The organism is Aneurinibacillus sp. REN35 (assembly GCF_041379945.2).
Lineage (GTDB): Bacteria > Bacillota > Bacilli > Aneurinibacillales > Aneurinibacillaceae > Aneurinibacillus.
This window is the reverse complement of record NZ_JBFTXJ020000006.1, coordinates 170,362-228,032: the sequence shown is the minus strand read 5'-3', so window position 1 is coordinate 228,032 and position 57,671 is coordinate 170,362. Positions and strand designations below refer to the sequence as shown.

53 protein-coding genes, 2 pseudogenes, 1 riboswitch and 1 other annotated feature (2 of these 57 only partly in view) are annotated in these 57,671 nt (G+C 47.5%); of the genes and pseudogenes, 6 read left to right on the top strand and 49 right to left on the bottom strand.

The genetic code is table 11. The features are described 5' to 3' along the window. The 5 genes from AB3351_RS13720 to fadH all read right to left on the bottom strand — a co-directional run. Positions 1 to 225, bottom strand: partial view of a sensor histidine kinase gene (locus AB3351_RS13720; protein WP_371147695.1) — the 5' portion only. 1,134 nt of this gene lie to the left of the window's left edge; 225 of the gene's 1,359 nt are visible here — the first part of the coding sequence; its start codon is at positions 223 to 225; its stop codon lies beyond the left edge, outside the window. A gap of 14 nt (positions 226 to 239) precedes the next feature. Then, the gene (locus tag AB3351_RS13715) at positions 240 to 1,124 is read right to left on the bottom strand and encodes a response regulator (RefSeq protein WP_371147694.1); all 885 of its coding nucleotides are present in this window, start codon (positions 1,122 to 1,124) and stop codon (positions 240 to 242) included. 12 nt (positions 1,125 to 1,136) lie between these two features. After that, complete coding sequence (locus tag AB3351_RS13710) at positions 1,137 to 2,432, bottom strand: sensor histidine kinase (protein WP_371147693.1); 1,296 nt, start codon at positions 2,430 to 2,432, stop codon at positions 1,137 to 1,139. A gap of 21 nt (positions 2,433 to 2,453) precedes the next feature. Further along, a complete protein-coding gene (locus AB3351_RS13705) occupies positions 2,454 to 3,704 on the bottom strand; it encodes a DUF445 domain-containing protein (protein ID WP_371147692.1) in 1,251 nt (416 codons plus the stop codon). A 149-nt stretch (positions 3,705 to 3,853) separates the two neighbouring features. Beyond that, positions 3,854 to 4,618 (bottom strand): 2,4-dienoyl-CoA reductase, encoded by a 765-nt coding sequence (gene fadH / locus AB3351_RS13700; RefSeq protein ID WP_371147691.1) that lies wholly within the window; start codon positions 4,616 to 4,618, stop codon positions 3,854 to 3,856. Between the two features lie 179 nt (positions 4,619 to 4,797). On the opposite strand from fadH, the gene AB3351_RS13695 reads away from it, so the two are divergent. Next, entirely contained in the window at positions 4,798 to 5,181 is a 384-nt protein-coding gene (locus AB3351_RS13695) for a Gfo/Idh/MocA family oxidoreductase (RefSeq protein WP_371147690.1), read from the top strand. 36 nt (positions 5,182 to 5,217) lie between these two features. Here the strand turns inward: AB3351_RS13695 and AB3351_RS13690 are convergent, their stop codons facing one another. The 4 genes from AB3351_RS13690 to AB3351_RS13675 form a co-directional block, all read right to left on the bottom strand. Further along, on the bottom strand, positions 5,218 to 7,413 hold the full coding sequence (locus AB3351_RS13690; RefSeq protein WP_371147689.1) for a sensor domain-containing protein: 2,196 nt from the start codon (positions 7,411 to 7,413) through the stop codon (positions 5,218 to 5,220). Positions 7,414 to 7,578: 165 nt separating this feature from the next. Beyond that, complete coding sequence (locus AB3351_RS13685) at positions 7,579 to 8,481, bottom strand: alpha/beta fold hydrolase (RefSeq protein ID WP_371147688.1); 903 nt, start codon at positions 8,479 to 8,481, stop codon at positions 7,579 to 7,581. 174 nt (positions 8,482 to 8,655) lie between these two features. Then, positions 8,656 to 9,288: a copper amine oxidase N-terminal domain-containing protein gene (locus tag AB3351_RS13680; protein WP_371147687.1), complete on the bottom strand. Its 633-nt coding sequence runs from the start codon at positions 9,286 to 9,288 to the stop codon at positions 8,656 to 8,658. A 125-nt stretch (positions 9,289 to 9,413) separates the two neighbouring features. After that, entirely contained in the window at positions 9,414 to 9,662 is a 249-nt protein-coding gene (locus AB3351_RS13675) for a hypothetical protein (RefSeq protein ID WP_371147686.1), read from the bottom strand. Positions 9,663 to 9,837: 175 nt separating this feature from the next. Between AB3351_RS13675 and AB3351_RS13670 the strand changes: the two genes are divergently transcribed. Together AB3351_RS13670 and AB3351_RS13665 are read left to right on the top strand one after the other, a co-directional pair. After that, the gene (locus tag AB3351_RS13670; protein WP_371147749.1) at positions 9,838 to 10,215 is read left to right on the top strand and encodes a collagen-like protein; all 378 of its coding nucleotides are present in this window, start codon (positions 9,838 to 9,840) and stop codon (positions 10,213 to 10,215) included. 131 nt (positions 10,216 to 10,346) lie between these two features. Next, positions 10,347 to 11,270, top strand: a complete 924-nt coding sequence (locus tag AB3351_RS13665) for a Na/Pi symporter (protein WP_371147685.1) — start codon at positions 10,347 to 10,349, stop codon at positions 11,268 to 11,270. A 57-nt stretch (positions 11,271 to 11,327) separates the two neighbouring features. Here the strand turns inward: AB3351_RS13665 and AB3351_RS13660 are convergent, their stop codons facing one another. The 19 genes and pseudogenes from AB3351_RS13660 to gpr form a co-directional block, all read right to left on the bottom strand. Further along, a complete protein-coding gene (locus tag AB3351_RS13660; RefSeq protein WP_371147684.1) occupies positions 11,328 to 11,777 on the bottom strand; it encodes an NUDIX hydrolase in 450 nt (149 codons plus the stop codon). Between the two features lie 81 nt (positions 11,778 to 11,858). After that, positions 11,859 to 12,938 (bottom strand): DctP family TRAP transporter solute-binding subunit, encoded by a 1,080-nt coding sequence (locus tag AB3351_RS13655; protein ID WP_371147683.1) that lies wholly within the window; start codon positions 12,936 to 12,938, stop codon positions 11,859 to 11,861. A gap of 134 nt (positions 12,939 to 13,072) precedes the next feature. Then, on the bottom strand, positions 13,073 to 14,338 hold the full coding sequence (locus AB3351_RS13650; RefSeq protein ID WP_371147682.1) for a dicarboxylate/amino acid:cation symporter: 1,266 nt from the start codon (positions 14,336 to 14,338) through the stop codon (positions 13,073 to 13,075). A 163-nt stretch (positions 14,339 to 14,501) separates the two neighbouring features. After that, the gene (locus tag AB3351_RS13645; protein WP_371147681.1) at positions 14,502 to 15,230 is read right to left on the bottom strand and encodes a response regulator; all 729 of its coding nucleotides are present in this window, start codon (positions 15,228 to 15,230) and stop codon (positions 14,502 to 14,504) included. After that, positions 15,214 to 16,833, bottom strand: a complete 1,620-nt coding sequence (locus AB3351_RS13640) for an ATP-binding protein (RefSeq protein ID WP_371147680.1) — start codon at positions 16,831 to 16,833, stop codon at positions 15,214 to 15,216. Before AB3351_RS13640 ends, AB3351_RS13645 begins: the two co-directional genes overlap by 17 nt. Before the next feature lie 109 nt (positions 16,834 to 16,942). Next, positions 16,943 to 18,283 (bottom strand): tRNA (N(6)-L-threonylcarbamoyladenosine(37)-C(2))-methylthiotransferase MtaB, encoded by a 1,341-nt coding sequence (mtaB, locus tag AB3351_RS13635; protein ID WP_371147679.1) that lies wholly within the window; start codon positions 18,281 to 18,283, stop codon positions 16,943 to 16,945. 51 nt (positions 18,284 to 18,334) lie between these two features. Next, positions 18,335 to 19,072, bottom strand: coding sequence for a 16S rRNA (uracil(1498)-N(3))-methyltransferase (locus tag AB3351_RS13630; protein WP_371147678.1), 738 nt, complete (start codon positions 19,070 to 19,072; stop codon positions 18,335 to 18,337). A 136-nt stretch (positions 19,073 to 19,208) separates the two neighbouring features. Next, positions 19,209 to 20,117: pseudogene (gene prmA / locus AB3351_RS13625) on the bottom strand (50S ribosomal protein L11 methyltransferase); the annotation flags it as partial. 42 nt (positions 20,118 to 20,159) lie between these two features. Then, on the bottom strand, positions 20,160 to 21,278 hold the full coding sequence (dnaJ, locus tag AB3351_RS13620) for a molecular chaperone DnaJ (RefSeq protein WP_371147677.1): 1,119 nt from the start codon (positions 21,276 to 21,278) through the stop codon (positions 20,160 to 20,162). A 108-nt stretch (positions 21,279 to 21,386) separates the two neighbouring features. Further along, complete coding sequence (gene dnaK, locus AB3351_RS13615; RefSeq protein ID WP_371147676.1) at positions 21,387 to 23,222, bottom strand: molecular chaperone DnaK; 1,836 nt, start codon at positions 23,220 to 23,222, stop codon at positions 21,387 to 21,389. 77 nt (positions 23,223 to 23,299) lie between these two features. After that, on the bottom strand, positions 23,300 to 23,896 hold the full coding sequence (gene grpE, locus AB3351_RS13610; RefSeq protein WP_371147675.1) for a nucleotide exchange factor GrpE: 597 nt from the start codon (positions 23,894 to 23,896) through the stop codon (positions 23,300 to 23,302). 11 nt (positions 23,897 to 23,907) lie between these two features. Continuing rightward, positions 23,908 to 25,458 carry a TCP-1/cpn60 chaperonin family protein gene (locus AB3351_RS13605; RefSeq protein WP_371147674.1) on the bottom strand — a complete coding sequence of 517 codons (1,551 nt, stop codon included), beginning with the start codon at positions 25,456 to 25,458 and terminating at the stop codon, positions 23,908 to 23,910. A gap of 65 nt (positions 25,459 to 25,523) precedes the next feature. Continuing rightward, a complete protein-coding gene (gene hrcA, locus AB3351_RS13600) occupies positions 25,524 to 26,558 on the bottom strand; it encodes a heat-inducible transcriptional repressor HrcA (RefSeq protein WP_371147673.1) in 1,035 nt (344 codons plus the stop codon). A 70-nt stretch (positions 26,559 to 26,628) separates the two neighbouring features. Next, the gene (gene hemW, locus AB3351_RS13595; RefSeq protein ID WP_371147672.1) at positions 26,629 to 27,780 is read right to left on the bottom strand and encodes a radical SAM family heme chaperone HemW; all 1,152 of its coding nucleotides are present in this window, start codon (positions 27,778 to 27,780) and stop codon (positions 26,629 to 26,631) included. 122 nt (positions 27,781 to 27,902) lie between these two features. Then, on the bottom strand, positions 27,903 to 29,717 hold the full coding sequence (gene lepA, locus AB3351_RS13590; RefSeq protein WP_371147671.1) for a translation elongation factor 4: 1,815 nt from the start codon (positions 29,715 to 29,717) through the stop codon (positions 27,903 to 27,905). Positions 29,718 to 29,785: 68 nt separating this feature from the next. After that, positions 29,786 to 30,940 (bottom strand): M24 family metallopeptidase, encoded by a 1,155-nt coding sequence (locus AB3351_RS13585; RefSeq protein ID WP_371147670.1) that lies wholly within the window; start codon positions 30,938 to 30,940, stop codon positions 29,786 to 29,788. A 118-nt stretch (positions 30,941 to 31,058) separates the two neighbouring features. Continuing rightward, complete coding sequence (locus tag AB3351_RS13580; protein ID WP_371147669.1) at positions 31,059 to 31,376, bottom strand: DUF3679 domain-containing protein; 318 nt, start codon at positions 31,374 to 31,376, stop codon at positions 31,059 to 31,061. A 15-nt stretch (positions 31,377 to 31,391) separates the two neighbouring features. Further along, positions 31,392 to 32,573 carry a stage II sporulation protein P gene (spoIIP, locus tag AB3351_RS13575; protein ID WP_371147668.1) on the bottom strand — a complete coding sequence of 394 codons (1,182 nt, stop codon included), beginning with the start codon at positions 32,571 to 32,573 and terminating at the stop codon, positions 31,392 to 31,394. Between the two features lie 186 nt (positions 32,574 to 32,759). Further along, a complete protein-coding gene (gene gpr / locus AB3351_RS13570) occupies positions 32,760 to 33,869 on the bottom strand; it encodes a GPR endopeptidase (protein ID WP_371147667.1) in 1,110 nt (369 codons plus the stop codon). Between the two features lie 143 nt (positions 33,870 to 34,012). Between gpr and rpsT the strand changes: the two genes are divergently transcribed. Then, complete coding sequence (gene rpsT / locus AB3351_RS13565; protein WP_371147666.1) at positions 34,013 to 34,279, top strand: 30S ribosomal protein S20; 267 nt, start codon at positions 34,013 to 34,015, stop codon at positions 34,277 to 34,279. A 67-nt stretch (positions 34,280 to 34,346) separates the two neighbouring features. Here rpsT and holA read toward each other — a convergent pair whose 3' ends face one another. The 9 genes from holA to AB3351_RS13520 form a co-directional block, all read right to left on the bottom strand. Then, positions 34,347 to 35,411, bottom strand: a complete 1,065-nt coding sequence (gene holA, locus AB3351_RS13560; protein WP_371147665.1) for a DNA polymerase III subunit delta — start codon at positions 35,409 to 35,411, stop codon at positions 34,347 to 34,349. A 184-nt stretch (positions 35,412 to 35,595) separates the two neighbouring features. Next, complete coding sequence (locus tag AB3351_RS13555) at positions 35,596 to 36,864, bottom strand: zf-HC2 domain-containing protein (RefSeq protein ID WP_371147664.1); 1,269 nt, start codon at positions 36,862 to 36,864, stop codon at positions 35,596 to 35,598. A gap of 1 nt (position 36,865) precedes the next feature. Beyond that, entirely contained in the window at positions 36,866 to 37,408 is a 543-nt protein-coding gene (locus tag AB3351_RS13550; protein ID WP_371147663.1) for an RNA polymerase sigma factor, read from the bottom strand. 81 nt (positions 37,409 to 37,489) lie between these two features. Next, entirely contained in the window at positions 37,490 to 39,898 is a 2,409-nt protein-coding gene (locus tag AB3351_RS13545) for a DNA internalization-related competence protein ComEC/Rec2 (protein WP_371147662.1), read from the bottom strand. Next, positions 39,898 to 40,533 (bottom strand): MazG-like family protein, encoded by a 636-nt coding sequence (locus AB3351_RS13540; protein WP_371147661.1) that lies wholly within the window; start codon positions 40,531 to 40,533, stop codon positions 39,898 to 39,900. Before AB3351_RS13540 ends, AB3351_RS13545 begins: the two co-directional genes overlap by 1 nt. 101 nt (positions 40,534 to 40,634) lie before the next feature. Further along, complete coding sequence (locus AB3351_RS13535; RefSeq protein ID WP_371147660.1) at positions 40,635 to 41,219, bottom strand: hypothetical protein; 585 nt, start codon at positions 41,217 to 41,219, stop codon at positions 40,635 to 40,637. A gap of 109 nt (positions 41,220 to 41,328) precedes the next feature. Next, positions 41,329 to 41,832 (bottom strand): deoxycytidylate deaminase, encoded by a 504-nt coding sequence (locus AB3351_RS13530; protein ID WP_371147659.1) that lies wholly within the window; start codon positions 41,830 to 41,832, stop codon positions 41,329 to 41,331. 139 nt (positions 41,833 to 41,971) lie between these two features. Beyond that, on the bottom strand, positions 41,972 to 43,270 hold the full coding sequence (locus AB3351_RS13525; protein ID WP_371147658.1) for a homocysteine synthase: 1,299 nt from the start codon (positions 43,268 to 43,270) through the stop codon (positions 41,972 to 41,974). Positions 43,271 to 43,379: 109 nt separating this feature from the next. Further along, a riboswitch (SAM riboswitch) is annotated at positions 43,380 to 43,483 on the bottom strand. Positions 43,484 to 43,582: 99 nt separating this feature from the next. Continuing rightward, positions 43,583 to 44,272, bottom strand: a complete 690-nt coding sequence (locus AB3351_RS13520; protein WP_371147657.1) for a helix-hairpin-helix domain-containing protein — start codon at positions 44,270 to 44,272, stop codon at positions 43,583 to 43,585. Between the two features lie 97 nt (positions 44,273 to 44,369). On the opposite strand from AB3351_RS13520, the gene AB3351_RS13515 reads away from it, so the two are divergent. Continuing rightward, on the top strand, positions 44,370 to 44,618 hold the full coding sequence (locus AB3351_RS13515) for a DUF2533 family protein (protein WP_371147656.1): 249 nt from the start codon (positions 44,370 to 44,372) through the stop codon (positions 44,616 to 44,618). A gap of 102 nt (positions 44,619 to 44,720) precedes the next feature. Further along, on the top strand, positions 44,721 to 45,557 hold the full coding sequence (gene comER, locus AB3351_RS13510) for a late competence protein ComER (RefSeq protein ID WP_371147655.1): 837 nt from the start codon (positions 44,721 to 44,723) through the stop codon (positions 45,555 to 45,557). 30 nt (positions 45,558 to 45,587) lie between these two features. On the opposite strand, the gene AB3351_RS13505 is transcribed toward comER, so the two are convergent. From AB3351_RS13505 to AB3351_RS13450, 12 genes and pseudogenes are all read right to left on the bottom strand, one after another. Beyond that, positions 45,588 to 46,598 carry an ABC transporter substrate-binding protein gene (locus AB3351_RS13505; protein ID WP_371147654.1) on the bottom strand — a complete coding sequence of 337 codons (1,011 nt, stop codon included), beginning with the start codon at positions 46,596 to 46,598 and terminating at the stop codon, positions 45,588 to 45,590. Positions 46,599 to 46,694: 96 nt separating this feature from the next. Continuing rightward, entirely contained in the window at positions 46,695 to 49,154 is a 2,460-nt protein-coding gene (gene leuS / locus AB3351_RS13500; protein WP_371147748.1) for a leucine--tRNA ligase, read from the bottom strand. A gap of 60 nt (positions 49,155 to 49,214) precedes the next feature. Then, positions 49,215 to 49,440: a binding site (T-box leader), on the bottom strand. A 55-nt stretch (positions 49,441 to 49,495) separates the two neighbouring features. Continuing rightward, positions 49,496 to 50,260 (bottom strand): class I SAM-dependent DNA methyltransferase, encoded by a 765-nt coding sequence (locus tag AB3351_RS13495; protein ID WP_371147653.1) that lies wholly within the window; start codon positions 50,258 to 50,260, stop codon positions 49,496 to 49,498. Then, on the bottom strand, positions 50,244 to 50,585 hold the full coding sequence (rsfS, locus tag AB3351_RS13490; RefSeq protein WP_371147652.1) for a ribosome silencing factor: 342 nt from the start codon (positions 50,583 to 50,585) through the stop codon (positions 50,244 to 50,246). The genes AB3351_RS13495 and rsfS overlap by 17 nt, the downstream gene beginning before the upstream one ends. A gap of 15 nt (positions 50,586 to 50,600) precedes the next feature. Continuing rightward, positions 50,601 to 51,158, bottom strand: coding sequence for a bis(5'-nucleosyl)-tetraphosphatase (symmetrical) YqeK (gene yqeK / locus AB3351_RS13485; RefSeq protein WP_371147747.1), 558 nt, complete (start codon positions 51,156 to 51,158; stop codon positions 50,601 to 50,603). Then, positions 51,106 to 51,765: pseudogene (locus tag AB3351_RS13480) on the bottom strand (nicotinate-nucleotide adenylyltransferase); the annotation flags it as partial. The gene yqeK and the pseudogene AB3351_RS13480, both read right to left, overlap by 53 nt. After that, positions 51,749 to 52,042, bottom strand: coding sequence for a ribosome assembly RNA-binding protein YhbY (gene yhbY / locus AB3351_RS13475; protein WP_371147651.1), 294 nt, complete (start codon positions 52,040 to 52,042; stop codon positions 51,749 to 51,751). The pseudogene AB3351_RS13480 and the gene yhbY, both read right to left, overlap by 17 nt. 11 nt (positions 52,043 to 52,053) lie before the next feature. Next, positions 52,054 to 52,914 (bottom strand): shikimate dehydrogenase, encoded by an 861-nt coding sequence (gene aroE, locus AB3351_RS13470; protein ID WP_371147650.1) that lies wholly within the window; start codon positions 52,912 to 52,914, stop codon positions 52,054 to 52,056. A 98-nt stretch (positions 52,915 to 53,012) separates the two neighbouring features. Continuing rightward, on the bottom strand, positions 53,013 to 54,122 hold the full coding sequence (yqeH, locus tag AB3351_RS13465) for a ribosome biogenesis GTPase YqeH (protein ID WP_371147649.1): 1,110 nt from the start codon (positions 54,120 to 54,122) through the stop codon (positions 53,013 to 53,015). Beyond that, the gene (locus tag AB3351_RS13460; protein WP_371147648.1) at positions 54,115 to 54,642 is read right to left on the bottom strand and encodes a YqeG family HAD IIIA-type phosphatase; all 528 of its coding nucleotides are present in this window, start codon (positions 54,640 to 54,642) and stop codon (positions 54,115 to 54,117) included. Before AB3351_RS13460 ends, yqeH begins: the two co-directional genes overlap by 8 nt. Positions 54,643 to 54,831: 189 nt before the next feature. Then, positions 54,832 to 56,166 carry a DUF6612 family protein gene (locus AB3351_RS13455; RefSeq protein ID WP_371147647.1) on the bottom strand — a complete coding sequence of 445 codons (1,335 nt, stop codon included), beginning with the start codon at positions 56,164 to 56,166 and terminating at the stop codon, positions 54,832 to 54,834. A gap of 79 nt (positions 56,167 to 56,245) precedes the next feature. Next, positions 56,246 to 57,671 carry the 3' portion of a nicotinate phosphoribosyltransferase gene (locus AB3351_RS13450; protein WP_371147646.1) on the bottom strand. 2 nt of this gene lie beyond the right edge of the window, so 1,426 of the gene's 1,428 nt are visible here — the last part of the coding sequence; the start codon is cut by the window's right edge — 1 of its three bases falls inside, at position 57,671; it ends in the stop codon at positions 56,246 to 56,248.

Here is a 57,671-nt window from a genome sequence, read left to right as displayed (position 1 = left end):
GAATGCGCCGATATAATGGGGGAGCGAATAAATCGTATTCCATATCATCAGAAGAAGTACCGCTACCATAAAAGAGTTGCCGGTCGGGCGCACCTGTAAGATTTGTATCGTGCGCAGCACGCCCGTATATTCCGGCTTCATGATGAATGGAAGCGCAATGCCAAACAGCAGAAATCCGATAGCAATCCATACTTTTTTATCTATTCGCCCTTTTCTTTTCTTCATTCTGCCTTCCTTTATTACGTATGTTCTTTTGTTTCAATATAGAGAGTAAAGATGAACTTCTTTACGTTCAATCGGACGCGCGATACCTCTTCATTCTGCTCGATCTCACGCATCTTCTGGCGTACATCTGCAAAATCAAAGTACTTTGAAGCATACATCTCAAACTTCGGATTCCCGTAATCCTCCAAACCAAGCGATGCGATATTCTGTAAGGCACGTGCTACTGCGCGGCGTATTCGCTGCTCCATCGCTTTCACATCACGCTGCACATCCGCTGCATTGCTGTATGTCACATAATCGGTGAAGATATCTTTGAGCGGCGGGAATTCCCGTACGCGTTCATTCTTATAACGCTTCAGTAAATATTCAATCAGGTGAATAATATCCTGGCTTCCCGTCTCTCCAAGAATCCCGAAATCCGCCAGTACACTGCGCATAAATGGGGCCGTACGTATCTCCGGCGACTCCTTGGGAAGCGTATCGAATAAAGATAATGTATGGCGAATGCCTTCGAGGGAGCGTTCTAGACGAATATGTTCCATCACTTTCTTAATAACCGAGATGACTTCGATCCGATTGATCGGCTTGTGAATGAAATACTCCACTCCTTTGCTGTACGCTTCCGCCACCATTTCTTTATGTTCTACCTGCGATATCATAATAAATTTGCCTTCGTAGCCCATCTCCTGCAGCCTGCTGATCGTCTCAATGCCATCCTGCTTCGGCATCAGTAAATCGATCAGCACGATATCGCATTTCTTCAAGATAATGCTTGCTTCGGCACCAAATCCATCTTCTGATTCCCCTACAACATCGCCTAAATCCTCGTATTCAATCGCGTTGTACAACATTTTACGGGAAGACGGATCATCATCAATAATAAAAAAGCGAAATCGCACCTCTTCCACTCCTCATAGCTTATGTATCGGTATCCGCACTTCAAATACGGTCCGCTCACTTCCTTCTCCCTGCAATACATCTAGCGTTCCGCCAAAACCAGCTACCACTTCCTTTGCATGGGGAAGTCCAATACCTGTAGATGCATTGCCCTTCTCATCGTATTTGGTCGTATAGCCAGGGTTGAAAATAAACGCTTCATCCCCACAAGCGATACCACTTCCTGTGTCGCTTACCCTAAACAGGAGCATACCGTCCTGCTCTGCAATGCGCACACGAATGACACCCGTATGCTTAATCGCTTCAACGGCATTGGAGAGCAGATTGTTACATACGGATAGCAGAGAATACACGTGTCCGGTTATATAAGGTGCCTCTCCTTCGCTTATGAACGTTATTTCCTTTCCCAACATGCGGGCATACTTTTCATTCGCATTGAGCACAAGCTGAATGATCTCATCGATAGATAATTCCTTTACGACGCGCTCCTGCTGGATAATTTTGCTTACCCCGCTTAGAATTCGTTGTGAATCCTTTTTGATCTCATGTACCTCTTCTGCAATGCTTAGCGCACGGCGGGAGAGAGGAGGATCGCATACCGGTACATCCCCTTCTGTCTCTCTTGTCTTTAAATCCCGGTACAGCGTATATCCATTTCGCGCCGCCTGCTCAATATGCCCCATAACCTTTTTCAAATAGAGCGCTTCAACATGCAGGTCGCTGCTAATCATCAACATTTTCTCAAAGCGTAATTGCTGCTCGCGATGGATCTCACGCAGATGCCGGAGCTGGATAATCGTAAAGAAGCCGACGATAAAAAAACTGCGCACGAACGCAAGCACTAATAGCAGATATTCTTCTTTTGGTATAAACACAAAATCAATATGATGCGTGAGCAGACTTCTGCGTACCAAAAGCTCAATGAGATTAGCCAAAAAATCAGCCACCGCACCGAGCACTCCTAAGCGAACCGGAGCATGTAAATAACGCCACACCCTCCCCGCCCACAATACAAATCCGAAAAAAAGGTAAAAGGCGAGCGAGGGCATGTGAATAAGCGTGCTTTGATACAGATCAAAACTTCCGTCTAAGGCAAGATAATCCAGCCAGATACGAAATAATACTACCGCGCTGCCCGTAAGCATAGACGCCAGCAGAATCGGTATCTCCCGGAACCAAAGCAGCCAGAAAAAAAAGATGCCACTTCCGAAACTAATGCGAAAATCGCTTTGAAACGGTTGATACTTCAATTCTCCAAACAACACGGTGGCCGCGACCAACGTAAAAATTGTGAGCGCCTTGCTGCGCACGATCCCGACCTCCCTCATGTCCTACTGCACCAACAGCTTCACAGTCACCAGGCCAAGCCCAATTAAAAATCCGCACAAGGCACCATTAACCCGAATCCATTGAATATCTTTACCGATCTTATCTTCCATCATCTCAATGAGTGTTTGATTGTCGAGTTTATTTAAATTCTCCCGCACAAGATTTCCGATTTTGGAATGGTTCTGCTCCACCAGTACAGCAATCTGACGTTGTGACCATGCTTCAAACCGCTCCATCATGCGCTTATCCTCACGCACCCGACTGAGCATACGGCGCAGAAACGGCAGCGCGAATTCATCCAGATATGCATCGCTTTGTACAAAGGCCAGCGCTTGTTTTCGCAAATCCTCGGCTGCATCGCTTAAGCGATCGGCAAGCGGCATCTCTTCAGCAATACTATGCTTCCATTTCTCAATGGCCGCAAGCATTCCTTCGTTCTCCCGGGCATCTTCCACTTCACGACGAAGATAAGCAAGCACCGCCTGTCGGTTTTTATTCTCGGGCCGTCGCAAATCATCGCTTCCCCGCAATAATAAATTCTGCAGCACGCTGCCAAGCTTGTCTTCATTAAGCATACCCGCGAATGATTTAAGCGCGAATTGCATAAAGCCGTCCAGTTCGATATTGTTCAACGCTTGCAGCGCCATGCTGCCAAGCTTGTGGCGTGTATCGGTCTTCACTGCCCATTGCCCTACCTTTTGCAGTAGAAAATCAAACGCTTTTTCTTCATACTGTTCAGCAAGTGCTCGATCAATAAATCCATGCAGCAGCCCGGCTGTATTCACGCCTTTTATATATTCCTTTAGCTTACGCTCAATAATCGGGAGCATCGGCTCTATGGAAATCTGGCGTACAACCTGCTCGCTAAGCCCCGTGAGCGCGCTGCGTACCTGTGGAGAATCCAGCTCCTTCTCCAACAGATTGAGCACCTTTTCCGTGATGTGTATCTGGTGAATTTTCTCTTCAATGCTTTCCTTGTTAAGCCAATCATTCTCTAATGTATGAACAATCGCATCTGTAATCCGCTGACGATTTTTTGGCAGCAGTGCAGTATGCGGAATCTTCAGTCCCATCGGATGGCGAAATAATGCCGTTACCGCAAACCAGTCCGCCAAACCGCCGACCAGTCCAGCTTCGAATCCGCCCTGCAGCACCTTAGCCGCTGTTACATCGGAAAACGGCAGTGTAGCAACGAAACCTGCCGCCATCACACCAAGCGAAATACCAGCAATATGTTTTGCTTGTCCTGACATTCGATCGTCCCTCTTTACCGTTTTTACTTTCTTTAACTCATTAACAGATTACCATAAACCCGGCCCTCCCTCCTAATAAAAAAGAAAAACCAGCCTTCCGTTTACACGAGAAAGCCGGATCATCTATTCCATCAGATTATATGAAAAGGTTAGAACGGAAGACGGTTAAGCCATTGCCCGCCATCCATCGTCACACACTCTCCATTTATGTATTCTGCTTCTGGAGATAGCAGGAAATAAGCAAGATTTGCAATCTCTTCCGGTTGTCCCAATCGGCCAAGCGGTACACTCTCAAGCGTCATACGAGCCGCCGCCTCTGATTCCCAGAGCTTTGCTGCCCCACCGGTATTATCAATAGGACCTGGTGCGATCGCATTGACACGAATGCCGTATTTGCCCCCCCACTCCACAGCAAGCGTACGGGTCATGGAGAGCACACCGGCTTTTGCCGAAGCAGAGTGAATGACGCCAGCACCGGCCAACCAGGCATATGTTGCAAGCATATTGAGGATGCTGCCTTTTTTACCTTGCGCAATCCATTCTTTCCCTACCGCTTGCGAGCAGTACCATGTACCGTTCAGTACAATATTAATGACAGAATTCCAGCCGTTTATTGACAAGTCTTCAGCAGGACAAATAAAATTACCTGCAGCGTTATTAACCAAGTAATCCATACCGCCAAATGCCCGCTTCGTCTCGTCAACCATCCGTGCTACATCATCAGGATTGCGTACATCCATCTGCACGCATAAAATCTGCCCGTCCGTCTGCTCAATTTCCTGCTTTGCGGCATGCAGCTTTTCCTCATTGCGTCCCGTAATAACTACCTTGGCGCCTTTTTGAGCAAACTTATGTGCCATCGCCTTTCCCATTCCGCTTGAAGCACCCGTCACAATCGCTACTTTTCCTTTCATGCTTTTCCTCCTTATTGTTTGAATACTATCAATAGTAACGCAAATCTTCCAAAAAGAAAATGAATAGCTATTCATTAACGGAAATGTTACAAATTTTTCAAACTGTTTTATTGTTCATAGGGCCTAAGAACGATATAATTTGAAAATGTAGGATATAGACATACATCGGAGGGATAAAGATGAACAATGGAAAAATTAACATCGCGATCATCGGCGGCGGCGATACAGGAACACCCCTATTGCGCCAACTTGCGGAGGCATCTTTTGTAAATATTGTTGGGGTCGCCGATCTTCATGAAGATGCTCCCGGAATGGTTTTTGCTAAAGAAAAAGGCATTGACATTACCACTGATTTTATGGAGCTTGCGCAAAAGGGCAGCGAGATCGATATTATCATCGAAGTAACCGGTGTCCCAAGCGTCCGTGAACAGTTGCGTGTATATATGCAGGAGTCAGCGAACCAGCACACCATTATTATGCATGAGATGATCGCAATTCTTATGATGTCCTTATCGCAGGGTGAGCTGGTTGCCATGAAGCACAGCCAAGTTGAATATAAGTAAGCAATACGATGAATCGACGCACAAAAAAGCCGGGGATTACATAATCCCTGGCTTTTCTGGTTCCATCCTCGGCCTCTCACCAAGCATTCGCTCGAAATCGGCTGTTGGGAGCGGGCGGCTGAAATAATATCCCTGCACTTCATCACAGTGTTCAGCAGCAAGAAAGGCAAAGGTCTGCTCATCCTCCACCCCTTCTGCTACCAGCTTCATCTCCATATGATGTGCAAGCTGGATAATCGCTTTAACAATGGCGGCATTGTCCTTATCGACCACCACATCCCGCACAAAGGACTGATCAATTTTTAGCGCGTGTATTGGGAACCGCTTCAAATAGCTAAGCGATGAGTATCCCGTGCCAAAATCATCAATAGAGATCCGCACGCCCATATCACGAAGCTGCATTAATGTAATAATATTATCTTCCACATCATTGACCATGCAATTCTCGGTAATCTCTAACTCCAAATAGTATGGATCAAGCCCGGTCTCCATCAGCACGTCGCGCACCAGACTCACGAATGTTGGCTGTTGGAATTGAAGAGCTGACACATTCACACTCACCCGCAGTGGAGTATAGCCCGCATCAAGCCAGCGCTTATTCTGTTCGCATGCTGTACGCAGCACCCATTCACCGATGGCAATAATCAGCCCTGTCTCCTCCGCAATCGGAATGAATTTAGCAGGAGATACAAAGCCCAAACTCGGATGAATCCAGCGCAGGAGTGCTTCCATTCCTTTGATCTGCTTGGTTTCGGTATGCACTTTTGGCTGATAATACAACTGCAGCTCATTGTTTTCGATCGCTTTACGCAGATGCGTCTCAATCTTCAAATGCTCGTCGTACTCCATGTTCATCTCAGGCGTATACAGCCGATACGTATTGCGTCCATAATTCTTTGCATGGTACATAGCGGTATCAGCGTTCTTCATCAACGACTCAATGTCTGTTCCTGAGAACGGATAGGTGCTAATGCCGATACTGCAGGTCACATAGAGCTCATAATGTCCCGCTTTAAATGTCGTACGGAATAGCTGCATGATACGTTCTGTCATATCTACGGCTTCCTGTTGGTCATGAATATAGCGCAGCAGAACAAGGAATTCATCCCCGCCAAGCCGATAAATACTGCAATTCTCTCCACTCTCTTCCTCAAGCCGAGCAGCAACTCCCTGCAAAAGCAGGTCACCTACCGTATGGCCAAGCGTATCATTGATTTGCTTGAAACGATCCAAATCCAGAAACATAACACCCACCTCATGCGCGGATGCTTCTGCTTCACGGAGCGCCTCCGATAAATCTTCAGTAAACTTACGTCGGTTCCCAAGATTCGTAAGCGGATCAAGATGAGCCATCTGCCGAATGGTTTCCTCCGCTCTTTTTAGATCCGTAATTTCGCTCGTAGATCCAATAATCTCGATAATCTCGCCGTTTTCTATAATAGGCGATAAAGAAGTCTGAAAATCTCGTTCCTTATATCTATAGCTATAGGTAGCTCTCTCGCCATTGAACGCACGCTGATAATTGAATGCTAGAATCTCAGCGGTTTCCTGCGGAAATACTTCCCACGGCGTCTTACCATATGTTTTATCTGTCGTTAAATCCAGTTGTTTGGCCAGTTCCCCTTCAAACAAAACATAAATCAGCGAGCCGTCCTCCCGCTTATTGAGCTTAAATACGAAATTATGCAGCGCGTTGACGGTGCGAATAAAATCATTTTTAAGTGCCTGCCTAAGCTTCTCTTCCGCCTCTTTGCCTTTGGTAATATCATTGCGGAAAGAAATATATTGAATCGGCTTACCCTGTTCGTTCATCAAAGGTACAATTGTCGTATTCACCCAATAAAAAGAACCATCTTTCGCCTTGTTCTTCACTTCTCCGTGCCATACTTCTCCGCGTGCGATTGTTCTCCACATCTCATGGAAAAAAGTCCGCTTATGACATCCCGAATTCACGATACGATGATTTTGTCCAAGCAGTTCTTCTCTGCTATAACCTGAAATTTCGCAGAATCTATCATTTACATACAGAATATTGCCGGAAGTATTGGTAACGGCTACGATCGTAGACATATCTAGCGCCCACTTCAGTTCAGCTATTTCTCGTAATGCTTCTTTAAGTTCTGTGATAACTTCATCAACCAACGGCTCCAGTACATCTTTATACTGCATACTGCTAAGAAACTGATTGAGCAATGTAACCGCACGAATATTACTCGAGTTAAACGTAAGCATATAGAACCTCTTTCTTTAGGCAAAAAGACTTGTGTTTATTATTTGAACTATAACGAAATAACAGTCTAATTGCAATCGTTTGTATAAATATTCCTTGAACATTTCATAACAAAAAGGGAACCGTACGCTGTACAGTCCCCATCTACCCTATATATTTTATTATCTCTATAGACGCGCAGAAATTGCCGTTACGACTTCTTCAGGCGCCTCAAACGGAACGAAATGTCCCACTCCTTCTAGTAGGCAAAGCTGGACGTTACTGAAATATTCATCAAGCCGATCCGACCAACTCGCAAGTATGACTGGATCGGCCTTTCCCCACAATACAGTAGTCGGGTGTGTAATTTTTATCTTCTGCGGATCTGTACCGGCTTCCTTAGCTCGTGCGCCTGCCCTGGCTCGATAATAAGCGATACTTGACGCAAATGCTCCCGGCTTGGCATACGTATCTACAATATACTCGAATTCTTCGGGACGAAGCGCTTCTTTTCTTCCGGTCCAATGCTCATAGAAATGGCGTAAATACAAATCTATCGTATCTCGGTCACGTCCAACCAATTCCTCCGCCCACGGCAGGTTATGAAAATGCTGATACCAGAACTGCCCTTGTACCGCTGGATCAAATCGACGGCTGCCGATTCCAGGATACGGTGGGTTCAGCAACACGATAGAATCAATTCTCTCGGGAGCTATCCGTGCCAGTGTCTGCGCAACCGTAGCACCGATGTCATGTGCGACCAGGACGACTTGTTCTAAATTAAGTTGGCGTATCAAAAAGACTATGTCCTCGGCCAGCACCTGCGGCGTATACCCTTCTGTCGGAGGAAGATCAGGTCTGTCGGAGCTGCCAAATCCGCGAAAATCAGGGGCAATGACATCTGCTTTCTGCGCCAACATAGGGATAACACGCCGCCAATCATACCAAAAGCCCGGCCATCCATGCAGAAGCAGCACCGGCTTGCCTTCGCCCTGACGTACAAAATGCAATTTCACTCCACTCTCGCATATCTGTTCCTGATGCCCCCATCGCTCATCGGATGGTGCCATATCCCAAAATGCCTCACTCATCGCCATCTCCTCCTCTATATAAAAAAGATACCATTTGTACCCAAATAAAGGGAATATAAAAATGGGATCTCTCTCCACTATATAACAGAAAATCTATCTGTGTAATCATTATCTATCGCAAAAAAATGCATCAAAAAAGCGAATGCCAATCAGCATTCGCTTTCACCTTTTTATTTATTTTACCGTCTTAATATGAACTGTCATGTTTTTGGCATCCCATTCCACATTTGCACCAAGTGCCTCGCTTACGAAACGAACCGGCACCATGGAACGATCATGTAAGAGAATTGCTTTTTGATCGAGCTGCACTTTCTTGCCGTTAATTTCTGCGATCTGATCTCCGATTTTCACCTTGATTTTCTTATTTCCCTTTGCTGCATGAACAATTTTCTTGGCGTCATCCCACTTGATGTCAGCCCCAAGCGCTTCAAAAATGCTGCGCAGCGGCACGACAACACGGCCGTTAATATTTACCGGCTTCTGATCTGCTAGAATGAGCTTACCGTTGATCTTTACTGTAATCATAGCCTCTTTACTCACTTCTGTCTTGTCCTGCTTGTCCGTTGGCGGTGTTACATTGATTGTATCAGCCGTAGATGCAGCTTGTTTTTCAATGTTTGCCTTAATGGCTTGACGGGCTGTTTCGCTTTTTACATGGTTTAGTGCATTTTCAAGCCCAGTTGCTTTGACTGCTTGCTCTGGCTCTTTTGACTTCTCTGCTGCTGGCTTAGCATCCTGTGCCAATACCGATGTGCCGCCCATAAGAAGCGTAGCTGCTAATAATCCACTCACAATTTTTTTATTCATGTCTACATTCTCCCTTTCGTGATTTGATATAAGTTGTGACTGCTATATTTTTCGTTAAGAAGAAAGATTTTCTGTCGTACTCTTACAAAAAAATCTCCCGCTTGTCCATAAGCGGGAGATCTCTCTTAGGAAATATGCTGCAAGAGTTGATTAAACTCCTCATTGCGTCGGGCCTTTTCTTCCTCATCGGCCAGATCGTACTTCTTCAATAAATGAAACACCTCATTTAGCTCCTCTTGTGTCCGTCCGCCTTCTACGTATTCCGGTAAGGCCTGCGCAATACTCGTTGGCAGATGCGGTCTGATCGCCCCAAGTTTCTTGCGTACATCCTCTACCGAGTGATCCAGGTTGCAGCCATTCTTCTTCGCTTCCATTTCGCTCATCCTCTCACATGTAATCTTGCCCGGCAGGCTTGTGCCTATTTTATACGCATTCGTCCCGGTTTGTGAATAGTCTATACGGAAAGGAAGGTGTTACACTATGGGTAAATCCCGAAAAAATGATGATAGACAGTTTTCGTTTTCCTTCAATCCGCCAAACATTCCGGGGATGTTTCCATCGCAGCCCCCATCAGGCGGCTTTCCACCACCCCCGCCTCCAGGTCCGCCAGGAATGGGACCTGGACCTCAATTCCCTTTTCCAGGTGGACCGCCCGGCGAACAGCCAATGCAGCCGACGTCTCCCCCTCCCCCCTTTATTCCTTCGCAGCAGCAGGCACTGAATGCAAAGGCGGTAGCTCCGGGAAGTCTTAGGCTCTGCCTGTTCCGTTGGACGTATGTATGGCTGTCCAACGGCGAACAGTATTGGATCTGGCCGTTCCGTATCCGGCAGCAAACGGTAATGTTCTACCGCTACGTCCCATTCTTCGGCTATTCGATCGGCGGACTCGATACACGCCGAATCGATTCTTTCATCTGCAACGTTTAGAAGCACTTGCGGCAGATCCACTATGGGTCTGCTTTTTGCTGTTATTCGGTGAAACGATCAGTGTGCCTGTCATGCCCGTCCCTTCTGCCGCATACATATTGGGGTAGAAGTGGATGGAAGGAGTCAAACCGATGACGATGCTTATTTTCGCCCTATTACTAGGGCTTGGTTTATTTTTAGGTGGTATGCATTTGATGCGTATTGGTCTCTTTGCACTCGCTGGTGATAACCTGCACCGTTGGCTTATTCGCTTTACAAAAACACCAACACGCGGTCTGCTTACCGGCACATTGATGACAATGCTCGTACAGAGCAGCAGTGCAGTCTCGGTAGTAACAATCGGTCTTGCCAATGCCCGCTTGCTTTCCTTTCCACAAACCGTGGGCATCATTCTTGGAACGAACATCGGCACGACCTTTACCACCCAGTTGATCGCACTGAATCCGCAAAAAATGGCCCTGCCTATGTTTCTACTTGGCTGTTCGGTGCTGTGGATGCGCTCTAACATCGTACGCGCCGTGGGCATGTCGCTATCCGGGTTCGGCTGTGTATTCTTAGGCATCCAGGTAATGCAGACAGCAGCCGAACCGCTTCAGCATACCGCCTTCTTCCTCTCGGCACTGGCACGGCCGGACAGCAGCTATTTCAATGGAGTGTTTCTTGGTGCAGCGTTTACAGCGCTTCTTCACAGCAGCTCGGCTGTAACTGCCATGACGATGGGATTCATGAATGAACAACTCCTTTCACTTGGCATGGGCATCGCTATCGTGCTCGGAAGCAATATCGGCACATGTGTAACCGCGGTAATGGCTGCGGTAGGCGGAAATGCGGCAGCCAAGCAGGTAGCATGGGTTCATGTCGTACTCAACATCGCAGGTGTTCTTCTGTTTCTTCCCTTTATCGAACAACTCGGAATGACTGTGGCATGGCTGACAGGTGATGCTGCCATCCAGATTGCCCATGCACAGACACTATTCAACGTAATTTGCTCGCTTTTGGCACTGCCGTTCGCGCACGGGATTGCAAGGCTTGCGCAGCGGTGTATACGAGGATAAGCAGGTTACAAAAAAAGCGTATGCCACATGATGCAGCGATACGCTTTTTTGTTTTCATTATGAGGTTTTTTCTCTTCGTGTTTCAATTCCAAGCAGCTCGCACGCTTTGGCCAGAACGGAAATATTGTTCTGGTATCCGTTTTTCGTCTGCTTTTCCCAGGCTGCTTCCGGTGTCATCCAGGCTACTGTATGGATTTCTTCAAGCTGAGGCACAAGCTTGCCTGCCAGCGCCTCCACCAGATAGTAATGAACTTCTTTTTTTACGGCGCCAAGCTTCGGATTATAATAATTATAGTAAATCGTTTCTAAGGGCTGAACGACCTTTCCCTCAATTCCGGTCTCCTCGCGTATCTCCCTCAGCGCTGTCTCTTCCATGCTTTCCCCTTTTTCCTGCTTTCCTTTAGGCAGGGACGCTTTCAGATAGCGATCTTCAATAATCATCAGTTCAATTCTGTTGTCCTTCATCTTCCGATAGACGACGCCTCCTGCTGAAACCTCCTTTGCCATCAAACATTCCTCCTCGAAAAAAGCATCCTTTTTCTAAGTGTATCGTACTCCGCCTGCCTTTTACCACTTTTTTCATAACATTTAATCATAGACATGAGGACTATAAGGCTGCGAGCGCTGCTTACGGATTAACTTTTTCCATTCCGTGATAACCGGGGTTCCAATGACACTTTCAAATTGATTATAAACAGGATTCATCTTCTTTTTCCATCTCTCCCGCTCTTCATCCGTTTGTATATGGACATTAATCGCATGCTTGTCCTTCATTTCTGTGAGTGCGCGGTCGTTCATCTGCTTAGCATACTGACGAATCCATGCCGTTGTCTCCTCCATAGCCGATTGGACCGCCCGCTTCTGGGAGTGTGACAGCTTATCCCATGTCAGCTTGTCTATTAATACAATGTAGCCGAGATACCCGTGATTACTTACGGTCATATATCGCTGCACTTGATATAAGCGCTTCGTATAGATATTGGACAATGTATTTTCCTGGCCCTGTACCGTACCGCCTTCAAGCTGTCTGTATAAATCATTAAATGAATAGCTCTGTGCCTTAGCACCAAGCGCTTTAAACTGCGCTTCCAATACAGGGCTTGGCATTACCCGAAAGCTATAGTTGGAGAAATCCTCTACAGAGATCATAGGTTTTGCTGATGTTACCTGTTTAAAACCATTATCCCATAATGCCAGACCTTTGATATTCTCATCGTTAATCGCTTCGAACAGCAATCGTCCAAGCTTGCCGTCCATCGCTTCACTCACTTCGCTTTCATTCTCGAAGGCGTACGGAAGATCCATAATCATCCACTGCGGATAGCGCGAGGAGAGCTTCGAGGTCGCAGGTGCGATCATCTCCACATTCCCTGTCTGAAGCGCATGGAATTCCGTCTCATCATCGAATAACGTCGCATTCGGATAGACACGAATTTCGACCATGCCATCCGTCTTCTCCCGTACCAATTTGGCAAACTTGGAAACGGCCAGCCCTTTTGGCGTATTCTCAGCTACTACGTGACTAAAGCGAATGACAACCTTTTGATCAAGCCCTTCCTGTTCTGCATCGTAGCGAGCCGGTATGTCAACACCGAAGCTAAATCCAATAACGATCGAGATGGCTAAGCCCGCAATGAGGAATACTACCAACCATCCAAGAGACTTCAACGCATCCTCACCCTTTTTCCATATTTGTATTCGTATCATAGCATACGTAAAGATAAAAACGAAGAAATCGATACCAGAAAAAAAGCGTCGGCAAGAAGCACCGACGCTTTCACTATACGAGCTATGCCCGTACACTATACACTCATTTTTTGTTTGTCCTCAATCATTTCATCCTGCTCGACAGCCGGATGGAATTCATTCTCCACCTTAGAGATTACGACAGTGGCTACTCCATTGCCGATCAGATTTGTAACGGCACGCGCTTCAGACATAAAGCGGTCTACCCCGAGCAGAAGCGCCATGCCTTCGACCGGCACCGACGGAAATACGGCGAGGGTCGCGGCCAAGGTGACGAATCCAGAGCCGGTGACACCTGCTGCTCCCTTTGAAGTAAGCATAAGGACACCAAGCAATGTTAGCTGCTCTACGATGCTTAGATCAACACCGTAAGCCTGGGCGATGAACAGAGCTGCCATCGAAAGATAAATGGAGGTACCATCAAGATTAAAGGAATATCCTGTCGGGAGCACGAGACCTACTACCGATTTTGAACATCCGTATCTCTCCAACTTCTCCATCATTTTCGGCAGGGCTGCTTCCGAAGAAGAGGTACCGACAACAAGAAAAATCTCATCTTTAATATATTTGATGAACTTGAAAATGCTAAATCCGTAATATTTAGCGATCGAGCCAAGTACAAGTACGATAAAGAAGAACATTGTCAGATATACAGAGCCCATTAGCTTCCCAAGATAAACAAGAGAGCTGATTCCGAATTTACCGATCGTATATGACATCGCACCAAAAGCTGCAATCGGAGACACTTTCATAATGATATTTACAATGCCGAAGAATACATGTGCAATCTTCTCAAAGAAATCAATAACCGGCTTTCCGGTGCTGCCCATACCCGCAAGCGAGATCCCGAACAAAACAGCTAGGAATAACACAGGAAGCAGTTCACCGTTAGCTAGGGCGCCGACAAAATTATCCGGAATGATGGACATAACAAAGTCCATAAATCCGTGGCTTGTCTCTTCTGCTTGCTTTGTATATTTTGATACATCACCCTTTGCTGTACTTGCATCAATTCCATTGCCCGCCTGAATGAAATTAGCGACGATAATTCCAATCGCTAGTGCGATGGTGGAAACAATTTCAAAGTAGAGAAGGGCCTTTCCGCCAATACGGCCAACCTTCTTCATATCGCCCATACCGGCAATACCGATGACGATGGTCAAGAATACGATCGGAGCGATAACCATTTTGATCAGTTTAATAAATAGATCAGGCAGCACTTTTAGTTCAGTGCCAAGCGCCGGATAAAACATGCCAAACATAATCCCTAGAATAATAGCGAGAATAACCTGTGTCGTTAAATTTTTGAAATTCAGTCTCATGCTTCACTCACCCCACTCATCATCTGGGATGTCGTGATAAAATTCCGAATATTCATTGTAAGCTCCCCTTTGCAAATCGTTCTCTTTTTCTGATAGATTCATGATAACGTTTGCATGAGGAGGAGAAAAGTTTTCGTATTTTTAAAACGTTTTGTTCTTTTTGTTACATTTTTTGTTCTTTTTGTTCATCGGTCCATGTATACATTTTCATGGGACGGCCAACCGTTCCGTATACCATATACGATGCAGCCTTACCGACCGATTCAAGATATTCGAGATAGCGCCGTACTGTAACCCGCGACATACCGATCACCTGTCCAATCTCTTCTGCCGACATCTCATCCTCCGCTTCCTGAAGACAGTCAGATACCTGCTGCAGGGTGAAGGCTTGAATTCCCTTCGGATATTCTGCTTCCTGCTCCTCTCTTCTGACAGATGCATTTTTCGCATTCGCAGCCGCATGAGCACGTGCGCTGTCAAATAATGATTGGGAGAACACGGCAGATTGATTACGGCGGAAGTGCTCTTTATAACGCAGAAGCGCCTCTTCAATGCGATGAAATTGAAAAGGCTTAAATATATAATCCACAGCCCCAAGCCGCATCACACGCAGCACAGTCTCCCGGTCATTGGCCGCCGTTACGGCAATTACGTCGACATCAAGTTCTTGATGTCGGATCGTACGCAGTGTCTCCAGACCATCTTTTCCCGGCATGTATAAATCAAGAATGACCAGTTGGGGAGATAAACTTCCGATTTTCTCAATCGCTTCTTCTCCCGTACGCGCAAGGCCGACTACTTCAAAACCTTCTACTCGTTCGATGAAAGACATATTAATCTCCTGTACCATCGGATCATCTTCAACAAGCAAAACATTAATGATTGTACTCATGATCTTGTTCCTCCTTCCTCTCCATGGGAAGCTTGACACGTACCCATGTGCCGTATCCTGCGGTACTATCAACCGCAACATCGCCCTCACTTCGCTTAACTATCGATGAAATAAGATACAGACCAATGCCGTGCTCCCCTTTCTGCTTGGTCGAGAAGCCCTTATCAAAGATATGTGTCTGTATTGCTTGCGGAATGCCGATGCCATTGTCCTCTACCTCAATTGTAAGATAGGTATCGTCCTGTACAATGGATACGTCTACCCGTTTGGGGCGATTGTTTACTTCTGCGAGTCCATCGAAGGCATTCTCGATAAGATTTCCGATAATGATAACAAGGTCATGATAGGTGACCCCTTCGGGAAAACGATTAAATTCACTATACGGGTCAATATGAAGCGCAATATCAAGCTCTTTTGCCCGGCTGATTTTTCCGATCAGAAGACCGGTCAGATTGATATCCTGAATGCGGCAGCTAATGTAATGAGCTACATTCTCTTCATCTTCATCAAGCTGAAAAATATAACGCAGCGCTTCCTGCTCTTTACCTAATTGAATGAGTCCAGCAATCGTATGAAGCTTATTGCTGTGCTCATGATTTTTAGCGCGAAGCGCATCAACAAATGCTTTCACACCTGTAAGCTCTTCCGCCATCTGCGTGACCTCGGTCTTGTCCTGAAAAATCGCCAGTGCTCCCACGGTTTTTCCTTTTACCTTAATTGGAACACGATTGCTGAAGATCAACGTGTCGCCAATATAGAACTGCTGGTTATAAATCGCCTCGCCTAGTTCTAAGATCTCCGGAAGGCGCGTATCCGGGATAACCTCACGAATGTTACCTCCTACTGCCTTGCCTTCTACCTTCAGCATGCGACGGGCCGATTCGTTAATAACGGTGATGCGTTCCTGATCATCAATCGCAATAATTCCTTCATGAATCGCATGGAACGCCGACGTTCGCTCATCTAGCGTCCTTGCAAGTTCCTGTGGTTCGAGTTGGAATGTCTGCTGCTTAATATGGCTTGCAAGGAGATAAGCACCCAAAATGCCGAATCCGAGTGTTAAGGAGAGAATCAGCCCCATTTCCTTGCCCATATCTTCAATGATGACAAATAGTTTTGGGACCGTATTTCCTACCATGACGACCCCAATCTGCTGATGTTCCTCATTCATAATCGGTGCATATGCCCGAACCCCTTCTCCAAGATCCCCTGTCACCCGATCAATATAGACATGTTCAGCAAATGCAGGCTTGGCTTCATTCGTATTGAAAAACGTGCCAATCCGACTCTCGATCGGGTGTGACATACGCTTGCCATCCATATCGACGACAACAATATAGTCTGCCCCATAAATCGCCCGCACTTTCTCTATCAAAGGCTGGATAAATGACGCACCGAGCGGCTTCTCTACGGCTCGCTGCACCTCCGGCATCTGTGCTGTCACCTTTGCCGTCAGCAGCGAACGCTGACTTACATCCTCTACCTTAACGCTGGCGATTTTACCGATTAGAATGGTCGCACCCATCAAGAGAGTATATAAGACGATGCCAAAGGCAAGCAGTGTAATCTTGCGGCGAATGGGCCAATTGTCCAAATGAATCATATATGACTCCTCAACTGATCTACTGACTTGTCTAGAATTATACAAAAAAACACCAGCAAAAAAAAAGCGAAACTGTGCAAAACAGTCTCGCTTTCTTCACCAGCATTCCTTACGCCTTGAGCGCTTCTTCACTCAATACTCGTGCGAATGTACCCTTGCAATATTCCGAGCCCGGTTCATCAAGACGTACTTTGCAGATCTTGCCGACAAGCGATTCATCGGCTTCAAATACGAGCTTCAGGTAGTTATCTGCATGACCAACGTACAATCCGCTCTCCGGTGCTTCCTTGTACGCCTCTTCAGGAATAACTTCAAGCACATCACCGACAAACTTGCTTGCATAATCTACCGCCAGCTTATCAGAGAGTGCGATCAATTCATGCACACGACGATTCTTAACTTCTTCATCCACCTGATCTTCCATCCGAGCCGCCGGAGTACCGCTCCGCTTCGAATACGGGAAGACATGTAATTCAGCAAACTTCATCTCTTCAATGAAGCGGTAGCCTCTTTCATACATCTCTTCTGTCTCACCAGGGAAGCCAACAATTACGTCAGTTGTGATCGCTACGTCAGGCAGTGCCTCATGCAACTGTTCGATTTTACGGCGGAACTCATCCGTCGTATATTTGCGACGCATACGCTTGAGCACATCATCATCGCCTGCCTGTAGCGGCACATGCAGATGACGACACATCTTATCTGACGTATTCAGTACATCAATGACTTCATCTGTAATCTGACTTGCTTCGATGGAGCTAATGCGAATACGCTTCAGCCCCGGAACCTTCGTATCTAGATCACGCAGCAAACGAGCCAGATTGTAGCCTTCTAAGTCTTCGCCGTATCCCCCGGTGTGAATACCGGTAAGAACGATTTCCTTATACCCTGCTGCCACCAACTTGTTCGCCTGCTCGACTACACTTTCCGGTTTACGGCTACGCATCAATCCCCGCGCCCATGGAATGATGCAGAACGTACAGAAATTATTGCAGCCTTCTTGAATCTTCAAAGACGCACGCGTCCGATCTGTAAATTCCGGTACATCCAGTTCTTCATATTCGCGTGCCTTCATAATATTCGATACGGCATTAATCGGCTGACGCTCTTGCAGATATTGATCCACATATTCGATTAAATTGTCGCGTCCTGATGTGCCTACGACAATATCAACGCCAGGAATGGCCATGATCTCATGCGGCGTTGTCTGCGCATAGCAACCCGTTACCGCTACAACCGCTTCCGGATTACGGCGAATTGCACGGCGAATAACTTGGCGGCTTTTTTTGTCACCTGTATTGGTTACGGTACAAGTATTAATCACATACACGTCCGCAGCCTGCTCAAAATCTATTTTCTCATACCCGGCCTGCTTAAACAGTTGCCAGATGGCTTCTGTTTCATAATGGTTAACCTTACAGCCGAGCGTATGAAATGCTACAGTTGGCATGGATTGTCCAACTCCTTACTATAAAATTGCCCCTGTCTCTTATCGATTGAATCATGCTTGTTCAAAGGCATAAGACATGCAGGATAGCGCATAGAGCGGCGCCGTTTCTGCACGTAGAATCCGCCTTCCAAGCGATACACTCACAAAGCCAGCCGCTTCTGCCTCTGCGACTTCTTTCTCATCGAAGCCGCCCTCCGGCCCGATCACAAGCAGAATCGTTGAGCCTGCGGGGACGCTTGAGAGCGCACGGCGCAGCGTGGCCATCTCTTCTTTCTCATATGCAAATAAAGCATAATGGAAACGAGGCGCAGATGCAAGCAGCTCACGCCAGCTAAGCACATTCATCACATCAGGAACCCGACTTCTGTGTGACTGCTCGGCGGCCTCTTTGGCAATTTTTTGCCATCGCTCTATCCGTTTCTTTTCTTTTTTATCATCGAGCTTGACCACTGTGCGCATGGATGTGAATGCGCAAAAAGAAAAAGCACCGAGTTCAGTGCCTTTCTGAATGACCAGCTCCATTTTATCACCCTTTGGCAGTCCTTGCGCAATGGTAACTTGCACCGGAAGCTCTCGATTCGCAAGACCTTCTTCAAGAATGCGCACCCGCACATGGTCTGACTCGATCACATCAATGGCACCCCGCACGTCGCGTCCTAAGCCGCTGCAGCAGATCACTTCATCTCCTGGGCGCGAACGCATAACACGGACAATATGATTCACATCATCTCCCGTAATCGTTACGAACTGCTCATCCATCTGCGAAGGGTCTACAAAATATCGCTGCATGCTTCATCCCTCACTCTGCTTTTCGTTCCGCTACAAGGCATACCCAGCCTGATGCAAGCTCGCTGCGGTCGCGAAGGCTTGGCGGTGCCACCGTATCGGTATCCGTATAACGAGATCCGTCTTCTTTTTCATACATATCATGCATGTAATGCGCGTCAATAATACTAAACCCCGCCCGCTCCATCGCCTCGCGTACGTCGGCTTCTTTCTGTGTAATAATACCGGAGGTGATGAATAAGCCGCCTGGTGCCACTACACGAGCAGCATCATCGACAAACAGCGTAATAACTTCAGCCAAAATATTAGCGACAATGAGATCAACCGGTCCCGCTACACCATCCAGTAGATTATTCTGTTCAACTGCTACTTTTTGCGCGGTACCGTTCAGCTCTACGTTCGTCTGTGCCGACTCTACAGCGACTTCATCGAGATCAAGCGCACGAACGGATGCTGCGCCCAACTTGGCTGCAGCAATACTAAGCACACCGGTTCCGCAGCCGACGTCGATCACCGTCTCGCCACCCTTAATCGCTTCATCCAATGCACGAATGCACATGACAGTCGTCGGATGTGTCCCTGTACCAAACGCCATGCCCGGATCAAGCTCGATAATGAGCTCATTCTCCTTCTTCGGAATATAGTTCTCCCACGTGGGCGTAATGGTAATTCTCTCGGACACTTCTACCGGCTTATAATACTTCTTCCAGGCCGTCTCCCATTCCTCTTCCTGTACCTCAGCAAGAGTTACGGTACCCTCTCCCACTTCAATCCCGAAGGAAGAAAGCTCGTCAAGACCCTGTTTGATTGCTTCTATCGTCTCATTAAGCGCATCGCTTGCGAGAAGATAGGCTTTCACAATGACGCCCTCAGTCGGATAATCCTTCGCTGAAAGTTGATATATTTCACCGAACTTATCCTGCCATTCGCGTGTAAGCACTTCCGGATCTTCGATTACGACACCGCTTGCGCCTGCTTCCTGCAAAATATTCGAAACCGCCTCAATGGCTTCCTGCGTCGTATGAACGCTTACTTCAGACCACTTCATTGTGTATGGCTCCATCCTCTCGTTTGCTGTTCGCACATACCCTTACATCTCTCCGCGCAGCACCTTTTTCATTTTATCAAAAAATGAGGTCTCGCCGCTGCCATGAACTTCTTCTCCGCCAATATCTGCAAGTTCACGCAGCAATTCCTTCTGTCTGTCATTGAGCTTGGTCGGTGTCACCACAACAACCTTTACATGCTGATCGCCTTTGCCTGAACGATTCAGATAAGGTACCCCATGTCCTCGCAGACGGAATTTTGTTCCTGTTTGTGTACCTGCCGGCACTTTCAATTTAACTTTGCCATCAATAGTCGGCACTTCGATCTCGTCACCAAGCGCAGCCTGGGCAAATGTGATCGGAACTTTACAGAAGATATCGTTGCCATCCCGTTCAAAGAACTCATGAGACTTCACACGGAATACAACATACAAATCCCCCGGCGGTCCACCGTTCGCGCCCAGTTCACCTTCGCCATTGATGCGCATTCTCGCTCCATCATCGACCCCTGCCGGAATTTTGATGTGGATTTTTCGGCGCACACTTTCTTTTCCACTGCCATGGCACTTGCTGCATTTAACGGAAACGAATTGTCCGCTTCCTTTACAGGTTGGACAGACACGACGGTTTACAACACGGCCGAATGGGGTGTTTTGTACAACCTCCTGCTGCCCGGCACCGCCGCATGTATGACAGGTTTCCACCTTGCTGCCCGGCTCGGCTCCAGAGCCATCACATTTCGAACACGTTGCTTCCTTAGGAATCTCAATGTCCATCTCTTTGCCGAATACCGCTTCTTTAAAGTCGATCTGCATCGTATACTGCAGGTCATCTCCCTGACGCGGAGCATTCGGATTACCACGTCCACCGCCACCAAAAAACATATCGAAAATATCACCGAAGCCACCAAAGTCACCGGCACCGCCGCCAAAACCACCCTGCTCAGCACCTGCATGACCAAAGCGATCATAGCTCGCCCGCTTCTGCGAATCGCTCAGCACGTCGTATGCTTCCTTTACTTCCTTAAACTTCGCTTCCGCATCCGGTTCTTTGTTCACGTCCGGATGGTATTTGCGCGCCAGCTTACGGTACGCTTTCTTTATTTCATCTTCCGAGGCGGACTTTTCTACGCCCAGCACCTCGTAGTAATCGCGTTTGCTCATGCTCTTCACTCCCGCACTGTTTGACTCATAAAATTCATCATATCAGGTTGCGAAAAAAAGTCAAAGCCAAGTTGCCCTGACTTTGACTTTTTCCCTTGCACCTGCATATTATTTCTTTTCGTCTTCGTCTACTACCGTATAGTCTGCGTCGACTACATTGTCATCGTCCTTTTTGCCGGCTTGTTCCGCACCTTGTGCTGTTTGTGCCTGCTGTGCTGCCTGCTCATACAGCTTCACAGAGAGCTGTTGAACAACTTCTTGCAGCTCATCTTTTGCCGTACGGATCGCCTCAAGATCAGAACCTTCAAGCGCCGTTTTCAGCTTATCTTTTGCCGCATTTGCTTTATCAATCTCTGCCTGTTCGACTTTGTCGCCAAGTTCCTTGAGTGTTTTCTCTGTCGTAAAGACAAGTTGATCCGCTTCATTTCGCACCTCAACCTGCTCTTTGCGCTGTTTATCAGCTTCCGCATTCTCTTCGGCCTCGCGCACCATGCGATCTACTTCATCATCGCTCAGACCAGAAGAAGACGTGATCGTGATCTGCTGCTGCTTACCTGTTCCAAGGTCTTTGGCAGATACGTTTACGATACCGTTGGCATCAATATCAAAGCTTACTTCGATTTGCGGAATGCCGCGTGGTGCCGGTGGAATGTCAGTCAATTGGAAGCGGCCTAATGTCTTGTTGTCGCCTGCCATCGGACGTTCCCCTTGCAGTACATGAATGTCTACCGCTGTTTGATTGTCAGCAGCTGTAGAGAATACCTGTGACTTGCTTGTAGGAATGGTTGTATTGCGTTCGATCAGCTTTGTCATAACGCCGCCCATTGTTTCAATACCAAGAGACAGTGGCGTTACGTCAAGCAGGACGACGTCTTTTACATCACCTGTTAATACACCTGCTTGAACAGCCGCACCAAGCGCTACCACTTCGTCTGGATTTACGCCTTTATACGGCTCTTTACCTGTGGCTTTCTTAATCGCTTCCTGTACGGCAGGAATACGAGTAGAGCCACCGACAAGAATGACCTTATCAATTTGGGAAGGCTGAAGACCCGCATCCGACAATGCACGGCGCGTTGGCACCATGGTACGCTCTACAAGCTGTGCGCTCAACTCTTCGAATTTTGCACGAGTTAAATTCACTTCCAAGTGTTTTGGACCGGTTGCATCCGCTGTGATGAACGGCAGGGAAATTGTCGTCGTCAATACACCAGAAAGGTCTTTTTTCGCTTTTTCCGCTGCATCTTTTAAACGCTGCATCGCCATACGGTCAATCGATAGATCGATACCGTTCTCTTTTTTGAACTCCGCTACCAGGTAATCGATAACGACCTGGTCAAAATCATCACCGCCCAGTTGGTTGTCCCCGCTGGTTGCTTTTACTTCGAAGAAGCCATCACCCAACTCAAGGATAGAAACGTCAAATGTACCGCCGCCAAGGTCATATACAAGAATCGTTTGATCCTCTTCCTTCTCCATACCATATGCAAGGGAAGCGGCTGTCGGCTCATTGACAATGCGCAGCACTTCAAGGCCGGCAATTTTACCGGCGTCTTTTGTTGCCTGACGCTGGCTGTCATTGAAGTATGCCGGAACAGTGATAACCGCTTGTGTTACCGTTTCGCCAAGGTATGCTTCCGCATCGGATTTGAGCTTTTGCAGCACCATGGCCGATACTTCCTGCGGCGTATAGTCTTTTCCTTCTAAAGTTACCTTATGGTTTTCACCCATATAGCGCTTAATCGAGCTTACTGTATTGTCCGGGTTTGTGATCGCCTGGCGTTTTGCTGCTTCGCCGACAATACGCTCGCCATTTTTGAATGCTACGACAGATGGTGTCGTACGGTTACCTTCTGGATTTGGAATAACGACCGGTTCGCCGCCTTCCATTACTGCTACGCAAGAGTTTGTTGTTCCTAAGTCGATACCAATTACTTTAGCCATTGTATGTTGACCAACCTTTCTGAAAGTGTATTTGCTATGCGTAATAACGTGTAGATAATGCTGCGGATACGCTAACGCTAGGAGCTTACCTTTACCATCGAAGGACGAATGACACGGTCTTTGAGCCTGTATCCCTTCTGGAATTCCTCAATAATAATTCCAGACTCATACTCGCTGCTTGCTTCCTGCATCACAGCCTGGTGCATGTTCGGATCGAACGGCTCACCCACGCCCGGTACTGTACTTACACCTTCCTGCTCAAGTACCTGCTGCAGCTGGCGGAAAACCATCTCAATGCCTTCTCTGAGCGAATTCGGATCTTGTGCATCCTGACTCGCTTCAATGGCACGCTCGAAGTTATCGACAACCGGCAGCAATGCTTCCATCGCACGTTGTGAGGAATACTGAAGCATCTGCTCCTTCTCCTTGTTCACACGCGTACGGAAATTCTGCAGGTCAGCTTGTGCACGCAAGTATTTATTGTGCATCTCTTCCTTTTCAGCTTTGAGCTGCTCGATCTCCGCCAGCAGTTCGTCTTCCCGCGACAATTCAGCCGCCTCTGCTGTTTTTGCTTGTTCATCGCCTTGTGCTTCAGCGGACACTATCGATTCATCGATCTCCTGCTCCTGTATTTCCTCTGCCGTCTCGGCGTTTTTCTTGTTTTCTTCTGACACAATCCTTCCTCCTATTCATCTGGTGATATGCCTGGGGATTTTTTGCGAATCACAGTATGTATGCGCAGAATGGCGCGGCTTACCTCACCGGCTGTCTGCAGGGCATGCAGCTTAACCAGCGCGGGATCAACAACCCCCGCCTCTAGCATATCGATGCACTCGCCTGTATCTAAGTGTAAGCCGATGGATGGTTGGCTGGCTTCCTCCTGTACCGCTCGTACCTGTTCAATCTTCTCAAGCGGATTGAATCCGGCATTGCGCATCATCTGAGCAAGCGGTCGGCGCAAAGCTGCTGCGACCGCCTCGACACCGAAGCCCTCCATTCCTTTTACAGACTGGCGCCACTTCTCTAGATGGCGCGATACAAACAGTTCAACACTGCCGCCGCCAGGAAGATAACCGCCGCGAAGGGCTGCCTGCACAGCAGAAGCGGCATCCCGTGCAATCCGCTCCCTCTCCCCTACGACTTCACTTGTTCCGGCACCGACAATCATCGTTACTGCCGGCACCCCATGTCCTCCCATAATACGCACCTGATCGAGCGATTCGTCAAATACAAGCTGCTCCGCATACCCAAGCGAACGGGATAACTCCTCTACACTTTTCCCTAAAGCGCTGCGCTTAAGCGAGCGAGCCCCGCTATACTTAGCTACCCGTTCTCTCTCGGATTGGAATACGCGATGCAGCACAAGAATACCATGATCAAGGCAGAATTCTTCAGCGATACTATCACAGCTTCGATCCAATATGACAGCACCGACGTTTAATTCGAGCAGCTTCTCTAGATTGTGTCGATATTCTTCCTTTATCTGCAGATAGCGCTGAAAGCCCATCTCTGTGCCAAGCGCTTCATCGTCCATCTCTTCCGGTGCGAGAGCGTCGTTTAGCACAAGCAGGCGTACCTGCTCCATCCGTGTCGGCATCTCATGGGAAAGCGGACGCTGGTGCAGGATGACGCCATCTAATACCTCATTTTCTGCACCTTCCTGAGCTGTGATCAAATCACTGAAGGTAAAATCTGCTTCAAGCATCTTCTCCCGACCGAGCAGGCTCGCTCCTTCGATGACAAGATGTGCAATATCCTTCTGCTCTCTGCCTGCAATATATGCGATATGATACAATCGTTCATCATCAAAATACTCAATCGGCCATGCCGCTTCTCGCATTCTCGCTAGCGCTTCACCAACGCCTAACTCAATCCCAGCAATGACACGAGCAACCGGAACTCCTCGCTGTACCTGGGACACTCCTTCGGTTACTAAAGCAGAAGCAAGCAGGGTCGCTGTCGTCGTTCCATCCCCTACCTCACGCTGCTGTGAACGCGCTAGACCGATCATCAGGCGGGCCGCCGGATGCTTCACTTCCATTTCTTCAAGGATGGTGACACCGTCATTCGTAATGATGACGCCGCCCAGTTCATCCACAAGCATCACATCAAGCCCTTTAGGACCAATTGTTCCTTCGACTGAACCGGCCACCGCCTGCACGGCATTCATATTATGAAGCAGGGTAGACAGCCGTTCATCTCCTGAGCCATCACGCTCCGTCGGATGCGAACTCATCAGCGGGCCTCCCTTTCTTTTTCTTGCATGAATTACAATACATTGGCATATAAGCGCCTTATTAATTAGCTATCAGATTTGTAAAAACGTTCAAATGCATCCGTCAGATTCCCCGCGAGCACATTAAGAATTCCCATCACACGACCGTATTCCATGCGTGTTGGACCGAGAATACCTACTGTACCCATCGGCTGGCCGTCAAGATGATACGTTGCTGTGATAATGCTGCAGTTACTAATCGCCTGTTCTTGATTCTCCGTGCCGATACGCACATGAAGCCCGCTCTGTTTAGAGTCGAATAGGCGCACTACCATCTCATTCTGCTCAAAAAGTGTCAAAATATCCCTGACTTTATCGACATCCCGAAACTCAGGCTGCATCATGATGTTGGTCGTTCCTTTAAGTACAATATGATCGTCCGGCTCATGAGTAATCGTCTCCTCAAGCACAGACATAATCTCTTCATAGTGCTGAATATAGCGTCCCAACTCTTTAGATACTTCCGCATACAGACGCTGGCGCAGCTCAACCATAGCTACTCCTGTAAGCTTGGCGTTAAGCAAATTAACGACCCGCTCCATCTCACTCATCGCCATTCCTTCTGGAAGCGAGATCATCTTGTTCTCGACCTTGCCCGTATCTGTTACGAGAATAAATACGGCAGAGTGTTGAGAGAGTGGAATCATCTGCACAGCCTTAAGACGTGTTGTCTGTATGTCATGTCCAAGCACGATGGACGTATAATTCGTCAAGCTCGAAAGAACGGAGGCCGCCTGATTCATTACCTGTTCGAATTCATAGAATCGATCGGCGAATACGCGACGAATATGCGTAGCATCTTCCACCTGCATAAACGGCATGCCAGCAAACTGGTCCACGTAAAAGCGATAGCCTTTATTCGATGGGATGCGTCCCGCCGATGTATGCGGCTGTTCTAAATACCCCATCTCCTCAAGATCCGCCATCTCATTACGAATAGTAGCGGAGCTATAGCCAATATCTTCCCGCTTCGAAATCGTACGTGACCCGACCGGTTCAGCGGAACGAATGTAATTGTCAATGATAGCCCGTAAAATTAACTGTTGTCGTTCCGTAAGCATGCTGTCCCTCCTTGTTAGCACTCTTTGATAACGAGTGCTAAAGAACTTACTTCAAAAATACCAAAGGAGATCAAACTTTGTCAACTAGCCCTAAAAATCTTGCGAAGACTTCATTGCCAAGAGGAATGCCGCGCTTGGTAAGATGCAGGTATCCATTTGTCCATGCAAGCAGCCCCATTTCGGTAAGTTCATCAATAATTGAGCCGAACGCATCCTTCAGCGTCATACCGTATCGCAGCTCGAATGCGGGAGCCGAGATCCCCTGCATCATGCGCAGTCCCATAATCATATGGTCTTCCATTTCCTCCGCACGGGTAACCTTGAACTGCTCCACGCGTGGAAGGCCTTTTTCTGCAAGCTGCATATACTGCGCAAGCGGACCCGCATTTACATGCCGCGTACCGTCTACATACCCGTGCGCACCCGCGCCGATGCCATAATAATATTCATTGCGCCAATACGTCATATTGTGACGGCTCTCAAAACCGCGCTGTGCAAAATTGCTTATCTCATATTGATGATAGCCATGGCTCTCCATCTGCTCCATCAACCGTTCATACATTGTCACTTCTTCATCCTCTGTAGGAAGCGGGAGCTGATCTTTTTCATATAACGTATGGAAGAGTGTGTTTTCCTCAACTTTTAAGCTATATGAGGAAAAGTGTGGCAAATCAAGCGCGAACGCTTGATCTAGCGTCTCTTGGAATCGTGCGGTTGTCTGATCCGGCAGACCGAAAATCAAATCAATGGAGATGTTCTCAAATCCGACTTCCTTTGCATTCGCCAAGCTTCGGAATACTTGTGCGCTATCATGAATCCGTCCGATTTTTTTTAACAATTCATCGTGGAACGATTGCACACCAAAGCTAATTCGATTCACGCCGCCCTCTCTCATAATGGACAGCTTCTCCACATCGGTCGTTCCAGGGTTGGCTTCCATCGTAAATTCAATGTCCTTACTTCGTTTAGGAAAATGCCGTGCAACTGTCTCTAAGAAGTATGCCATCTGCTTCGCATCAAGGAATGTGGGCGTTCCCCCACCGACAAAAATAGTTTCGATATCCCCAGGAGGACAACTGCGAACCGTCTCCTCCATTTCTTTGTTCAGTGCGGTTAAATAATCCCATACCAACTGCGGGTTCTTTGTCACATACGAATTAAAATCGCAGTAGTAGCATTTATTCGTGCAAAACGGGATGTGAATATACACGGCCTTTGTCATACCGTATCACCTTCCAATGTGTAAATATAAATAGGCAGCGCATCATTCGTTCGTAAAAAAGAGCGGAAGGAAAAGGCCGTATCCCTTTTTACCCTCCGCTCCTCGTATACATCGCTTCTTGCTTAATTCTCGTCCATCTTCAGAACTGCCATAAACGCTTCCTGCGGCACCTCTACACTTCCGACGGACTTCATACGTTTCTTTCCTTCCTTCTGCTTCTCAAGCAGCTTGCGCTTACGGGAAATATCTCCACCGTAACACTTGGCCAATACGTTTTTGCGCATTGCTTTAATCGTCTCACGCGCAATAATTTTGTGACCGATTGCCGCTTGAATAGGCACCTCGAACATCTGGCGTGGAATCAGCTCTTTTAGCTTCTCGCACAGCACACGGCCGCGATTATAAGCAGTATCACGATGTACGATAAAGGACAGCGCATCCACCACTTCGCCATTGAGCATAATGTCCATTTTCACCAATTTCGACTTCTTATAGCCAACCAGTTCATAATCGAAAGACGCATACCCCTTCGTATTCGATTTCAATTGATCGAAAAACTCAAACACGATTTCGGCTAACGGCATCTCATAGACGATCTGTACGCGCGTCTCATCAATGTACTGCATATCGATGAAGTCCCCGCGCTTACGCTGGCACAGATCCATGATCGCGCCGACGAAATCTTTTGGCACCATAATCGATGCTTTTACATACGGCTCTTCAATAAAATCAATCTTCTGCTGTTCCGGCATATTCGACGGATTCTCGATCGAGATTTTCTCGCCATCCGTTTTTGTAACATCATAAATTACGCTCGGCGCCGTCGTAATGAGCGGGATATTGAATTCACGCTCAATCCGCTCCTGAATGATCTCCATATGCAGCATGCCCAAGAAGCCGCAACGGAAGCCAAAGCCAAGGGCCTGTGATGTCTCCGGCTCAAATTGCAGGGAGGCATCATTCAACTGAAGCTTCTCCAGCGCTTCACGCAGATCATTATAGTCAGCGCTATCAACCGGATACATCCCGCTAAATACCATCGGATTTACTTTACGGTAGCCCGGCAGCGGCTCGCTTGCCGGATTGTCGGCCAGCGTGATCGTGTCCCCAACCCGTGTATCGCGCACCGTCTTGATGCTGGCTGCGATAAAGCCTACATCTCCTACCGTAAGCTCTTCCACCTGTTTCGGGAACGGCGCATGCGTTCCTACTTCAGTGACCTCGAATACGGAACCGGTCGCCATCATTTTGATTTTCGACCCTTTTTTCACCGTGCCGTCCACGATCCGCACATGAACGATAACGCCTCTGTATGCGTCGTAGAGCGAATCAAAAATAAGCGCTTTTAGCGGCGCATCCGGATCACCGGTCGGCGCAGGTACTTTGGCTACGACCTGCTCAAGAATCTCTTCGATTCCGATTCCGGCTTTAGCAGAAGCAAGCACCGCATCGCTCGCGTCAAGTCCGATTACATCTTCCACTTCCTGTTTTACACGCTCAGGCTCTGCACTTGGCAGGTCGATCTTGTTAATGACCGGAAGAATCTCCAGATCATTATCAAGTGCCAGGTATACGTTCGCGAGCGTCTGCGCTTCAATGCCCTGGGCCGCATCCACAACAAGGAGCGCGCCCTCACATGCAGCCAAGCTGCGCGATACTTCGTATGTGAAGTCGACGTGTCCTGGCGTATCGATCAAGTGAAGAATATACTCTTCGCCGTCTCTCGCTTTATATTTCAACTGCACAGCATTCAGCTTGATCGTAATGCCGCGCTCTCTTTCCAAATCCATCTGATCCAAAAACTGATTCTCACGCTCCCGCTCCGTCAAGGCACCGGTAAATTCAAGAATCCGGTCTGCCAGCGTTGACTTACCGTGGTCAATATGAGCGATGATAGAGAAGTTCCGGATTTTCTCTTGTCGTTGTCTTCGATCCATATACTACCTCCCGCGAGGAAAAAAATGCACTAGTGACTATTATATCAGTCATGAAGCTTCACAGCAATTTAAATCTCTAGACATGTTAATGCCTTCGGAAATGCCGTAAGCACCTCTGCTCCAGCCTCCGTCACATGAATATCATCTTCAATGCGAACGCCGCCTACCCTAGGAACATAGATGCCCGGCTCAATCGTAAATACCATCCCTGCTGTAATCTTCTCTTCATTCGCACCATGGACAGATGGATATTCGTGTATCTCCATCCCCAACCCATGTCCGATCCGGTGCATAAAATAAGATCCGTAGCCTGCATCATCAATCAGGCGGCGGGCGGCACGATCAACTTCCGCGAGCGGGGAGCCGACCTGTACGGCACGAATCGCCGCTTCTTCAGCCGCCAATACCGTATGGTAGATTCTCTCCATCTCTTCAGACGCCTCACCCACTACGAATGTACGGGTAATGTCAGAGCAGTACCCGTCTTTACATACACCTAAATCAAAAAGCAGAAAACCGCCTTCCTGTACTTGTGTCATGCCCGGTACACCGTGCGGGAGAGCAGAATTAGCACCAGCGAGTACCATCGTCTCAAAGGAAGGTGCCGCCCCTTTTTTCTTCATGATATATTCAAGTTCAGCGACAAGTTCAAGTTCTGTCACACCGCGCACAACCCGCTTCAGCCCTTCAGCAAGCACCTCTTCTACAAGTACGGCTGCTGCTTTGAGTTTTGCGACTTCGTCCGCTGACTTTTTGTTTCGCATCCTGGCAATATATCCGCCAATATCTGCAAATGACGCTGCACCTACCACACTGCCCAGACGCTCTGCCTGGGTCAGTCTCATATACTCCTTTTCTACGGCTAAGCGGTTATGCTGTATCTCTCCTGCCACCTGCTTTACCTTCACATACGGGTCCTCCGTATCTTGTACGCCAATAACTTCACGAACCGCGCTTCCCGGCTTAGAGAGCGTTGATTCAGCCTTTTCCTTCTCAAGCGACGGGACGAATAAGAAGGCTCTATCTTCTTGCAGCAGCAGCCCCAAAAATCTCTCGTGCGGCTCACAGACGAATCCCGTCAAATACGCTATTGATAGCGGGGATGTAATAAGAGCCGCTGTAACACCCTGATTCTCTAATTCGCTCCGTACTTTTTGTATCCGTTCATTGTATGCATCCATATCGATCCCGCCCCTTTTTACAGATAAAAACCAGACGTGCATAGCACCCTTCTCCATTACTGAAGCATACCACAAAAAATCCCTTTATGACCTCCCTGCCCTCAAGTCTTTTTAACCGAAGCAGGCGTGTCATAAAGGGACGATTCTCTACAGCTATTCACTATAATTTATCCATGATCCATTCCATTGCTTGGCGCGTCGTGACAACTACCCAGGTTCGTACGCGGTTGCCAGTCTGACTCATCCAGTTCTCACCAGCCGCCCGAGCTTCTGCCAGCTTCGGTTCTGTAACGACCTGCTTGCCCAATACTTCTACTTCAAAGCCACCGTCGTTCACTTTTTTAATGTAGAATCCTTTTACCGGCTGGTCGGAAGCGCCCTCGATACGCTGAACACCTTTTTCTGCCAGATTGATGCCGCATAGAATACCTGCAAATAAGACTCCGACAAGGATAAAAAATTTGGCGGCCAGCTTCACGGCACTCCCTCCCGCTTACGATCGTTTCGGTTTCGTTTTCGTATCCACTTTCTGCGCTTCCCAAAATACCTCGGCAATCGCTTCCGCCAATACATCGGCCGTGCGATAGGATTCCTCAAGCGTATTATCAACGCCTCCTACCTCTACAAGAATGGCATTTGGAGAAACGGATTGATTATACTCACCATTGCCACCTTTTTTGCCAAATATACCTTTAGAGAGACCGGGATATTTCTTTTCAACGATATTATGGACCTTAAGCGCGAACTGCTGATTTTTCTCCCAGTCTTTGTTGCGCATGCCGATGACAAAGTGGATTTGTGCATACGACTTTCCATTGATTGTAACCGTCGTCGACTTACGTCGCAGCGAATCACGGTGAATATCAATGAAATAGTCCAAGTCACGGTTTTGCTTCATGACGGCCTTTACCGCCTTGAGCGATTCCGCATAGGAAAGCGCGTAGGATGCACCACGGTTTACCAATCGTCCGGTAAAATCAGTCGTGCCAACCGAAGAACCGATACCATTCTTCTCAAGCGTTTGTGCCAGCCGCTTGCTTACAAGCGTGATATTCTTCTTCTCATCCATTGCCAGATCAGGGTTGTTCTTAGCCTGTGCCTCCGGGACAGCATGTACCCATGATTCGCGATTATGCGTGTTATAAATAAAGAACACCTTTCGTCCGTTCGTTGACAGCACCTCCTGCTCCATCGGCTTCTCAGGCTGCGCGGGCGCGGTTGCTTCCGGCGCTGCATCTTTTTTGAAAGCTTCGGGCGGCGGAGACGATTCGAACGGAAGCTCGCTCAGCGCCAAATCCTTGCCAGAGACAAGCACCTCCGTATCAAACAGGCTAAAGCCCGGCAGCTCGTTCCCTAAAAAGCTGCGCGGATCTTTTGGATTAATGCTTGTAATCAAACGAAACGCAAGAGAAGAGAGATCAACCTCTTCGTCCTTGTCCTTATGGGCTTCAAAATACGGAATTTCATAGCTCATGGTATGCAGTAATACGTTGCTTGACATCGCTACCGTCATCTTGCCTACATGCTGGGAGGAGAGTCCCTTCCCCGCCTGGGAAGCGAACAGAATCCCAACTAAAACAAATAAAATCGCCGTACCCAGCGAAAGAATGACGAAGCTTTTCTGCACGCCTGCTCCATGCAAATTCACGACCAAGTTACGATTCCTTCTCGACACGCTGCTCTCTCCTCTCCTGTCGCTTAGATGGTTGTCCATTGTCTCTGTCGTGGTTTCTATTAATCTATGAATCTAGAACAGGGTATAGAACGAAAAATATGAGGGAATTGGCATGCAGAGCAGTAGAAAAAGAAAAAGGAAGCCGCTTTATTCTAGCCGACTTCCTTAGCCTATTCGTAAGAAATCTTAATGCGTATATGCAGATACATTATCCATATCAATCGATCCATGAAGGGCAGCATTTAGTCCGTTTGCGATAATATTGGCAATGTCTTCAACATAATCATCCACTTCTTTCGGTGTCACAATAAGGTTATGTCCAAGCGGAGATAACACTTCATGGATAAGTTGACGCTTTTCATTCTCTTCTAGCTCACCGATCATACCAAGAATCGCTTTTTTCTCTGCTTCATTCGGCATATCTTCCTCCGTATACCGCTTGGTCTTCCCCGGAAGCGTAAATCCTGTAGGTGCAAGCCTGCTAGCAGGCTTCGGATTTTTTGCTTCCTTCAACTGGCGGCCAAGATGAGCCAGCATATACGTAATTACATCATGGACAATCGTTGCCGCATCAACCACTGTAGGCACACCGACCGCAATAACCGGAATGCCCAGCGTTTCTTTGGTCAGCGGCTTCCGCTTATTACCCACGCCGGAGCCGGGGCTGATGCCCGCATCCGAAATTTGAATGGTCGTATTTACCCGCTCTAGCGCACGGGAAGCAAGCGCATCAATAGCGATCACAAAACTCGGCTGCGCCTTTTCAATCACCCCGTATACAATCTCACTTGTCTCAATCCCGGTAATGCCCAGCACACCGGGCGAAATCGCACTAACCGGACGGTACCCTTCCTCCACCTGCTCCGGCATCAGTTCAAACATATGCCGTGTGACCAGCACATTCTCCACCACCATCGGTCCTACCGCATCTGGGGTAACATTCCAATTGCCCAGGCCGACAATTAACACACTGTCGCTTTCTGCAATGCCGATCTCTTTTAGAAAGGCATGAAACTCCCGCGCAAATCGAGTTGCCACACGATCCTGCAGTTCAGAATCCTGGGTGCGCAGTCCCGGTACTTCGAGCGTCACATAACGGCCCGGTTTTTTCCCGATTCGCTCAGCGCCTTCCATTGTCTCTACGACCATTTTGGAGACGGTAATTCCATCCTCTTCTTCACTATGAAAACGAATGCCTGACAGCTCTCCCTGCTGCTTCTGCGTAGCCATCTCACGCGCTTCAAGCGCCAGGTCTGTCCGTACTGCATATACGCTTAAATCCAGCTTTTTTTCCATGCAGATCACCTCGTTCTCATGCTCTCCTGTTCCAACTTTATTTATACGAAGAAAAACTTTCTTGCAAACAGGACATGTGCATGATACAATTTCTCTTGTTGACTTTATAAAGTAGTATTTTATTCACCAAGGAGGTGAATCTCATGCCAAATATTAAATCCGCGATCAAACGTACAAAAACGATCGAAAAGCGCCGCGCACAACGTGCCGCTCAAAAATCTACTCTTCGCACAGCGATTAAAGGAGTAGACGTTGCTGTAGCAGCAGGCGATCTGGAAGCAGCTAAGACTGCACTGCAAGCTGCCGGCAAACATTTGGACAAAGCAGTAACCAAAGGTCTGATCCACAAAAACGCAGCTTCCCGTAAGAAGTCTCGTCTGGCTAAGAAGGTTAACGGCCTGTCCGCTTAAGCATATATGAATGCATTCATATCAAGAAAAAGCGACCGTTAGCGGTCGCTTTTTCTATTGCTTTATTTTATGATGCAATCATCATATCTTTTAGTTCTAGAATAAACAGCTCAAGCGCCAATACTTTATCGATCTGCCCTGTCTTAATCCGAATATCCTCTTCAGCAAGGCGATGCAGAATACGACGCAAAGCCTTCTCGCTGAATGCATGGGCTTGTTCATTGGCAAGCTTGGCAACATAAGGATGGATGCCGAGCAGCGAAGCCATCTGCTGGGGAGAATAGCCGCGCGGCGTGAGCGTTTTAATCTGGAGCAGAATACGGAATTGACGCGCAAGCAGCGTAAGAATTTTTAGCGGCTCTCCTTCTCCTTTTGTCTCACTGCTTCCGGTATTTAAGCGCTGCAAATCATAATACATCCGTACCGCGTCTTCTATTTGCAATCGAGCGACTTTGTCGATCAAGCGAAAAATATCATGCTCAAGTTCCCGTGTCGCAAGCATTTCCACCGTATCTTCTGTGATTTCTTCGCCTGCACCAACGTAGACGGCCATCTTCTCAATTTCTTTATCCAGTCTTCCTAATTGTGTGCCACTCATCGCAATTAAAAGCTCGGCTGCCGCTGTGCTCATCTGCACACCATAGTGCTTCGCCTGCCGCATAGCCCATTCCGCTAAGGCCCCTTCCTTAAGCGGCGCACACTCAATAATAAGTCCGTCTTTCCTTAAGGCTTTGACAGCCTTCTTCCGTTCATCTAGCTTGTCCGCTGCAACTTCGATAATCAGGACCGAATAGTCCGGCGGATTGCCTGCATAAGAGATCAATGCATTCACATCATGCTCTGGCGCACTGCTGGGCAGCTTCGCTCCGGTTAGCAGCATGGCATATGAGGCGCGTATTACCCGCTTCTCTCCCATGAACGGGAAGGTCTCTGCGTCCTGCAGTACCGTCTGAATCGGTGTCTCCCGCAAATCATATGTATTGTAATTGAAATCACGGCTGGCCTCGTCTAACAGCGTCTCCTCAATCAGACGCACCGTCTCGTCCATAATATACTGTTCCGTTCCATAGAGTACATAGATCGGAGCGACCTTTCCCTGCCTAATTTCTTTTATAACTCGTTGTATCTCCACTCTTGTCACCTCGTCCCTTTATTATATGCGCACAAAAAAACCATGGCAAACCAATCTGCCATGGCCTATGGAAGGCTGTGCGTATATGTAAACGCCCAGGGTCCGAGTGGGCCCACATCCCGGAGGCTGAGCGATAAGCACCGCTTCTTTTACTACATCATACGCACAAAATTACAAAGCGTGCTTATTTATAAATAGGACGCTCTACATTTTTTTCAAGATCAATCATCCATTCCTGCGATTGCAAAGGAACAGTATCTGTCTGCCCTGTTCCGCCGACATATTCAAGATTGTATACAATGCGCTTTGCATCAATCCAACGATACGATACATTGTACATGTCATTCCATGGACGGGTAATAAACGCAATTCCTCCATTGGCATCACGCACGAGCAATCGGTTGTCTACCTTGCTGACAAAATATTGTTCTTCTGGCGATGGCTTGCCCGGAGGTCTATACGTACTGCTCTGTGCAGCGCTTGCTATGGCAGGACGTCCAGGCTTCTGCCCTTCTTTAGCCTGTTCTTTGGCCAGTGCGAGTGCGCTGGTTGTATTATTCGTCTTTCCATTGTCTTTAGATGGCTCAGACTCTTTAGCCATTGCTGCATGCTGATTCGAATCAGATGCATCCGGTGCTTGCGCGATGGAGGCCCCACCATTGCCTGCAGACGCAGAATCTTCTTCAGCAGGCGGATTTTCTTTGCCGGATTCAGATGCAGCAGTTGTATTCTGCTCATTCGTGTCTTTTTGCCCCGATGTAGACGTCCGTTCCTGCGCATGTTCTGCAGGAGCTTGGGCAACATAACGCTTTGTTTCATCCTGTGATTTTTTCGTATCCGGCGCAGCTTCGCTATTCTCTTTTGCATTTTGTTCAGACGACGCTTCCGCTTTTCGCTCCGCTTCTGCCGATACAGAAGGCTGTGAAGTAGACGGTATGTCCGTTTCCTGCTCATCTGTTCGCTTCTCGGTGTTCCGCTGTGCATCCGCTTCAGCTAGTGCCTTGTTATGCTTCTCAGCTGTATTCTCCACCTTTACTTGTGGGGAAGAAAATGCGGATTGTTTCACCGGCTGATTCTCATTATTCAGCGTAAACACAACCGCGGAGATCAGCAGTCCCGCCGCTGTCACACCGCCAATATAACGATACCATACTGCCCTCTTCGTACGTCGCCGAGGCTTCTCAAACGCTGCTGCTTGCTCCTGGATAGGAGATGTTATGGCACGCTCAAGGTCAATTCGATCAAGCTCAGGCAGAATAGAATTTACGATATTAATAGGCGGCTCCACCAGTGGAAGCTGTGCCAGATGCGTAGAGAGAGAGCTTAGACGTTGATATAAAGAGGCGCATTCTCGACACAGCGCCAGATGTTGCCTGAGTATGGCTTTTTCATTGTCGTTGAGATCGCCGTCCAAATCACGCTGCATCCACTCATAAGCTTCTTCACAACTCACTCTACACACCACCTTTCTGATATTCATGCAGTAATTCCTGGAGTTGTTGTCGGGCCCGATAGAGGTATGATTTAACGGTATTCAATGGCATGTTCATAACTTCCGCAATTTCTCCGTACGATAAATCTTGCAGATAGCGCAGTGTAACCACAGTGCGCTGATGTTCAGGGAGACGCTTGATCGCTTCTCTTACCTCATCAGCCATGCCGGCCCGCTCTACTTCATATTCTACGTTCTGCACATCATAGAGCATAAGCTCATGCTGGTCAATCGATACGGTATCTTTCTTTTTGCGAAATTTATCTATGCATACATTGGTAACGATACGCTGAACCCAGGTAGAGAATTTGGCCTTCTCCTGATAGGTATCGATCTTTGTATAAATTCGAATCAGCGCTTCCTGAGAAGCGTCCAGCGCGTCGTGCTCGTTGCCCAATACATAAAATGCGGTACGATATACAGAGTGCTCAATCGTCTCAAGCAGCCGTATTAAATCCTCCCGATTTCCGCTTTGGGCGGAGCGTATAAGCTCTGCATCAACCACGCCCGTGCCTCCCCTCTCAATACCTCAGACGCAAGGTATATACTAAATGTTGCATAAAACACAGTATTTATTGTTCAAAAATTATCTGCAGACGGTCGATGACAGGATGGATTCATATGTAACTCTTCCTCCCCTTACATATACAACAACAGCGCCGCATTGATCGGTACGTAGAATTGTACTATTCCTCATTGCCAATCTCTCTAGCACTTCACGATGCGGATGTCCGTACAAATTCTTTTTACCTGAAGAGATAATCGCAAGCTTTGGCGCAAGCGCGTCTGCCCATGCTTGAGACGTCGAGCCTCTGCTTCCATGATGCCCAACCTTCAACACATCGACGGGCTGAAGAGCTGCGTCACGCAACAGACGCTCTTCGCCGCCCTGTTCCAAATCTCCCGTGAAAAGAAAAGAGGAACCATACGCTTCAAGCAGTAAAACGATCGAATGGGCATTATCTCCTTCGCTTGAAGAAAGCGCAGCGGCAGGATTAAGTACCCGCCAGATAATACCAGGCTCTTCATGCCAGATTTGGCCCTGTTTTGCTTCTACAATAGGAATACGTTTTTGGTGGAGTAATGCATTCACTTTTTTTTCTATGTATGTTTCTGCGGATAGGCCATTGACAAGCGCTTGGCGAACTTCCATATGCTCTAGCAAATAAGGAAGACCTCCAATATGGTCATTGTCACCATGCGTCAGCACCAACAAGTCCAGCGAAGCAATCCCTTTGGCATACAAAAAAGGAACAACAATGGACCTGACGGGGTTAAAAGGCTCGCGCGGCTTACGTCCCGGCTGCTCTCCAAAACGCAAAGGCGGCCCCCCTCCATCAATGAGCACAGTGCTGCGGGGTGTCTCTATAACGATTGCATCTCCTTGTCCCACATCCAGAAAAGTAATCGTAACTTCTTCCTTTGGACGCGGGAAAAAGAGCATACCAAATAAAACGATAGGACAGAGAATAAAGCAGATTATTCCTTTCCAATTAAAGGTTATTCTATCATACAACCATCCAGTAAGGAAGGTGAGCCAGCACAAATACCCTATCATCCAATATAAGGAAGGCGAACTGAATGCTGTACGCAAAACATGCAATTTTTCTACCCATTCAAGCAAATCTAGTGTAGGAAGCAGCAGGAAATCTACTATTTTGGCCGGAAGAAACCCAAGCGCAGGATGCATGCTGCCAAGGAGCAGCGATACAGCCGCAAGTGGTGCAATAAGGATACTTATGAAAGGAACAAACAAAAAATTAATGATCGGTGAAAAAAAAGAATACAAATGGAAGTAATAGATTGTGAGAGGAAATGATACAATCGCCGCAGCTAGTGTAACCGCAAGAAGTCCACGAACGGCAATGGGGCCAACAGAAAGCTTATGTGTGAGCGGTGGAACGGATACAAGCAAGCCGAACGTGACCAGATAAGAAAGTTGGAAGCCAACATTATGAATGTAATACGGATCATATAGTACCATAAGCAAGAAAGCGGCACCCAACACATTCCAACCATCTTTAATGCGCTCTGTAAGCAGCGCTATGAGTACCAGTTCACCCATGATGAGCGCACGCAGAGCGGAGGCACTAGAGCCGCTCATTGTTACATACAAAGGCAGGAGAAGAGCTGTGATTAAGTATGCACGACGCTTCGACACCCCGCATACACGCAGCACACACACTAATCCGGCAATCAGAAGCGTAATATGCTGACCCGAGATGGCGATAATATGTGTCAAGCCTAAGCCAGAAAATGCCGCATACAGATCCGGATCAATTTCATCTACCGCTCCTAACAGCATTCCAGAAAGAAATCCTGCTGATTTTGGCTCGTATAGAAGGAATGTACGATCAGCAAGCCAATGCTGTGTATCGATCATCGCTTTTGCAAAACTAAGGGAAGCGCTCTGATAGACCAGCGATTTGCCATCAACAATGCTGGCTGTACGGTGGATACGCTGCCAGTGAAGGTATGTGGGATAATCGAAGGCTCCCGGGTTAGAGGGTGGAGCCGGGATTTTCCATTCGATGGTCCCTGCAAGTCCAGCTCCATATCTGAGACGCGCTCTTGCATTGTCGTATGTTGTCTGATCCTTAAAGTATACCGTCGTCTGTACCCGTTCCGACCGCGGAAGAATATTTCCATTGATTGAATCAAGGCGCAGAACAAATCGACAGCGGTCTCCATCAAAGGAAACCGTACTTTCAATCCGACCTGTAAAGGAGGCCGTTCCCTTTTCAGGCAGGATGCTGACATTATACGCCTCAACCCATATATAACGGCCAAACCCTGCACACGCACATATGATGCCCATTATAATAAAAAGACGGGGTATCTCCTTTTTCTTCATCCAACATGGTAGGCACCCTACTACAAGAATCAAAAGAGCGATGCTGAGGCCCAGACGGGCGCTGTGAACAAACTGAGAAGCGCAAATAACTCCGCCCAGCATGTACAAACTATAAAAGAAAAGCGCCCGTTGTCGTATCATCAGCCTACATATCCGCGCCGTTTTAATTTATCCACATGTGCACGCATGAGTGCGCCGGTATCCATAAGAAATGTCTCTTCTAATATGTATAGCATCGTAACGCAGCATTGAGCAATATGGAGCAAATTAAGTCCGCATCCCTTCACAATCTGTTCATCGCTATGAATACGTACTTCGCCACTTGCTCCGCGGAATTTGCCGATCCACTGAGCGAACCGTCCTACCGCAACCGATATATTCAATACCGTGCTATCAAGCGTCACACCCGGTATTACAAGACGAGGCAGACTCATCTCTCGAAATCCGGCCTCATTCACATTAATATAAATATCTCCACCCACATCCTGCAGATATCCTTTGCGCAAAAGCTTGGAGAGATGGTCATCAATTAATTCTTCAAGACGAATATCCGGTGCCAGATCTTCAAGCACGAAAGTCATGGAAATGCATGTCTGCGCCACATCAAGCAGCTCTCCAGCCACATTTTCTAATGCTTCACGTGCGCGCGGCGTTCCCTGCTCCTCCATCCAACTAAGAATTGCCTCACTTAATTCCCCCTGCTCCTCCACCAGCTTATGGAATGTTGATTCCAATGAAGGTACCAGCCGATTTAATCTAGGCAGCACAATTTCCATTTAATTTTCCTCCCTTTCCCCACGGTCTGTTTTTCTTTATATTTTATCATAGAAGGCAAATTAAATATAAAAAAAAGGAAAGAGATGATTTCTCTTTCCTTTTAGAAATTCTGCAGTTCATTCCACTGATCCGTCAATTCGGTCAGCTCTTGCTTAATCACATGCGTATTCGGTTCTGTTCTCTGCTCCATACAGTCGTTCAACTTCTCCAACAGGAAATTAATGCGCCCCTCTACAATTTGCTGGTCAATATATTGGTCTACCAGGATGTTTGCCAGCTCTGTCTCTTCGCCAAGGCCGTTATTTTCATAGATGCGACCTTCACGGAAGTGGATGTCCTTGCTTACACCTTCTTCATAGAGACGAAGCATACCGCTTGCTCCCATTAAATATACGGAACCATAGAATAGGCGGATGAGTGGATTGATTACCATTTCCTCTTCGGTAATACCATTTATATAGAGTCGCCCTTTAATCGGGAGTCCCGCTTGTACAACCAAGCGGAATACGCCATGTTCGGTATAAAAGCCAAGCAGCAATGTACCCTGCATTGTCTTCTTCTCTTCCACCGTAATCTCGGGGCGCATCTTGGCCTCTTCTACAATGCGGTACACATCATCTGTTCTCTCCTGCGGAGCTTGAAAATTATCACATACACCACGGATCGTTGCGACATTCGGTTGCATTGAAATCACCTCGTTCGTAGTTCGAAAGAATAATATCCTCTTGCTACATCTTTACCCCCTTATTCATCATCCATACCATATTTTTGCGTATTTCATAAAAAAATTTATGCTACTCTACAAATTCCATCTTGACACCGGCCGGTGGAGCATATTGTTGTATTTGGCGAAACTCGATTTCCTTTTGCTTAAACAGCCAGGCTACTTTCTCATAGTCTTTGGCATATGCCCGGTGATAGACAACTTCTGCAATTCCGCTATTAGCAATCAGATTCGCACATGTCCAGCACGGCTGGTCAGTGACATATACCGCCGCCCCCTGCCGATCCGCCTGATCGGTAAAAAGAAGTAAATTCTGTTCCGCATGAATCGTACGGATACATTTCTGCTTCTCTATGATCGCTCCATCTGTATTCGTCTCGTAATAATTATGAAGCATACAGCCAACATCCAGGCAGGAATCGACTCCGCTTGGGCTCCCATTGTATGCGGTACCCAATACCTTTCGATTCCGTGTCAGGACTGCGCCAACATGGCGGCGCGGACATGTTGCACGGGTGGCGGCCATATAGGCCAGATCCATAAAGTATTCATCCCAAGACTTGCGTGTATCCATCTGCCTCCCTCTCCTTCCTCTCTTTCTTCTACCTCAATTTGCATGATCTCTTATTATGATAACTGATAATCAGATAAACCACTACTGCAACAGAAAAAGGACAGGCTACCTTCTCCTGTCCTTCCTCCTGCTGATTTTATTATACTGCAGCCAGTTGGCTTGCCTTAAGTGCCTGTTCAAGATCGGCAATAATATCATCGACAGATTCAATGCCGATGGAGAGACGGATCATATCCGGTGATACGCCCGCTGCTACCTGCTGTTCTTCGGTCAGTTGCTGATGCGTTGTGCTTGCAGGGTGAATCACAAGCGTTTTTGCATCGCCGACGTTTGCAAGATGAGAGAGAAGCTTTAAGCTATTAATGAACCGTTTGCCTTCTTCTAAGCCACCCTTAATCCCAAAGGTAAAGATAGACCCCGCACCTTTTGGCAAGTATTTCTGTGCGCGCTCATAGTATTGATTGCTCTCAAGCCCCGCGTAGTTCACCCATTCTACCAGTTCGTGATTTTCCAAGTATTGCGCTACTTTTTTTGCGTTCTCCACATGACGGTCCATACGCAGATGAAGCGTCTCTAAGCCTTGGAGGAACAGCCAGGAATTAAATGGCGATACCGCAGCGCCAAGATCACGCAGCAGTTGTACGCGAGCTTTAATAATATAGGCAAGATTTCCAACCGCCTCTGTGTATACGACACCATGATAGCTTGGATCTGGTTCAGTAAGACCTGGGAATTTGCCATTGTTCCAGTCAAATTTACCAGAATCGACAATTACACCACCGATGGATGTTCCGTGTCCGCCGATGAATTTGGTAGCGGAATGTACGACAATGTCAGCACCGAATTCAATCGGGCGGCACAAATATGGTGTTGCGAATGTATTGTCTACAATGAACGGGATTCCATTCTCGTGTGCAATCCCAGCCAATACTTCTAGATCAACGACATCCGTACGCGGATTGCCAATTGTTTCCGTGTACAGCGCTTTTGTTTTGTCCGTGATAGCTGCGCGAATTTCATCCGTGTTTTCTGGATTCACGAACTTTACTGTGATGCCAAGCTTTGGCAGAGTATGAGCGAACAGGTTGTATGTTCCGCCATACAGGTTGCTTGAAGCAACAACCTCATCTCCCGCATGGGCAATATTAAGGATCGAGAAGGTGATCGCCGCCTGACCGGATGCGACCGCCAGCGCACCAACCCCCCCTTCAAGCTGTGCAATCCGATTCTCAAACGTATCCTGTGTCGGATTCATAATACGTGTATAAATATTGCCGAATTCCTTAAGTGCAAACAGGTTGGCTGCATGCTCCGTGTCTTTGAATACATAGGACGATGTTTGATAAATCGGTACCGCACGCGATAGCGTTGTCGGGTCCACCTCTTGTCCTCCATGTAAGCATACTGTCTCAAAATTGAATGTGCGTTCTTCTGCCATTTTCAATCTTCCTCCTCAATACCTAATTTTTTTGTTTCGGGCGAGGTACCAAAATAAAAACCCTCTTCTTTGAGAAGAAGAGGGTCGGATAGGCAGGTATGTACCATCGCTCTCATCTTCCAAAGCATACTGCTTTGCTGGATTTAGCACCTTGCACTTCATGCCGGTTGCCGGGCTTCATCGGGCCAGTCCCTCCGCCTCTCTCGATAAGAGATACTATAAAATTGTACTGTGTTGCTTATGTTTTCGTATGCGTTTCTTGCTCTTATTATAGGCTCACTATTCCGACCTGTCAACTTAATTAGAAAATTTTTATTGTACAAAAATTCCGGCTCGCATTTTCTCTACTGTCTTAGCCCCTATCCCAGCTACACCTGTTAACGAATCTATCGTTTTGAACGGGCCATGCTCTTCTCTATACTGCACAATCGCCTCAGCCTTGCGCGGTCCAATTCCCGGTATGGTCTGAAGCTGTTCTACTGTTGCCGTATTAAGATCAACTTTCGCCTCTTCCTTACCCTGCGTTCCGACCGCTGGTGTACTGCCTGTCACAGAGCCTGGAGTCGCATGTCCTGCTGGCGATATTTGCTCTCCTTTGAGCGGGATATAGATCATCATACCATCGACTAGCTTCTGCGCTCCATTAACTTGCTTGGCATCCGCTTCGGGCAGAAGGCCGCCTGCCATCCCAATTGCTTGATAGACCCTTGCATCTGCAGATAACGTATATACACCAGGAGAGACGACTGCGCCTTTTACATCAATCACAAAGGTGGTAGGAGCAGGAACCGTTGTCTGCCTTGTTGGATCGGGGTTTTGCTTTACCTCTGCGCTCTGCTGTTCCTGTCTAGCATCCTCCTGTACAGACGGTTTTGCCTCGCTGAAGGCCAACGGATGCTCTTGCGGTGTATTTTCCATGTTATAAAAATAAACACTACTACCAAGAATAAGAAGACATATACTACTACCAGTCCACTTTTTTTTGTTCCAAGACCACTGCATACGCGACCTTCTCTCCCTTACTTGTGGTTTTCCAACAGATTACCTATAATTTTCATATAAACATTCTGAAAGTGATAAGAAAAAGGAGGATATACTTATGAGTGTTCATGAAGCCATTACTGCACACTCGGCTAAACAAGCCGAATACATTACCCTGTACCGCAAGCTAGACGCAATGCGGGAATCAAGAATTGAGGAAGCTATCGAACAATATAAGCAGGGGGAAGAGATGAATGTCGATTCAATCAATGAAGTCACACACCAGATCAATCAATTGGCCCAACGCCACCACCTGCCTCCCCGCAAGGTTGTTACCGCGGACATGGTACGTGAATTATGCAAATAATTACCAATCAATTCCATTTTAGCACATGTAGAAAAATATGTGTACTGAATTCCTTTTCTTCCCCATACACATTAATCAATCATATTGCCGGGGGGAATCAGGATGCAGATTGGCTTTATCGGAACGGGAAGTATGGGGACAATTCTCATTGAAGCCTTTATTGAATCCGGTGCCGTGCCGCCTGAGCGTATCATTGCCTCGAACCGGACACCGGAGAAGCTGCGGACGCTTGTCAAAAAACATCCCGGAATTGATACCGGAGCCAACATGATTGTTGCGAAGATGGCGGACGTGCTGTTCCTCTGTACCAAGCCACTGGAATATCGAACTGTGCTTGATGAGATTGCACCGTATTTGACACCGGAGAAGCTTGTTCTCTCCATTACAAGCTCTGTCGGAATTCGGCAGCTTGAAGCTCATTCCCACTGTAAAGTAGCCCGGGTGATTCCAAGCATTACGAATACAGCGCTCAGCGGTGCTTCGCTTGTGACGTTCGGTAGCCGACTGCATGACAAGGATCGCACGATGCTGCTATCATTGTTATCCAACATTAGTACACCTATCGAAATTGAAGAAGAAGCAACGCGCATCTCTTCTGATATTGTTAGCTGCGGTCCAGCATTCTTCAGTTTTCTACTACAGCGTTTTATCGACAGCGCTGCTGCGGAGACCACCATAACAGAGAAAGAGGCAACCAGACTTATGACAGAGATGGTAATCGGTATGGGACGGCTTTTAGAAGACGGGCGCTTTTCTCTGCCCACCTTACAAGCTAAGGTATGTGTGCCTGGTGGTGTTACTGGAATTGGACTGCACGTGCTTGATAGGGAGACACGGGACGTATTCACTCACCTAATCGAAGCAACACACCGTAAATTCGATGTGGATGTACTCGAAGTAAAAGAATCGTTTGCTGACAAAAAAAACTCCTTCCACTAACAGGGAAGGAGTTTTTTGGTGCAGTTCTGATTACTTGATGACTTCAGCGGCGGCTTTTAGTTTGTCAGGAACAGATAGGCCGGCGGCTTTCGCTGCAGCTTCATTGACAATCAATTGTACATCCTTTAGGGTTTCTACCGGGATTGCACCCGGCTTCTCGCCTTTTAGCACACGAGCAGCCATGACTCCGGTTTGTCGGCCCAGCTTATAGTAATCAATGCCGTAGGTAGCCACTGCACCTCGTTTTACCGTATCGCTATCCGATGCGAATACAGGTATTTTTGATGCTTTGGCTACCGTCAGCAGTGCCTCGAAAGAAGAGACAACCATATTATCGACCGGGATAAGGATTGCGTCTACTTTGCCAACAATCGATTCAGCGCGCTGTTTCACCTCATTAGAGCTTGAAACACCGGCTTTCTCTACCTTTACCCCAAGCGCTTTGGCCGCTTCTTCAATCATGCCGACCTGGACTTCCGCATTGACTTCACCTGTATTATAGATGACGCCAAGCGTTTTTAAAGACGGAACGAATTCTTTAACCAGTTGCACCTGCTTATCCATCGGAGATACGTCAGATGTACCCGTTACATACTCCGCCGGCTTATCTAGAGCAGGCACAATCTTGGCTGCAACCGGATCCGTTACCGCAGAGAAGACTACGGGAATATCCTTCGCTTTTTGGGCGACTGCTTGTGCGGATGGTGTCGTAATTGGGATAATAATATCCTTCTTATCCGCTACCATCTGTTGGGCAATCGTTGCGACATTATTCATGTCATTTTGAGCGTTGAGATACTCCAATTCCATCGTCTCTTTGTCCTTGAACCCTTCGTCTGCTAATTGATCGACAATGCCTTTACGGATAGAATCAAGCGCCGGATGCTCGACGATCTGTGTGATTCCTACCTTCACCTTTTTATCCGGGCTTGCCTGCTCCGCCTTCGGCTGTGCGGCTTCCTGCTTCGCATTCTGACCACACCCCACCAAAGCCAACATCATCACTGCGAGCAGGGCTATTATAACCTGCGCTCTTCTCATCTGCCTCTCCTCCATACACTCTCATCTCGTCTTGCCTTTTCTACTGCATAAGCTTCTAAAAAGTATAGCATGCAAATTATCAAAATTCTATAACATTTATCCTACAACAATATTTACAAGCTTACCCGGAACAGCAATTACTTTACGAATTGTTTTGCCTGCCGTCAGTTCTTTAATTTTTTCATTTTCGTTCGCGATTGCTTCCATCTCCTGCTTAGTTGCATTTGCAGGAATGACCATTTTCTCGCGTACTTTACCGTTAATTTGTACGACAATCTCCACTTCGTCAAGCACAAGTGCCGATTCGTCAAATGCAGGCCAATTCTGCTGATGCACGCTGTCTTCGTGGCCAAGCATCCGCCACATCTCCTCGGTAATATGCGGAGCAAATGGCGCAAGCAGAATCACTGTGCTCTCAATCGCATGAGCAAGCATACCCCGGTCTGCCTCTTGTGGATAGGCGTAAATTTTGTTTACAAGCTCCATGATCGAGCTGATGGCCGTGTTAAACTGACGGCGTTCTCCAATGTCTTCACTTACTTTTTTAATGGTCGCATGCAGTGTACGATTCAAATCCTTAGCAGCGCTATCAGATAGGTTCATCTGCGGCTGTCCGTATGTTAGGTCAGCATGACTGTCTACCATGCGCCATACGCGGTTAAGGAAACGGTAGCTGCCCTCCACACCGCTATCGCTCCATTCCAGATCGCGATCTGGTGGGGCAGCGAACAGAATGAAGAGACGGCCTGTATCAGCGCCATACTTTGCAATGATTTCATCCGGGCTGACTACGTTGCCTTTTGATTTGGACATCTTAGCCCCATCTTTTAATACCATACCTTGTGTCAGGAGGCTCTTGAACGGCTCCGTGAAATTAACCATGCCCGCGTCATACAATACCTTGGTGAAAAAGCGGGAGTAAAGCAGGTGCAGAATCGCATGCTCAATACCACCAATGTATTCATCAACAGGCAGCCACTTATTCGCTTTGGCAGACTCAAACGGAATGTCATCATTCTTTGCATCTGTAAAGCGGAGGTAGTACCATGATGAATCGATAAACGTATCCATCGTATCAGTCTCACGACGCGCCTGGCCGCCGCACGACGGGCAGATTGTATTCACGAATGCGTCGGATTTGGCAAGCGGATTGCTCATGCCATCAATCACGACGTCTTCTGGCAACATGACAGGTAAGTCTTCTTTCGGTACCGGAACAATACCGCACTCATCACAATAAATAATTGGAATCGGAGCGCCCCAATAGCGCTGACGGGATACAAGCCAGTCCCGAAGGCGATAGGAGACAGTTGCTCCGCCTTGACCCTGCTCTGAAAGCTGGGTAGCGATTTTCTCCAATGCTTCCCGGTTTGGCATTCCGTCAAATGATTCAGACTGTACAAGCACACCATCCGCACTGTATGCTTCTTCCATTGTCTCCTTCGCATCAAATGCCTCGCCTTCTGGCATGATCACACGCTTAATCGGCAGATCATACTGACGGGCAAAAGCGAAGTCACGTGTATCATGGGCCGGTACCGCCATGACCGCACCCGTACCGTAATCCATGAGCACATAGTTCGCAATCCAAATCGGTACCTCTTCACCGGTCAGCGGATGACGCGCATAAGAACCTGTGAACATCCCTTCTTTTGGCACATCAGCCGCTGTACGGGAGATGTCAGATTCTTTTCTTGTCTTATCGATAAATGCAAGCACTTCAGCTTCATTATTTTTGCCTTCAATCAACTTGCGCACAATCGGATGTTCCGGAGCTAGCACCATAAATGTAACACCATACAATGTATCCGGACGCGTGGTAAAGACAGTCAGCTTCTCATTGACTTGCGGCACATCAAAAGTTACTTCCGCCCCTGTGCTCCGTCCAATCCAATTACGCTGCATCGTCTTTACTTTTTCTGGCCATCCCTCAAGCTGGTCAAGATCATTGAGCAGACGATCCGCATAATCAGTAATCTTGAAGTACCATTGTTCAAGATCAAGCTTGACTACTTCAGTGCCGCAGCGCCAGCAACAGCCATCCTCCACCTGCTCATTGGCAAGCACAGTTTGGTCATGCGGACACCAGTTAACCGCTCCATTTTTACGATAAGCCAGACCTTGTTCATAGAAAAGAAGGAAAAGCTGTTGTGTCATTTTATAATAATCTGGCGAACAAGTTGCAAACTCCCGTTCCCAATCGTAGCTTACGCCAAGCTTCTTCTGCTGATTTTTCATAAAATCAATGTTCTCATATGTCCATTTGGACGGCTGTGCACCTAGTTTAATTGCCGCATTCTCTGCCGGCATCCCAAAAGCATCCCAGCCCATCGGATGAAGAACCTGATAACCACTCATTCTCTTATAGCGGGCTACTACATCACCGATAGAATAAACACGCATATGTCCCATGTGCAGACGTCCAGAAGGATATGGGAATTGTTCTAAGCAGTAGAATTTCTCTTTTGTATCATCTTCATTCGTACGATGCGCATTCGTTTCATTCCAATACTGCTGCCATTTCATTTCAATTTCATGCGGCTTGTAAGCTTTCATCAATGACTAACCTCCAAAATACGTATTTCATATAAAAAACGCCTCTCATCCCTGTAAATATCCAGGGACGAGAGGCGTAACTCCCGCGGTACCACCCTAGTTAACGCCAAGAAACAGGCGTTCACTTTGGCATCCGTAACGTGGATGAAACGGATAAGCAGTACAGGCATTCACCTTCCCGCTATCAGCTCCAAGGCGAGTTCATTACCTTATGCGGTTAACTCGCACCACCCGTTAACTCTCTGCTTCGCTTTCGGCAATTACTATTCCTTATCAAGGCCATGATGTGCAATTATTTAAAATTATATGCAACACACCTATGCTGTGTCAACTTCTCTTCTTTACGGCTTTCGTGCAACAAAAAATGCGCGCTCACTTTCCTCGTCCACCGGATGGTCAGTAAAATCGGCAGTAACAGAAAGGATCTCGAATCCAACTTCCTGCAACCATATCTGCAAATGCTCAAGAGAATACGCACGCTGACGATGAAGCTCCTGAAAGCGACGATATAATCCATCCTCACCTTCAACAAAAAGCGTGAGGTCATGCTCTACCACTTCATTCTCCTCGTCATACATACTCTGCCAGATATAAGCGACCTTCTCGTCCTGATAAGAGAATGATTCATCTCCGAAGACTTCGGCGATTTTATACGGTGTATGCACATCGAATAAAAAGGTGCCACCAGGCTTCAATGCCTCATACGTATCCGCAAATATCTGCTTGATCCCCTCGGCGTCCGGAATATAATTGAGCGTATCGCAAAAGCTAACAACACTGTCCACCTTCGTCGGGAGCATCAGTTGCCGTATGTCCTGATTAAGCCAATGAACCGCTGCATTTGGATGGCTTCGCTTCACCTTTTCCTGCGCGATATCGAGCATATCGGCAGACAGATCCACGGCCCACACTTCAACTTCTCGCTCCAGAAGAAAACGAGTAAGCGAGCCTGTGCCGCAGCCAAGCTCAGCTACCGTACGCGGATAGCTGCCATATTTATCCCACGCCTGGCCGGTGAAACTCATCCACTGATCGTACGGCGCATCTGTCATCAAATGGTCGTATACATCGGCGAGCCGCCGATAGCTGCTATTGGATGGAGACAACAGAAGCATCCTTCCACAGCCGCTCGATATTATAGAACTCGCGCTCATCGCGATGGAACACGTGAACAACAACATCTCCTAAGTCCACTAACACCCAACGCGCCTCATCATATCCTTCACGGCCGCGCACAGCTATATTTTCCTTCTCCACACTGTCTTTAATATTATCTACGATCGCCTGCACTTGTGTTTCAGAGTTTCCGTGGCAGACAACGAAATAATCGGCAATGATCGACAGTCCTTTAAGATCTAGAATAACCACATCATGTCCTTTTTTATCTTCTGCCGCTCTAGCGGCCAGTTGCGCAATCTCTAATTCCGTCATATTCGCTTTTTCCTCCTATACGTTTTTCGTTTTCGGTTTTACTAAGGAGTTGCGAGCCAGAACGGTGAGGGGATATATACTTTTTTCCCGATTTACAAGAAAAGTAATCGTTCCTCCCAGACCTTTCGCCAATGCACGATCCAAATCCTCTTCGGCGGCTGCACGCACCTCATCTACTCCCGGAAATTGCCGGCCCGGTTCAATATAATCAGCCAGGCAGACCACCTTCTCAAGCAATGTCATATTCTCACGCCCGGACGTATGGTAGCGGATCGCATTCAATATCTCCTCATCTTCAATCCCTAAATCACGCCGCACGACTTCAGCCCCAACATGTGCATGCCAAAGCTCTTTGTCATATTCCAATAAATCTTTTGGGATGTGCGGCGTGTTCTTAATGATGCTGCGCATCTCGTCTTCGGGCCAGAATTTGCAATAGTCATGGAGGATTGCCGCTATTTCCGCTTTTTCCTTGTTTGCACCATATTTCGCTGCCAGCGCAACGGCTGTATTCATGACACCAAGCGTATGCTCGTAGCGGTGCTTTGTGATCTGCTGCTGTACAGCCTCCAACAGTTGTTCACGCTTCATACAACCCTTCCTCCTCTATATACAACCTTACTGCCTCAGGCACCAGATAACGAATGGAGCGTCCAGCGGAAGCTTTCTCGCGGATCATCGTCGATGATACATCAAGCTGCGGCATTTCTATTTCAATGACACGCTCCATATATGGATTAACCATTGCGTATCCGGGACGAGCCAGTGCAACAAACTGCACCATTTCAATTACATCGTCAATGCGGTACCATTCGGGCAAATACGCGGCCATATCTCCACCAATGATAAAATAAAATGCTACATCAGGATGTCTCGCCTGCAGCATGCGTATCGTCTCATACGTATAAGAGGGTTGTTCAGCATCCCGTTCCAATTCAATCGTATTGATACGAAAACGCGGATTTCCTTTTAGCGCCCGCCTAACCATTTCTACACGGTGCATGTCCGCTGTAATTTTCTTCGTGCGTTTGTGCGGCGGAATCCGAGCAGGAAGAAACCATACCTCTTCAAGATCGAGCGCATCAAGCGCCTGCTCCGCCACAATTAAATGAACCGTATGGATGGGATCAAATGTACCACCGTACAGCCCTACCTTTCTGCGGTTATCTCGGAAGCTCAATCGTCTTATGTTCCTTGGATTCTTTATACAGCACGATCGTACTTCCGATGATTTGTACAATCTCCGCACCGCTTCCAGAAGCGATCGCCTGAGCGACCTCCTCTTTATCCTCAAGACAATTATTTAATATCGAAATTTTTAACAACTCGCGGACTTCTAGGGTCTCTTCCACCTGTTTGATTAAGTTTTCGTTCACGCCGCCTTTTCCCACTTGAAAAATAGGATTGAGATGATGCGCCAAGGAACGAAGATGACGCTTTTGTTTTCCTGTTAACATGATATTCCTCCTTATTCTTTCCGTCCGTACAGGGCTTCAGCTACAGTATCACGCATGACCTGAATGGGTGCTGCCTGTCCGGTCCAATATTCGAAGCTTAATGCACCCTGATAAATGAACATACCAAGACCATGATGGATGCGAGCACCCTTTTCCTTTGCATCACGCAGCAGGCGTGTCTCTAGCGGATTATAGATCAAATCGCTTACGAGCAAGCCTTCATGTAGCGCTTCAGATGCAATCGGACTTAGCCCTGTATTCGGATGCATACCAATCGATGTCGTCTGAACAAGCAGCGTACAACCCGCAAGAGTCTCTTTCGCCTTTTTCATCGGCAATGACATAATCTGCGCTTCGGGATGCAGCATACGAAGCTGCTCAGCCAATTGCTCGGCCTTCTCTTCTGTACGATTTACGATGATAAGCGACGAGAGCCCAGCCCGAAGCAGTGCCACTGCTACCCCACGGGCGGCGCCACCCGCTCCGAGCAGCATAGCGGATTGTTCCGCCAGATCAATGCCCGTCTCTTCGATAAGGGAGCGGACATACCCGCGTCCATCCGTATTGTATCCAATCAGCTTCCCGCCATCATTAACAATCGTGTTGACAGCACCAATTACTTTTGCTTCTTCATCCACTTCATCCAAATAATCCATCACTGTAACTTTATACGGAATCGTAACATTCACTCCACGCAGACCGAGCGCACGAATAGCGACTACCGCTTCACCCACCTGCTCTGGCGCAATATCGAATGCAGCATACCGGTAATTCATTCCGCATTCAGCAAAGGCCCGATTATGCATCAAAGGCGACAGGGAGTGTCCTACCGGTCGGCCAAACAACCCAGTCAATACTGTCTGACTGTTCATCGACTCGCCTCTCTTCTTTACTATTGTTTCCTATTTCTTTCGTTACCTCACCAGTTATGTACAAAAAACCCCCTGTAAGACAGGGGTAAACAAACAAGCTATATAAGCGAAGGACGTATACCGGCAGCAACGCCTTTTGGCACATGCACCTCTACGTTGGCCCCCTTGCCATGCAGCGCGATCCATCCTAAGCCAGAGATAACAATATCATGTCTTCCTGCCGGGACTTTAAATGTGAATTTCTCCCACTCAATCAACTCGGCAGCGTCCCGTCCTGGTGGAGTGAGCATCTCACCTTTATGCTTAGCATACAGTTCATCTGCGTTAGCAAGCTTTGTCCGGTGTAAATTGAGCTGATTTGATACATAGAATACGAATGGCTGCCGTTCACCCTTAATGAAGTCAACCCGAGCCAATCCGCCAACAAACAACGTCTGTTCTGCATTCAATTGGTATGTTTTCGGCTTAATCGGCTTATCCGGCATGACAAGCTTCAGCTCTTTAGGCGCTACTTTGTGCACCAACTGATCTCGATTCACAATCCCAGGCGTATCATACAATGCTGAGGTATCATCAAGCGGAATCTCAATTACATCAAGCGTCGTACCAGGGAACTGAGACGTAGTAATCTCCATCTCCGATTCACCGAACTGTGTTAGCAGCCGGTTAATAAGAGATGACTTACCTACATTCGTGACCCCGACAACATAAATATCCCGACCCTTACGGTATTCGTTCATTGCCGCAACCAGTCGGTCTATCCCTTCACCCTTGCGTGCGCTCACCAATATGACATCAAGCGGCTTGAGACCAAGTTCTGAGGCTGATTTGCGCATCCAATTTACAAGACGGTTTCGGTTCACATTCTTAGGCAGCAAGTCAACCTTGTTACCGACGAGCAGAATCGGATTGCCGCCCACAAATCTCGGTAATCCACGAAGCCAGCTTCCGTTAAAGTCGAAAATATCCACGACTTGAACAACCAGCGCCTTCGTATCGCCAATCCCGTTTAAAATACGTACAAAGTCATCATCACCAAGCGTAACGGTAGATGCTTCGTTATAATGCTTAATACGGTAACAGCGCTGGCATATAATCGTATCCTTCTCTACTGCTTGCGGCGGCGTATAGCCTACCTTATTTTTATCTTCCGTTTGGATGGCTACGCCGCAGCCAGCACAATATTGTTCGAATTCTTCCTTATCCATTTCGATCCTCCCACGGAATTTTCCCGCGTTTTCGCATCCAGTGTAATGCGACTTTTTCCATTCTCCGATTAAAACGGGTAACAATCCCGTCACTCTGTGCAACTGGAACCACGAGGATGGTGTAGAAGCCCATTCGCTTCCCGCCCAAAACGTCAGTAAATAGTTGATCTCCAATCACGACGGTCTCATGCACGGACAACTCCATCTGCCGTGTAGCCCGACGAAAGGCAGCCGTTGTCGGCTTTTTGGCTTGATGAATGAACGGAACTCCGAGCGGCTCTGCTACTTTGGATACGCGGGTTTTTCTGTTATTTGACACGATGGTCACAGAGAATCCCTGCTCTTTGAGCTCTTTCATCCATTTTACAAGTTCGGGGGTTGCATCAGGACGATCCCATTCAATCAGTGTGTTGTCCAGATCTGTAATAATCCCCTTAATACCGCGCTGCTTGAGCTCGTCCAGGTCAATATCGTACACGGACTCCACATAAAGATCCGGCAACAATAATGAGTAAAACATGCAACCACTCCATACTTTTCATCTACGGTTGTTCTTTTACCAATAGGGTTCGTATAAATCCGGCATTTACTATACCATATTCCTCCTATCGCTGTCATCTACACAGGATAAACTTCATCATTGAAGATATGATACCTTTTAAAAAAAGCACGCGCAAAGGCGTGCTTCTCTACATCATCTATATTTTCCTTATTTCTTCTCTGCTTCTTCAGGTACAGGCATTTCTTTTGCATTCTTGGCTGCTTCCGGCAATTCAACTTTTACATTGCCGTTATAGTCGCTGTATGTAAGCTTCTGTGTCAGCATCATTTGCTGAATCGGCATGTCTTCCTGACCCTCTTTGAATGAAACTACGATCTGAATGTTCGTTGCTGTTGGCATTTTTGTTTTCGGATCAAGCTTCATTACACCCTGCATATAGATCGGGCCAATGACATTTTCCGCTTCTGTAAGCGATTCTGTCACCTCTTCCATTCCCTGCATTCCACCCATCATCGGCAGAAGATCCGTTAACTTATCAATTCTTCCTTGGAAGGCCAACTGCTCATTGCCAAGTGCACGGTAGAATAATTTCTTCTCCAGTTGCGGAGGAATACCGGACATTTGCTGCTCCATCATGGCTTTCATATCCATTGGAAATGCATTTGGCATCTTCATCCATCCAGATGGATTCGCCGAAGCGTCTGCTCCTGTATCCGGCATCTTCATATACATATCCTTGCCAATCATATACTGCTCCATGTCCATGGCACCCATACCCGGAACTGGCATATCCATCTTCATCTTCATATACATCGAATCAGGCATAACAAAAGCTCCGTCAATACCTATGGATATCCCCTTACCTGTCATGCTTTTAAGTACTGCCTGTTCTTCAGCCGACATGTCAGCGAATGCATCTTTCGTAAACTTCATATTGTATGACATGGTTCCATTCATACGAAATGATTTTACATCCTGCTGTGCTTTATTGCTTTCTTCAAAAAGCTTCTTCGCTTCGCTTGAAGTGGATAGGATCTTTTGAATTAACGCCTGAGCTTCCTGCTTGCTCAACGTGCGTTCTAAATTGTTCCAGTCGTACTCTATATTCGCCTCAGCAAGCCAACCGGCTACATTGCTTGCCCAGTGCTTGCTTGGTAGCGGCGAGGTAGCGCCAGGTACTGGCTGATTCGGAATGCCAAGCGCCCCACCAATCAGTGCGATTGCTTCGCCTGCCTTCAGAGCATTGCTTGGGCGGATCGTCCCGTCTTGGTAGCCATTCAATACACCTGCACCCTGAAGCTTGCCGACAATTCGACCGAGTTCACTGCCCTGCACGATATCTTTATATGTACGCTGTGTCTTTGTTGCGTTCGGCAGATCAACAGCCTGTGCAAGCATGGCGAAGAATTCACCCCGTGTAACTGAATCTGTCTGTTGTTGTACAGCCGTGGCAGGCGATGCGGCCAGCACATTTACTGCTGGTGTTCCCATGAGCATGGCAAGCCCTAACATTCCTGCTGCTGCAACTTTTCCCTTTTTCATAATTTCCCCTCCGTGTGTTATGGTCTTGTCTTACACACTTCTATTACGGAACAACATTAGGAAAAGTTGCAATATTTTTCTATTCCCTTTCTTTATGGATTAAACTCTGCTTCAAATCCCAAAGCTTTTGACTCAAATCAACATGGTATTCATGCGGATTCACAAGCCGCTTAATCTCTGGCGAAAGATGATCCAACTGCTCCTTGGCATAGGCACGAATGTTTGTAAGCGACGGCGCCGTATAACAGATCTGCCCCTGCTCAATAACTGGCTCAAGGAGCATTTCCATTCGGTAATTGCGAATGACCTTGCGTTTATGCGGAAAGAGCGGATGAAACATCGTGATGTTATCTTCCGGGATTGTTTCTTCTTTTAGCGCTATCAGATCACCCAATGGCTTATCTGTATCACGGTCATAAAAACGAATGACCTGCTTATAGCCAGGGTTTGTAATCTTGGTCGGATTCTCCGAAATTTTAAGACGCGGCTGCCACACTCCATCCTTCTCTACTGCAGCCAGCTTATAGACACCACCAAGCGCCGGGCAATCATACGACGTAATTAAGTTGGTACCTACTCCCCAAATTGAAATTTGCGCTTCCTGGTTTTTTAAGTCCTGAATTAGCTTTTCATCAAGATCGCTTGATGCGACAATCGCAACGTCCTGCAGTCCGGCCTCGTCCAGCATTTTGCGCGCTTTTTTGGAAAGGTAGGCGAGGTCCCCCGAATCTAGGCGAATGCCGAGCAGCTTTCTTCCCTTCTCCTTCATCTCTAAGCCCAGTCGGATTGCATGCGGAATACCAACGCCTAATGTATCGTATGTATCCACCAAAAGCACCGTCTCGTCCGGAAATGCTTCGCTGTATGCTGTAAACGCGTCGAATTCGTGCTCGAAAATCTGGACAAAACTGTGGGCATGCGTTCCCTTGACCGGAATATCAAAATCGCGGCCTGCCATAATATTCGATGTCGCATGAACGCCTCCAATGTAGGCCGCTCTTGCCCCATAATAGCCTGCTTCCGTACCCTGAGCGCGGCGCAATCCGAATTCAAGAATCGTATCTCCTTTGGCCGCGCCAACGATCCGGGCAGCTTTGGTGGCGATTAACGTCTGATGGTTGATGATCGTCAGCATCGCTGTCTCGATCAATTGTGCTTCGCAGATTGGCGCTTCCACGCGAATCAGCGGCTCACCCGGAAAGGCAACGGTTCCTTCTTTCATCGCCGCTATATTCCCTGTAAAGCGGAACGCCCGCAGCCTATCAAGAAATGCTTCTTCATACGGATATACGCTTTTTAAATAAGCGATATCATCTTCTGTAAATTGAATGTTCTCAATGTATTCAAGCACCTGTTCAAGCCCGGCAAAAATCGCATAGCCACTGCCACAAGGAGCTTTGCGGAAAAATACGTCAAACACCGTACGCTGGCTGTCTATTCCCTTTTTATAATAGGCATACATCATATTAATCTGGTATAAATCCGTACTCATCGTTAAGTTCTTC

Excerpts from the sequence above, each read along its gene's own strand:
- AB3351_RS13670 (WP_371147749.1), top strand. The coding sequence starts at position 9,838 with ATGTTTCCATCGCAGCCCCCATCAGGCGGCTTTCCACCACCCCCGCCT.
- comER (WP_371147655.1), top strand. The coding sequence starts at position 44,721 with ATGCAGATTGGCTTTATCGGAACGGGAAGTATGGGGACAATTCTCATT.
- dnaJ (WP_371147677.1), bottom strand. The coding sequence starts at position 21,278 with ATGAGCAAACGCGATTACTACGAGGTGCTGGGCGTAGAAAAGTCCGCC.
- rsfS (WP_371147652.1), bottom strand. The coding sequence starts at position 50,585 with ATGACGGAATTAGAGATTGCGCAACTGGCCGCTAGAGCGGCAGAAGAT.
- AB3351_RS13675 (WP_371147686.1), bottom strand. The coding sequence starts at position 9,662 with ATGGAAGCGAAGAAGAATGGCTGCAACCTGGATCACTCGGTAGAGGAT.
- AB3351_RS13630 (WP_371147678.1), bottom strand. The coding sequence starts at position 19,072 with ATGCAGCGATATTTTGTAGACCCTTCGCAGATGGATGAGCAGTTCGTA.
- mtaB (WP_371147679.1), bottom strand. The coding sequence starts at position 18,283 with ATGCCAACTGTAGCATTTCATACGCTCGGCTGTAAGGTTAACCATTAT.
- AB3351_RS13690 (WP_371147689.1), bottom strand. The coding sequence starts at position 7,413 with ATGCTTACGTTTAACTCGAGTAATATTCGTGCGGTTACATTGCTCAAT.
- AB3351_RS13695 (WP_371147690.1), top strand. The coding sequence starts at position 4,798 with ATGAACAATGGAAAAATTAACATCGCGATCATCGGCGGCGGCGATACA.
- AB3351_RS13680 (WP_371147687.1), bottom strand. The coding sequence starts at position 9,288 with ATGAATAAAAAAATTGTGAGTGGATTATTAGCAGCTACGCTTCTTATG.
- AB3351_RS13645 (WP_371147681.1), bottom strand. The coding sequence starts at position 15,230 with ATGAGTACAATCATTAATGTTTTGCTTGTTGAAGATGATCCGATGGTA.
- lepA (WP_371147671.1), bottom strand. The coding sequence starts at position 29,717 with ATGGATCGAAGACAACGACAAGAGAAAATCCGGAACTTCTCTATCATC.
- AB3351_RS13585 (WP_371147670.1), bottom strand. The coding sequence starts at position 30,940 with ATGCACGTCTGGTTTTTATCTGTAAAAAGGGGCGGGATCGATATGGAT.
- AB3351_RS13545 (WP_371147662.1), bottom strand. The coding sequence starts at position 39,898 with ATGATACGACAACGGGCGCTTTTCTTTTATAGTTTGTACATGCTGGGC.
- fadH (WP_371147691.1), bottom strand. The coding sequence starts at position 4,618 with ATGAAAGGAAAAGTAGCGATTGTGACGGGTGCTTCAAGCGGAATGGGA.
- hrcA (WP_371147673.1), bottom strand. The coding sequence starts at position 26,558 with ATGCTTACGGAACGACAACAGTTAATTTTACGGGCTATCATTGACAAT.
- AB3351_RS13665 (WP_371147685.1), top strand. The coding sequence starts at position 10,347 with ATGACGATGCTTATTTTCGCCCTATTACTAGGGCTTGGTTTATTTTTA.
- aroE (WP_371147650.1), bottom strand. The coding sequence starts at position 52,914 with ATGAACAGTCAGACAGTATTGACTGGGTTGTTTGGCCGACCGGTAGGA.
- AB3351_RS13605 (WP_371147674.1), bottom strand. The coding sequence starts at position 25,458 with ATGAGTTCGCATCCGACGGAGCGTGATGGCTCAGGAGATGAACGGCTG.
- AB3351_RS13520 (WP_371147657.1), bottom strand. The coding sequence starts at position 44,272 with ATGCAGTGGTCTTGGAACAAAAAAAAGTGGACTGGTAGTAGTATATGT.
- rpsT (WP_371147666.1), top strand. The coding sequence starts at position 34,013 with ATGCCAAATATTAAATCCGCGATCAAACGTACAAAAACGATCGAAAAG.
- AB3351_RS13525 (WP_371147658.1), bottom strand. The coding sequence starts at position 43,270 with ATGGCAGAAGAACGCACATTCAATTTTGAGACAGTATGCTTACATGGA.
- dnaK (WP_371147676.1), bottom strand. The coding sequence starts at position 23,222 with ATGGCTAAAGTAATTGGTATCGACTTAGGAACAACAAACTCTTGCGTA.
- AB3351_RS13460 (WP_371147648.1), bottom strand. The coding sequence starts at position 54,642 with ATGTTTTACTCATTATTGTTGCCGGATCTTTATGTGGAGTCCGTGTAC.
- AB3351_RS13455 (WP_371147647.1), bottom strand. The coding sequence starts at position 56,166 with ATGAAAAAGGGAAAAGTTGCAGCAGCAGGAATGTTAGGGCTTGCCATG.
- AB3351_RS13705 (WP_371147692.1), bottom strand. The coding sequence starts at position 3,704 with ATGTCAGGACAAGCAAAACATATTGCTGGTATTTCGCTTGGTGTGATG.
- AB3351_RS13540 (WP_371147661.1), bottom strand. The coding sequence starts at position 40,533 with ATGGAAATTGTGCTGCCTAGATTAAATCGGCTGGTACCTTCATTGGAA.
- AB3351_RS13650 (WP_371147682.1), bottom strand. The coding sequence starts at position 14,338 with ATGAGACTGAATTTCAAAAATTTAACGACACAGGTTATTCTCGCTATT.
- AB3351_RS13535 (WP_371147660.1), bottom strand. The coding sequence starts at position 41,219 with ATGCAACCGAATGTCGCAACGATCCGTGGTGTATGTGATAATTTTCAA.
- AB3351_RS13640 (WP_371147680.1), bottom strand. The coding sequence starts at position 16,833 with ATGATTCATTTGGACAATTGGCCCATTCGCCGCAAGATTACACTGCTT.
- yhbY (WP_371147651.1), bottom strand. The coding sequence starts at position 52,042 with ATGTTAACAGGAAAACAAAAGCGTCATCTTCGTTCCTTGGCGCATCAT.
- AB3351_RS13515 (WP_371147656.1), top strand. The coding sequence starts at position 44,370 with ATGAGTGTTCATGAAGCCATTACTGCACACTCGGCTAAACAAGCCGAA.
- leuS (WP_371147748.1), bottom strand. The coding sequence starts at position 49,154 with ATGAAAGCTTACAAGCCGCATGAAATTGAAATGAAATGGCAGCAGTAT.
- AB3351_RS13660 (WP_371147684.1), bottom strand. The coding sequence starts at position 11,777 with ATGGCAAAGGAGGTTTCAGCAGGAGGCGTCGTCTATCGGAAGATGAAG.
- AB3351_RS13505 (WP_371147654.1), bottom strand. The coding sequence starts at position 46,598 with ATGAGAAGAGCGCAGGTTATAATAGCCCTGCTCGCAGTGATGATGTTG.
- AB3351_RS13685 (WP_371147688.1), bottom strand. The coding sequence starts at position 8,481 with ATGAGTGAGGCATTTTGGGATATGGCACCATCCGATGAGCGATGGGGG.
- gpr (WP_371147667.1), bottom strand. The coding sequence starts at position 33,869 with ATGGAAAAAAAGCTGGATTTAAGCGTATATGCAGTACGGACAGACCTG.
- AB3351_RS13530 (WP_371147659.1), bottom strand. The coding sequence starts at position 41,832 with ATGGATACACGCAAGTCTTGGGATGAATACTTTATGGATCTGGCCTAT.
- yqeH (WP_371147649.1), bottom strand. The coding sequence starts at position 54,122 with ATGGATAAGGAAGAATTCGAACAATATTGTGCTGGCTGCGGCGTAGCC.
- hemW (WP_371147672.1), bottom strand. The coding sequence starts at position 27,780 with ATGACAAAGGCCGTGTATATTCACATCCCGTTTTGCACGAATAAATGC.